This window comes from Flaviflexus ciconiae (assembly GCF_003971195.1).
In the GTDB taxonomy this organism is placed as follows: domain Bacteria; phylum Actinomycetota; class Actinomycetes; order Actinomycetales; family Actinomycetaceae; genus Flaviflexus; species Flaviflexus ciconiae.
Window position 1 is genome coordinate 865073 of sequence record NZ_CP034593.1, and the last position, 57671, is coordinate 922743.

Annotated in this window: 45 protein-coding genes, 1 tRNA gene, 3 rRNA genes and 5 pseudogenes (2 of these 54 running past the window's edge); 13 read left to right on the plus strand and 41 right to left on the minus strand. The window is 60.0% G+C overall.

What is annotated here, in order from left to right; translation table 11 throughout:
• Together uvrC and uvrA are read right to left on the minus strand one after the other, a co-directional pair.
• A protein-coding gene (gene uvrC, locus EJ997_RS03885; protein ID WP_126703422.1) for an excinuclease ABC subunit UvrC crosses the window boundary here: on the minus strand, positions 1-24 show its 5' end (the start). Its footprint begins 2082 nt before the window's first position; 24 of the gene's 2106 nt are visible here — the first part of the coding sequence; the start codon lies at positions 22-24; its stop codon lies beyond the left edge, outside the window.
• A gap of 4 nt (positions 25-28) precedes the next feature.
• On the minus strand, positions 29-2860 hold the full coding sequence (gene uvrA, locus EJ997_RS03890) for an excinuclease ABC subunit UvrA (RefSeq protein ID WP_126703423.1): 2832 nt from the start codon (positions 2858-2860) through the stop codon (positions 29-31).
• A 168-nt stretch (positions 2861-3028) separates the two neighbouring features.
• Here uvrA and EJ997_RS03895 point away from each other — a divergent pair, with 168 nt between their 5' ends.
• The 4 genes from EJ997_RS03895 to EJ997_RS03910 are packed head-to-tail and all read left to right on the plus strand — an operon-like array spanning position 3029 to position 5643.
• Positions 3029-3670 carry an MBL fold metallo-hydrolase gene (locus tag EJ997_RS03895; RefSeq protein WP_164719773.1) on the plus strand — a complete coding sequence of 214 codons (642 nt, stop codon included), beginning with the start codon at positions 3029-3031 and terminating at the stop codon, positions 3668-3670.
• Entirely contained in the window at positions 3667-3936 is a 270-nt protein-coding gene (locus EJ997_RS03900; protein WP_228201568.1) for a YciI family protein, read from the plus strand. The genes EJ997_RS03895 and EJ997_RS03900 overlap by 4 nt, the downstream gene beginning before the upstream one ends.
• Complete coding sequence (locus tag EJ997_RS03905; protein WP_228201569.1) at positions 3933-4889, plus strand: bile acid:sodium symporter family protein; 957 nt, start codon at positions 3933-3935, stop codon at positions 4887-4889. Before EJ997_RS03900 ends, EJ997_RS03905 begins: the two co-directional genes overlap by 4 nt.
• Before the next feature lie 19 nt (positions 4890-4908).
• Positions 4909-5643 (plus strand): glutamine amidotransferase, encoded by a 735-nt coding sequence (locus tag EJ997_RS03910; RefSeq protein WP_126703426.1) that lies wholly within the window; start codon positions 4909-4911, stop codon positions 5641-5643.
• 213 nt (positions 5644-5856) lie between these two features.
• Here the strand turns inward: EJ997_RS03910 and EJ997_RS03915 are convergent, their stop codons facing one another.
• From EJ997_RS03915 to rpsA, 6 genes and pseudogenes are all read right to left on the minus strand, one after another.
• The gene (locus EJ997_RS03915) at positions 5857-7038 is read right to left on the minus strand and encodes a TerC family protein (protein WP_323052629.1); all 1182 of its coding nucleotides are present in this window, start codon (positions 7036-7038) and stop codon (positions 5857-5859) included.
• Between the two features lie 398 nt (positions 7039-7436).
• Positions 7437-9501: pseudogene (uvrB, locus tag EJ997_RS03920) on the minus strand (excinuclease ABC subunit UvrB).
• 34 nt (positions 9502-9535) lie between these two features.
• Complete coding sequence (gene coaE / locus EJ997_RS03925; protein WP_126703427.1) at positions 9536-10372, minus strand: dephospho-CoA kinase; 837 nt, start codon at positions 10370-10372, stop codon at positions 9536-9538.
• Positions 10354-10890 (minus strand): pyroglutamyl-peptidase I family protein, encoded by a 537-nt coding sequence (locus EJ997_RS03930; RefSeq protein WP_126703428.1) that lies wholly within the window; start codon positions 10888-10890, stop codon positions 10354-10356. The genes coaE and EJ997_RS03930 overlap by 19 nt, the downstream gene beginning before the upstream one ends.
• Positions 10887-11630: a siderophore-interacting protein gene (locus tag EJ997_RS03935; protein ID WP_164719774.1), complete on the minus strand. Its 744-nt coding sequence runs from the start codon at positions 11628-11630 to the stop codon at positions 10887-10889. Before EJ997_RS03935 ends, EJ997_RS03930 begins: the two co-directional genes overlap by 4 nt.
• Before the next feature lie 271 nt (positions 11631-11901).
• Positions 11902-13374, minus strand: a complete 1473-nt coding sequence (gene rpsA, locus EJ997_RS03940) for a 30S ribosomal protein S1 (protein ID WP_126703430.1) — start codon at positions 13372-13374, stop codon at positions 11902-11904.
• A gap of 162 nt (positions 13375-13536) precedes the next feature.
• Here rpsA and EJ997_RS03945 point away from each other — a divergent pair, with 162 nt between their 5' ends.
• Positions 13537-14379: a class I SAM-dependent methyltransferase gene (locus EJ997_RS03945; protein ID WP_228201570.1), complete on the plus strand. Its 843-nt coding sequence runs from the start codon at positions 13537-13539 to the stop codon at positions 14377-14379.
• Here the strand turns inward: EJ997_RS03945 and EJ997_RS14180 are convergent.
• From EJ997_RS14180 to EJ997_RS14190, 3 genes and pseudogenes are all read right to left on the minus strand, one after another.
• On the minus strand, positions 14354-15574 hold the full coding sequence (locus EJ997_RS14180; protein ID WP_323052630.1) for a DNA polymerase: 1221 nt from the start codon (positions 15572-15574) through the stop codon (positions 14354-14356). The two genes, EJ997_RS03945 and EJ997_RS14180, sit on opposite strands and share 26 nt — an antisense overlap.
• Positions 15575-15817: 243 nt before the next feature.
• Positions 15818-15931: pseudogene (locus tag EJ997_RS14185) on the minus strand (hypothetical protein); the annotation flags it as partial.
• 383 nt (positions 15932-16314) lie between these two features.
• Positions 16315-17052, minus strand: a pseudogene (locus tag EJ997_RS14190) (5'-3' exonuclease); the annotation flags it as partial.
• A gap of 56 nt (positions 17053-17108) precedes the next feature.
• Between EJ997_RS14190 and EJ997_RS03955 the strand changes: the two are divergent.
• The gene (locus tag EJ997_RS03955) at positions 17109-17498 is read left to right on the plus strand and encodes a PaaI family thioesterase (RefSeq protein ID WP_126703431.1); all 390 of its coding nucleotides are present in this window, start codon (positions 17109-17111) and stop codon (positions 17496-17498) included.
• A gap of 257 nt (positions 17499-17755) precedes the next feature.
• Here EJ997_RS03955 and EJ997_RS03960 read toward each other — a convergent pair whose 3' ends face one another.
• The gene (locus tag EJ997_RS03960; RefSeq protein WP_228201611.1) at positions 17756-18370 is read right to left on the minus strand and encodes an ANTAR domain-containing response regulator; all 615 of its coding nucleotides are present in this window, start codon (positions 18368-18370) and stop codon (positions 17756-17758) included.
• A 651-nt stretch (positions 18371-19021) separates the two neighbouring features.
• Here EJ997_RS03960 and EJ997_RS12860 point away from each other — a divergent pair.
• Positions 19022-19573, plus strand: a complete 552-nt coding sequence (locus tag EJ997_RS12860) for a hypothetical protein (RefSeq protein ID WP_164719776.1) — start codon at positions 19022-19024, stop codon at positions 19571-19573.
• Positions 19574-19857: 284 nt separating this feature from the next.
• Here the strand turns inward: EJ997_RS12860 and EJ997_RS03965 are convergent.
• From EJ997_RS03965 to hisF, 10 genes and pseudogenes are all read right to left on the minus strand, one after another.
• A tRNA-Leu gene (locus tag EJ997_RS03965) sits at positions 19858-19942 on the minus strand.
• Between the two features lie 34 nt (positions 19943-19976).
• Positions 19977-21422 carry a pyruvate kinase gene (gene pyk, locus EJ997_RS03970; RefSeq protein WP_126703432.1) on the minus strand — a complete coding sequence of 482 codons (1446 nt, stop codon included), beginning with the start codon at positions 21420-21422 and terminating at the stop codon, positions 19977-19979.
• Positions 21423-21628: 206 nt separating this feature from the next.
• The gene (gene lgt / locus EJ997_RS03975; protein WP_126703433.1) at positions 21629-22705 is read right to left on the minus strand and encodes a prolipoprotein diacylglyceryl transferase; all 1077 of its coding nucleotides are present in this window, start codon (positions 22703-22705) and stop codon (positions 21629-21631) included.
• 2 nt (positions 22706-22707) lie between these two features.
• The gene (trpA, locus tag EJ997_RS03980; RefSeq protein ID WP_126703434.1) at positions 22708-23493 is read right to left on the minus strand and encodes a tryptophan synthase subunit alpha; all 786 of its coding nucleotides are present in this window, start codon (positions 23491-23493) and stop codon (positions 22708-22710) included.
• Between the two features lies 1 nt (position 23494).
• A complete protein-coding gene (trpB, locus tag EJ997_RS03985) occupies positions 23495-24706 on the minus strand; it encodes a tryptophan synthase subunit beta (protein WP_126703435.1) in 1212 nt (403 codons plus the stop codon).
• A gap of 19 nt (positions 24707-24725) precedes the next feature.
• Positions 24726-25346: an indole-3-glycerol phosphate synthase TrpC gene (gene trpC, locus EJ997_RS03990; RefSeq protein WP_228201612.1), complete on the minus strand. Its 621-nt coding sequence runs from the start codon at positions 25344-25346 to the stop codon at positions 24726-24728.
• Positions 25347-25544: 198 nt separating this feature from the next.
• Positions 25545-25754 (minus strand): annotated as a pseudogene (locus EJ997_RS03995) (hypothetical protein); the annotation flags it as partial.
• A 137-nt stretch (positions 25755-25891) separates the two neighbouring features.
• Entirely contained in the window at positions 25892-27418 is a 1527-nt protein-coding gene (locus tag EJ997_RS04000) for a chorismate-binding protein (RefSeq protein WP_228201571.1), read from the minus strand.
• Positions 27399-27737, minus strand: a complete 339-nt coding sequence (gene hisI / locus EJ997_RS04005) for a phosphoribosyl-AMP cyclohydrolase (RefSeq protein WP_126703437.1) — start codon at positions 27735-27737, stop codon at positions 27399-27401. Before hisI ends, EJ997_RS04000 begins: the two co-directional genes overlap by 20 nt.
• Positions 27734-28504: an imidazole glycerol phosphate synthase subunit HisF gene (gene hisF, locus EJ997_RS04010; protein ID WP_126703438.1), complete on the minus strand. Its 771-nt coding sequence runs from the start codon at positions 28502-28504 to the stop codon at positions 27734-27736. Before hisF ends, hisI begins: the two co-directional genes overlap by 4 nt.
• A gap of 44 nt (positions 28505-28548) precedes the next feature.
• Between hisF and EJ997_RS04015 the strand changes: the two genes are divergently transcribed.
• The 3 genes from EJ997_RS04015 to EJ997_RS04025 all read left to right on the plus strand — a co-directional run bounded on the left by EJ997_RS04015 (position 28549) and on the right by EJ997_RS04025 (position 30451).
• Positions 28549-29103 carry a uridine kinase family protein gene (locus EJ997_RS04015; protein ID WP_126703439.1) on the plus strand — a complete coding sequence of 185 codons (555 nt, stop codon included), beginning with the start codon at positions 28549-28551 and terminating at the stop codon, positions 29101-29103.
• Positions 29104-29335: 232 nt separating this feature from the next.
• Positions 29336-29914: a hypothetical protein gene (locus EJ997_RS04020; RefSeq protein WP_206501807.1), complete on the plus strand. Its 579-nt coding sequence runs from the start codon at positions 29336-29338 to the stop codon at positions 29912-29914.
• A gap of 165 nt (positions 29915-30079) precedes the next feature.
• On the plus strand, positions 30080-30451 hold the full coding sequence (locus tag EJ997_RS04025; protein ID WP_126703441.1) for a PH domain-containing protein: 372 nt from the start codon (positions 30080-30082) through the stop codon (positions 30449-30451).
• Between the two features lie 405 nt (positions 30452-30856).
• Here EJ997_RS04025 and EJ997_RS04030 read toward each other — a convergent pair whose 3' ends face one another.
• The 19 genes and pseudogenes from EJ997_RS04030 to argH form a co-directional block, all read right to left on the minus strand.
• Positions 30857-31468, minus strand: coding sequence for an NUDIX domain-containing protein (locus EJ997_RS04030; RefSeq protein WP_206501809.1), 612 nt, complete (start codon positions 31466-31468; stop codon positions 30857-30859).
• 269 nt (positions 31469-31737) lie between these two features.
• Positions 31738-34455: a lipid II flippase MurJ gene (locus EJ997_RS04035; protein ID WP_126703442.1), complete on the minus strand. Its 2718-nt coding sequence runs from the start codon at positions 34453-34455 to the stop codon at positions 31738-31740.
• A gap of 18 nt (positions 34456-34473) precedes the next feature.
• The gene (locus EJ997_RS04040) at positions 34474-35253 is read right to left on the minus strand and encodes a hypothetical protein (protein ID WP_126703443.1); all 780 of its coding nucleotides are present in this window, start codon (positions 35251-35253) and stop codon (positions 34474-34476) included.
• Positions 35253-36407 carry a copper transporter gene (locus tag EJ997_RS04045; RefSeq protein ID WP_126703444.1) on the minus strand — a complete coding sequence of 385 codons (1155 nt, stop codon included), beginning with the start codon at positions 36405-36407 and terminating at the stop codon, positions 35253-35255. The genes EJ997_RS04040 and EJ997_RS04045 overlap by 1 nt, the downstream gene beginning before the upstream one ends.
• A gap of 13 nt (positions 36408-36420) precedes the next feature.
• On the minus strand, positions 36421-37602 hold the full coding sequence (gene steA, locus EJ997_RS04050) for a putative cytokinetic ring protein SteA (RefSeq protein WP_228201572.1): 1182 nt from the start codon (positions 37600-37602) through the stop codon (positions 36421-36423).
• A gap of 4 nt (positions 37603-37606) precedes the next feature.
• Positions 37607-39289 carry a DNA repair protein RecN gene (recN, locus tag EJ997_RS04055; RefSeq protein ID WP_126703445.1) on the minus strand — a complete coding sequence of 561 codons (1683 nt, stop codon included), beginning with the start codon at positions 39287-39289 and terminating at the stop codon, positions 37607-37609.
• Positions 39286-40110: an NAD kinase gene (locus EJ997_RS04060; protein ID WP_126703446.1), complete on the minus strand. Its 825-nt coding sequence runs from the start codon at positions 40108-40110 to the stop codon at positions 39286-39288. Before EJ997_RS04060 ends, recN begins: the two co-directional genes overlap by 4 nt.
• A 14-nt stretch (positions 40111-40124) precedes the next feature.
• Positions 40125-40958 (minus strand): TlyA family RNA methyltransferase, encoded by an 834-nt coding sequence (locus EJ997_RS04065; protein WP_126703447.1) that lies wholly within the window; start codon positions 40956-40958, stop codon positions 40125-40127.
• Entirely contained in the window at positions 40958-41110 is a 153-nt protein-coding gene (locus EJ997_RS12865; protein WP_164719778.1) for a hypothetical protein, read from the minus strand. Before EJ997_RS12865 ends, EJ997_RS04065 begins: the two co-directional genes overlap by 1 nt.
• A 4-nt stretch (positions 41111-41114) precedes the next feature.
• Positions 41115-42131 carry an HAD-IIA family hydrolase gene (locus tag EJ997_RS04070; RefSeq protein WP_126703448.1) on the minus strand — a complete coding sequence of 339 codons (1017 nt, stop codon included), beginning with the start codon at positions 42129-42131 and terminating at the stop codon, positions 41115-41117.
• The gene (locus EJ997_RS04075) at positions 42128-43357 is read right to left on the minus strand and encodes a tetratricopeptide repeat protein (RefSeq protein WP_164719780.1); all 1230 of its coding nucleotides are present in this window, start codon (positions 43355-43357) and stop codon (positions 42128-42130) included. The genes EJ997_RS04070 and EJ997_RS04075 overlap by 4 nt, the downstream gene beginning before the upstream one ends.
• A gap of 165 nt (positions 43358-43522) precedes the next feature.
• Positions 43523-44617, minus strand: a pseudogene (locus tag EJ997_RS14195) (hypothetical protein); the annotation flags it as partial.
• Positions 44618-44907: 290 nt separating this feature from the next.
• Positions 44908-45024, minus strand: a 5S ribosomal RNA gene (gene rrf, locus EJ997_RS04085).
• Between the two features lie 145 nt (positions 45025-45169).
• Positions 45170-48260 (minus strand): 23S ribosomal RNA (locus EJ997_RS04090).
• Between the two features lie 344 nt (positions 48261-48604).
• Positions 48605-50136 (minus strand): 16S ribosomal RNA (locus EJ997_RS04095).
• The 16S, 23S and 5S rRNA genes sit together here, the layout of an rRNA operon.
• A gap of 391 nt (positions 50137-50527) precedes the next feature.
• On the minus strand, positions 50528-51787 hold the full coding sequence (gene tyrS, locus EJ997_RS04100; RefSeq protein ID WP_126703451.1) for a tyrosine--tRNA ligase: 1260 nt from the start codon (positions 51785-51787) through the stop codon (positions 50528-50530).
• Between the two features lie 63 nt (positions 51788-51850).
• Entirely contained in the window at positions 51851-52300 is a 450-nt protein-coding gene (locus tag EJ997_RS04105) for an EVE domain-containing protein (RefSeq protein ID WP_126703452.1), read from the minus strand.
• Positions 52300-52995 carry a DNA-3-methyladenine glycosylase gene (locus tag EJ997_RS04110; RefSeq protein ID WP_126703453.1) on the minus strand — a complete coding sequence of 232 codons (696 nt, stop codon included), beginning with the start codon at positions 52993-52995 and terminating at the stop codon, positions 52300-52302. The genes EJ997_RS04105 and EJ997_RS04110 overlap by 1 nt, the downstream gene beginning before the upstream one ends.
• Positions 52988-54403: an argininosuccinate lyase gene (argH, locus tag EJ997_RS04115; protein WP_126703454.1), complete on the minus strand. Its 1416-nt coding sequence runs from the start codon at positions 54401-54403 to the stop codon at positions 52988-52990. The genes EJ997_RS04110 and argH overlap by 8 nt, the downstream gene beginning before the upstream one ends.
• A gap of 126 nt (positions 54404-54529) precedes the next feature.
• Here argH and argF point away from each other — a divergent pair, with 126 nt between their 5' ends.
• From argF to ilvD, 3 genes are all read left to right on the plus strand, one after another.
• A complete protein-coding gene (gene argF, locus EJ997_RS04120; RefSeq protein ID WP_126703455.1) occupies positions 54530-55519 on the plus strand; it encodes an ornithine carbamoyltransferase in 990 nt (329 codons plus the stop codon).
• A complete protein-coding gene (locus EJ997_RS04125) occupies positions 55516-56895 on the plus strand; it encodes an MFS transporter (RefSeq protein ID WP_126703456.1) in 1380 nt (459 codons plus the stop codon). Before argF ends, EJ997_RS04125 begins: the two co-directional genes overlap by 4 nt.
• Before the next feature lie 316 nt (positions 56896-57211).
• Positions 57212-57671, plus strand: the 5' end (the start) of a protein-coding gene (ilvD, locus tag EJ997_RS04130; RefSeq protein WP_126703457.1) for a dihydroxy-acid dehydratase. The gene runs 1253 nt beyond the window's last position; only the first 460 of its 1713 coding nucleotides appear in the window; its start codon is at positions 57212-57214; the stop codon falls past the right edge of the window.

A 57671-nucleotide genomic window follows, 5' to 3' on the forward strand; every position in this document is an offset into this window, starting at 1 on the left:
ACGGTAAACGGACGGGTCAGCCATATACCTACCCTAGGAGCGGGGCAAGGAATTGTCCGGTGTAAGAATTCTTCACCTTCGCAATGTCCTCGGGGGTACCCTGGGCGATAACCTGTCCGCCGCCGGCACCACCCTCGGGTCCCATGTCGATCACCCAGTCCGCGGATTTAATAACGTCCAGGTTGTGTTCGATCACGATCACGGTGTTGCCCTTGTCGGTAAGGCCCTGGAGGACCTTGAGGAGCTTCGACACATCTTCGAAGTGCAGGCCGGTTGTCGGCTCGTCAAGCACGTAGACGGAACGGCCGTTGCTCCGACGTTGCAGCTCGGAGGCGAGCTTCACGCGCTGGGCCTCGCCACCGGACAGGGTGGTGGCCGACTGACCAAGTCGAACATAGCCAAGACCAACGGAGTCGAGGGTGGAAAGGTGCCGGGTGATTCCGGAGACGGGTCCGAAGAACTCGAGGGCCTCCGAGATCGTCATCTCAAGTACATCGGCAACGGACTTGCCCTTGTACTTCACCTCGAGGGTGTCGCGGTTGTAGCGCTTACCGTCGCACACTTCGCAGGGCACGTACACGTCGGGAAGGAAGCTCATTTCGATCTTGATCGTGCCGTCACCCTTGCACGATTCACAGCGACCGCCCTTGACGTTGAAGGAGAACCTGCCGGGGCCGTAGCCGCGGACCTTGGATTCGGGAACCTCAGCGAAAAGCTTGCGCACCCGGTCCCACACACCTGTGTAGGTGGCTGGGTTTGAGCGCGGGGTACGACCAATCGGAGACTGATCGACGTGGATGACCTTGTCAAGACCGTCGAGGCCCGTCACGGACGTGTGACGACCGGGAACAATTCGTGCGCGGTTCAGCTGGTTGGCAAGGGAGTTGTAGAGAATCGAGTTCACGAGCGTGGACTTGCCGGAACCGGAAACACCGGTGACGGCCACGAAGCAGGAGCGTGGGAAAGAAACCGTGACGTTCTTCAGGTTGTTTTCCTTGCCGCCCTTCACCGTGATCTGGTTCTTCTTGTCGACTTTGCGGCGTCCCGTTGGAAGCGGGATAGACCTGCGTCCAGCAAGATAGGCACCGGTGATCGAGGAGTCTTCCACCAGAAGTCCGTTGTAGTCGCCTGCGTAGACGATTTCTCCCCCGCGCTCGCCCGCGCCAGGGCCGATGTCAACGATATAATCGGCGGACTTAATCGTGTCTTCGTCGTGTTCGACAACGATCAGGGTGTTTCCGAGATCGCGGAGCTTCTCAAGGGTCTGAATGAGGCGCGCGTTGTCGCGCTGGTGCAGACCAATCGACGGTTCATCCAAAACGTACAGAACGCCAACCAGGGCAGAACCGATCTGGGTGGCGAGTCGAATGCGCTGAGCTTCACCGCCGGACAGCCCGGCGGCCCCGCGGGACAGCGTGAGATAGGTGAGGCCAACGTCGACGAGGAAGCCGAGCCGGAACTGGGTTTCCTTGAGAACAGCATCGGCCACGGCCCGCTGCTTGGGCGTGAGTTCCAGCTTATTGAGGAACTGGGACGCTTCGGCGACCGACAGATCGCAGAGCTCTGCGATGGAGAGGCCGCCGATGGTGACGGCGAGAACCTCGGGCTTGAGGCGGGCGCCGTGACACTCCTGGCAGGGGATCTCCCTCATGAAGGATTCGTAACGTTCCTTCGACCATTCGGACTCGGTCTCTTCCCGCTTCCTTTTGACGAAGTCGAGAACACCTTCGAAACCGGTTGCGTACGTGCGTTCACGGCCCCAGCGGTTCTTGTACTTGACCTTGATCTTGTAGTCCTTGCCGTACACGATCGTGTCGCGGACTTCCTTGGAAAGTTCACCCCACGGGGTGTCGACGGAGAAACCAATCTCCTTGCCGAGTGCGGTCAGTTGCCTCGTGAAGTAGGTCTTGTTGCCAGCCCAGGGCAGGACAGCACCATCGCGTAGTGAGATCGACTCGTCGGGAACAACGAGCGCGGGATCCACCTCTAGCTTGGTGCCGATACCCGAACACTCGGGGCAGGCGCCGTAGGGTGCGTTGAACGAGAACGTGCGGGGCTCAATTTCGTCGAGGGTCAGCACGTGGTCGTTCGGGCAGGCGCGCTTCTCCGAGTACTTTCGGAACCGCTGCGGATCCTCTTCATCGACGTCCACACGTTCGATGACAACCAGACCATCAGTCAGGCGCAGCGCGGTCTCGATCGAGTCGGTGAGCCGGCGGGTCGAGTCCTTCCGGACGAGGCGGTCAACGACGACGTCAATGTCGTGACGGAGCTTCTTGTCGAGCGTCGGTGGGTTGTCGAGCCGAACCATTTCGGAGTCGACCTTGGCGCGGGAGAAACCCTGCTGCTGAAGATCGGAGAACAGTTCGCCGTATTCGCCCTTGCGTCCGCGGATCACGGGAGCAAGAACCTGGAATCGTGTTCCCTCGGGAAGCTCCATGACGTGGTTGACGATCTGCTCCGCAGACTGCGAGCTGATCTCTTCACCGCACTCCGGGCAGTGCTGGATACCGGCACGGGCGTACAGCAACCTCAGGTAGTCGTATACCTCGGTAATTGTTCCAACGGTTGAACGCGGGTTGCGGCTTGTCGACTTCTGGTCGATCGCGACCGCGGGCGACAGTCCCCCAATGTAGTCGACGGAGGGCTTATCCATCCGTCCCAGGAACTGCCTCGCGTACGAAGACAGGGACTCGACGTAGCGTCGCTGACCCTCGGCGAAGATCGTGTCAAAAGCTAGGGATGACTTCCCGGAACCGGATAGGCCGGTGAAGACCACAAGCTGATCACGTGGGATCTCGAGGTCGACGTTCTGAAGGTTATGCTCACGGGCACCGCTGACAACGATATGTTCAGTCACTCGGACATTGTAACTGTTCCACGAGACTTTCGAACAAATGTACCCCTCAACACACTGCGTGTCTCGGCACATGGGACCCCCCTATACCGCCGTAGCCGGAATGCTTACGTTCGTAGCAATCCGTTGCTCGGTAGCCGTAAACCCGGCGGGGTCGGTAGTGTAGAGGGCATGAGTATGACCTATCACACCGGTGCCGGCCTCCCTCCCGTAACAATTGACCTCGACGACACAAGGATCGTGAAGATGTCGGTGGGGAGCATGGACAACAACGTCTACCTCATCGAGAACAACCTTGGCGATGCGGTGATTGTCGATGCTGCCGCCGAGCCGGAGCGGGTGGCTGAGCTTGCCGCTGGCAAGACCGTTCACGCCATTATCACGACCCACGAGCATCACGACCACATTGGCGCTCTCGAAACGGTTCACCACGTGTTCCCGGAAGCCGAGATTCTCGCGACCAAGGAAACGGGCGCAGCCCTACCGGTTGAGGCAACGGATTCCCTCAAGCACGGCGAGGTTAGGTCCTTCGGTGATCTTGAGCTCGAGTTCATTGTTCTGCGCGGCCACACTCCCGCCGGCCTTGCGATTGTCGTTGAGGGGTCTCACATCCTGACCGGCGACTCCCTGTTCCCAGGCGGGGTTGGTAAAACTCCGTCAGAGCAGGCTTTCTTCCTGCTCTTCAACGATGTTCGCGATCGCCTGTTCGAACGCTTCGACAACGATACGATCATCCACCCCGGCCACGGGAACTCCACGACTTTGGGCGATGAACGCCCGAAGCTGACCGAATGGGAAGGACGGCGCTGGTGATTTTCGCAGCGACATACACATACGACCCCGAGCGCGATGACATCCACGATGTTCGCCCCCTGCACCGCGAGTACCTCAAGACTCTGTTCGATGATGGAAAGCTACTTGCCAGCGGTCCGCGCGGCGACGGTGCCCTTCTCATCCTTTCAGCTGACTCCGAGCAGCAGGCGATCGATCTTCTTGGCGGCGATCCGTTCATGAAGTCCGGAATCGTCCTCGAACTCGACATCAAGGAGTGGACCGTCGTTTACGGTCCGTGGGCGTGAAACGCATTGATCCCTTCATTGTTGGGATCCTTCTTGCATTCGCGCTAGGTCTTCTCTGGCCCGCCTCCGACGGTGTTCGCACCGGGATCTCGTGGGCCGGAGATGTCCTTGTCGCTATCCTGTTCTTCCTCTACGGCTTGCGCCTGCGAACCTCCGAGGTGCTGGCCGGGCTGACGAACGTCAAGGTCCAGGGGCTCATTTTTGCCTCCACCTACATCGTTTTCCCCCTTATTGGTCTCGCCATCCATCCGTTGCTGGCCCCGGTCCTTGGTGAAGGCTTCGCGAACGGTTTCCTCTATCTGGCCTTCCTGCCCTCCACCATCCAGTCGTCGGTGACCTTCACGTCGATCGCCAAAGGTGACACGGCGGCCGCGGTATGCGCGGCAACGTTCTCGAACGTCATTGGCATGTTTCTCACTCCCCTCTACGTTCTGATCTTCATGAACATTGAGGGTGCCTCGGCCGGATCGATTTCGAGCGTCCTCACCCAACTGCTACTGCCGTTTATTGTCGGCCAGATTCTCCAGATCAAGCTGGGCGACCGCATTCGCAAATACCCGAAGCAACTGAAGGTCTACGACCAGGGCACGGTGGTTGTCATTGTTCTCGGAGCCGTTCTCGACTCGACCGCTGCCAACACGTGGGATGGTGTCACGCCCCTACAGATCGTTGTTCTGATCGCCGTTTCCTGTGTGCTTCTCGCCATTATTCTGGCGCTCACCTGGTATGCATCGGCTTGGCTCAAGGTGGGCAGGCCCGGCCAAATTGCCGTCCTCATGTGCGGTTCCAAGAAGTCCCTCGCCACGGGATTGCCCATGGCGCAGGCGATCTTCCCGGCCGCTTTGATCGGGCCGATTGCCGTGCCGGTCATTATCTTCCACCAGATCCAGCTACTCGTCTGTGCGGTTATTGCGTCAAGGCTCGGGCGTGAAGAGTCGGACGTAGCCCGGTAGGGGCGCTATCGTTTCCACTATGAAGCCCTTCCTACTCATTGCGACCCGTCCCGAGGATGAGACCGCCGACGCCGAATACGAGCAGCTCCTGCGGTTCGGTCAGCTCGAAGAGCACGAGCTCCACCGGATCCGTCTCGAGTCCGCTCCCCTGCCCAGTCTCGACCTCGATGACTATTCGGGCGTTATCGTCGGCGGCAGCCCTTTCACCGGCTCCATCCCAACCGAACACAAGTCCGATACGCAGCGCCGAGTGGAGAAGGAAATCTCCGACTTGCTCGACATCATTGTCGAGCGCGACTTTCCGTTCCTCGGAGCCTGCTACGGAGTTGGCACCCTCCTCTCCCACCAGGGAGCAGTCATCGACTCCACGTATTCGGAAGCGGTCGGTGCCGTCACCATCAATCTGACAACGGCAGGTCGCAATGATCCCCTTCTCCACGGCCTGCCCGACTCCTTCCCTGCCTTCGTGGGACATAAGGAAGCGTGCCGGGTACTCCCCGACCACGCCATTCTTCTCGCCAGCTCCGATACGTGCCCCGTCCAAATGTTCCGCATCAAGGAGAATCTCTACGGCACCCAGTTCCACCCGGAACTCGACGCCCCGGGTATCGCCCAGCGGATCAGGATTTACAAGAATGCCGGGTACTTCAAACCGGAAGAGGCTGACTCTCTGATCGCCGAGACCTCCAAGGCACCTGTCGGCGACGTCCACCGCGTCGTCTCAAACTTCACCCGCAACTACGCCGTCTCATAGGCACTGGCCAACTTCCGTTAGCCGTAGTGTGCCCGAAGGCCCGGACCCGTTTGGTTGCCGTTGCTTAGTCCAGCCGACGTGGCACGACCCTCACTAGCAAGTCCCCATAAACAGTTGAGCCTCGAGGATGTCCCTCGAGGCTCAACTGTATTTGGATCTTTGAACGTCACCGCGTGGAGTGCATTTTTGTCAGTCCACTCCAGGAGTTAGTTCCTAAACTTCGTGCGGTCCGCGCCCGTTGTCGGTCTCGGTGTTAAGCGAGTTTGGCTTACCGGCGGGCGATGCTTGGTCTGAATTCTGTGCGTTCGGAGCCTGGCTGTCGGTTGCCGCAACGGGGTTCGTCTTCGCCTCGTCAGCCTTCTGAGCTTCCCGCTTCTTATTGCCCCAGATTGAGGCGATAACGGTAATGAAGATGACGCCGATGATGACACCGAGGGAAACGCCGATGCCGGGCTCAGGAATACCGAGGAGCATGTCGTAGCCGTGGAAGGCGTGGATGATGAGCTTGACGGCAATGAAGCCGAGGATAACGGCGAGGCCGTAGTGGAGGTAGATGAGCTTCTCGAGAAGACCATCAACGAGGAAGAAGAGCTGGCGAAGTCCAAGCAGTGCGAAGACGTTTGCCGCGAATACAATGTAGGGCTCGTCCGTCAGGCCGTAGATGGCCGGGATGGAGTCGAGTGCGAAGACGAGGTCAATGGTGCCGATAGCAACGATGCACAGGAACAGCGGGGTGATCCACGACTTGCCTTCGCGGCGCACGACGAGGCGCTGGCCCACGAAGCCTTCGGTGACGCGGAAGGTCTTCTCAGCAAAGCGGACGATGCCGTTGGGCTTGTAGTTCTCGATCTCATCCTGTTTGTCATCGGGATCGTCGACACCCTGACGGACCTGGCCGATCGCGGTGTAGAGAAGGAATGCACCGAAGATGAAGAACATCCACACGAACTGGTCGATGAGGGCCTTACCGAGAAGGATGAAGACGAGGCGCATGAGGAGCGCCATAACAATGCCGTAGAGAAGGACCTTCTGCTGGTAGAGCCTGGGTACCTTGAACGAGGCAATGACGATGATAAAGACAAATATGTTGTCGACCGACAGGGCCTTTTCAACGGCGTAACCGCCGTAGTATTCACCTGCGAGAGTGCCGCCGTGCTGCCAGAGGATAACGAGTCCGAACAGGAGGGCAATAGCAACGTAGAAGGCGGACCAGGTGGCCGCTTCCTTGATTGTGGGTTCGTGGGCCTTGCGGACGTGTCCGAACAGGTCAACGAGGATCAGGACGAGGGCGATACCGCCGAGTGCGAACCATTCCCACAAATCGACGTGCATCTGTTCCGGGGTGGACGCTGCCTGCGTCAGAATGACATGGGTGGGTAGCTGGGATGCCAGCAAAACATACCTCCGGGTTGTTGAACCGAAGGTCTCTTCCCACCGGATGTCCGGTCGTGAACCGAGTGCCTTGGGCACCGTGATGGCGGCTCACTGTTGTGCGGGAATACTCCCCTTCGCTAGCTTCACAGGCAACAATACGCGAATCGAATCAATCTGGACACCCAAGACCCCGGCACGTCACTATGAGGTTCGCGACGTCCCCAACTGGGGACGCACCGCTACCGTCGCACAGCAGAAACGGACATCGCAGTAGAAAAACGTGCAACGGACGCGGCTAGCGAGAGAATTCGACTTCAGCCAGCCACAGTCGGTGGAGACCAGCCGAAGGAGGCCGAACTGTTCCTGTAGAACCGCGTCGTGCCCTGCGCGATGAAAGACTCTCCTGCGTTAAGAGGTGTCTAGGACGTTGCCGACTCCATCTGCCGCAGTTCCTTCTTGAGGTCCTGGATCTCGTCGCGCAGGCGGGCCGCGAGCTCGAAGCGGAGATCCTCGGCCGCCTGCTTCATCTGCTCGTCGAGTTCCGCGATCAGGCCGCGCAGGTCGCCCGTAGCTTTACCTGCCATTTCCTCACGGGTCTGGGGAACCGGTGTCGCCTTGCGATAGCCACCTTCAAGGAGCTCCGCGGTGTCGATTTCCTCGCGGGCCAACATGTCAGTGACGTCGGCAATCTTCTTGCGGAGCGGCTGCGGGTCGATCCCGCGTTCCTTGTTGTAGGCGATCTGCTTTTCGCGGCGCCTGTTCGTTTCGTCAATTGCTTCACGCATGTTGGGCGTGATCGTGTCCGCATACATGTGGACCTGGCCGGAGACGTTACGGGCGGCACGGCCAATGGTCTGAATGAGAGAGGTCGTGGAACGGAGGAATCCCTGCTTGTCAGCGTCGAGAATTGCCACGAGGGAGACTTCTGGCAGGTCGAGTCCCTCCCGGAGCAGGTTAATGCCGACGAGCACGTCAAACAGGCCGAGCCGGAGTTCGCGGAGCAGCTCAACGCGCCGGAGCGTGTCGACGTCGGAGTGGAGGTATTCCACCTTGACTCCTCTCTCGGCAAGGTAGTCGGTGAGGTCCTCCGCCATCTTCTTCGTGAGCGTCGTGACAAGAACACGTTCGTCTCGAGCCACCCGGGCCTTCACCTCGCCAAGAAGATCATCGATCTGGCCCTCGACGGGCTTGACAACAATCTCGGGGTCAACCAGACCGGTGGGGCGAATGATCTGTTCGACAACGCCATCGGACTGCCCCATCTCGTACTTGCCGGGGGTTGCCGACAGGTAGACGGTCTGGCCAATGCGTTCGAGGAACTCGGCCCACTTGAGCGGCCGGTTGTCCATGGCCGAGGGCAGCCGGAAGCCATGCTCGACGAGGGTTCTCTTACGGGACATGTCGCCCTCGTACATGGCGCCGATCTGGGGAACGGTCACGTGGGACTCGTCAATGACGAGAACGAAATCCGATGGGAAGTAGTCGAGAAGCGTGTGGGGGCCGTGCCCGGTCCGCGGCCGTCAATGTGGCGGGAGTAGTTCTCAATGCCGGAGCAGGATCCGACGTTCCGCATCATCTCGAGGTCGTAGGTGGTTCTCATGGAGAGCCGTTGTGCCTCGAGGAGCTTGTTCTGGGACTCGAGCTCCTCAACGCGAGCATCGAGCTCCTCCTCGATGGATTGGATCGCCTTCTGCATGCGTTCGGGCCCCGCCACGTAGTGGGAGGCCGGGAACAGGTGCGCGTGATCGGTTTGTTTCAGCACGCTCCCGGTGAGCGGGTGCAGGTAGGAGAGTTCGTCGATTTCGTCGCCGAACATCTCGATCCGGATCGCGAGTTCCTCGTACACGGGAATGATCTCGATCGTGTCGCCCCGGACGCGGAACGTGCCGCGAGTGAAGGCAATATCGTTACGCACGTACTGCATCTGCACAAACTGGCGCAGTAGCTCGTCCCGGTCGATCTCTTGGCCCACCTCGAGGCGCACCATCCGGTCCACATATTCCTGGGGGTACCGAGGCCGTAGATGCAGGAAACGGAAGCGACGACTACCGTGTCCCGGCGGGTCAGCAGGGAGTTCGTTGCCGAGTGGCGGAGCCGCTCGACCTCGTCGTTGATCGACGAGTCTTTCTCGATGAAGGTGTCTGTCTGCGGAACGTAGGCTTCCGGCTGGTAGTAGTCGTAGTACGAGACGAAGTACTCGACCGCGTTGTTCGGGAGGAGCTCCCGGAACTCCGACGCCATCTGAGCCGCCAACGTCTTATTGGGCTCAAGGATGAGCGTGGGTCGCTGAATCTGTTCGATAAGCCAGGCGGTCGTAGCCGACTTACCGGTACCGGTGGCACCGAGAAGGACGATGTCCTTCTCGCCCGCGTTGATACGCTCCGTCAGGTCGGCGATCGCGGTTGGCTGATCGCCTGACGGGGTGAACTCGGAAACTACATCGAAGGGTGCTTCGGCACGAACGAGATCGGAGACGGGACGCATGAGTCCTAGGCTAGTACCCTGCGCGGGCAGTGTCCTAGCGTGTTTCCTCCAGGCGGACCTGCACGAGCGCTTCGGCGTCGGGTCGCACCCAGCCGTCGCCGTCGGGAACGCAGCATACGTGGCGAAGAATCATCTCCTCGGTATCTGCCGGAACAACGACATCCATGCCGTCCACGCGGGCTTCCGTGCCAGTGTGTGCCAACTTGCCCAGAAGCCTCTCCCCGTTCATGACGTGGCGACCCTTCGCCTCGGGAACAGCCTCGGTGACGACGTTCTCTTCAAACTCGCGGAGGCGAGCAATGATCTTGTCGACCTGCGCTTCAAGTTCTTCGACCGTTCCCGTGTTCTCGATGACCGCGTCGGCGAACGGCAGGCGCTCTTCATCCTCCAGCTGCGTGTTGATCCGCGCCTGAGCATGCTGCTCCGTCATGCCCCGATCGCGCACGAGACGCTCAATACGAAGATTATCGGGAGAGGTGATGACGATGAGGAACTGCGGAACGTAGGCCCTGCCGGTCTCAATGAGAAGGGGCGAGTCCTCAACCACGATGGCACGAGGGTCCGCCGACACGTACTCGCGGAACATTTCCGCCATGCGGTCCCGCACCATCGGGTGAATGATGGCGTTGAGCTCGCCGAGCCGCTCCGGATCGCTAAAAACCATGTTGGCGAGCTTCTGCCGATCGAGAATTCCGTTCTGTACCATGCCCTGGAACGTGTTCCCGATCGCCGGTACTGCAGCGCCGCCTTCCGAGGTCAGATCCCGGGAGATCTCATCCGCATCCATCACCTTCATGCCCGCCTCCGCCATCCGGGCTGAGACAAGAGACTTACCGGATGCGATACCGCCAGTTAGGCCGACATACAGCATTCCACGATCCTTTCGACAAGCTCCACGCCCTCCTCGAGCGCGAGATGCTCAGCGGGTGGGATGTGGAGAAAACACGAGTTCCCGTGATGACGATACAGGGAATACGAGAGCGTATTGCACACGTAGGTCCCAGCACTGAGGGAAATTTCTATGCCGCACTCCGAAGCAATCCTATCGAGGTCCCATCCGGAGGCTAAAAAGTCGGGACCATCATCGAAGATTTTCTGACCGCTCGGCGTCAACCCGGTGACGTCTGCGGTCCGTGCCTCTTGCCAGTTCACTCCAAGCTTCTCAAGGCGCGGAACGGTGCGACCGCCGGCAACCCCGATGGAAAGAACCAGGTCAGCACCGGAAACAAGCTCTGGTACTTTCTCACCAATATCGAAGCGGACGGGCAGGATCTCCGTGCGGGCACCGAGCTTCTCCCCGGCTGCGTTCGCTAACGCCTCGCTGGGGTTCTCTCGGTGTGCGACCGATCCTTTCTCACCGAAGGGCCCAAAGCCCGTGATGAGGATCATTCTGCATCGTTCGGATCGATGGGAGCGTGGTGATCGCGGTCCGCCAGTCCCTGCTTCCAGTACCCGTCGACCTTCACCGCTTCCCGTGCCACGGGCGATTCGTTGCGGAGCCACCTGCGGGCAGCGATAAGCGTGCCGGCCTCGCCCGCGGCCCACACGTAGGTGCCGCCGTCGAGCTCGAGCTCGCTGAGCGCCTTGACGATCCCGTCGCCGGAGGGATCGAATGGAGTCCGAACAACATCCACCCCGTCCAGATCCTCGAAGTATTCGATGCCTTCACCGTGCAGGATAAGAGTCGTGGGAAGCGTCTGAGGCCGTGCCGCCAGCCAGCGCCTGATCGGCGGGAATGCCGATGCATCGCCAATAAGAACAAGCTGGGATGCTCCTACCGGGAACTCAAGGCTGGAACGCGGGCCACCCACGCGGACGGGTGATCCAACCGGCAAGGAATCAGCCCACGCGCTCACGGGGCCGTCGCCGTGCACCACGATGTCGAAGGCAATCTCGCCTCCGCCGACGTGCAGGGGCGTGTAGTGCCGCCCTGTCATCTCGCCATCCGCCGCGGGAACGAACAGCTTGCAGTGATCGCTCGGTCCGGTCGACTCGAAGCCCTCGAGCTCATCGCCGCCCAGCGTTACGCGGACGAAACCACCCGGGAGCCTCTTGGCATCCCTCACGCTCAGATCGCGTGCGCGCAGCTCGCGCGGGACTTTCACTCTGGTAGGTATCTCGAAACTCATTACGCTCATTGTCGGTAATTAGGTAAGCCTAAGCAAGCCTCATTCGGGTGCGTGAGACAAAGGCCCCTGTGCAGGCTTTACACTCAGCTCATCAGAGCGGTTCTCGTCGTGCTTAACGCCCTCGATTGCTGGGCCCCCTGCACTCCCCTCGGCACCTACTTGCCGCTGTGTCGCGGTTAAGAGAAACGGTCGTGAACAGGGTCTGATCACCCCTCAAACATGCGGAAGGGGACCGCCGTAGCGGTCCCCTTCGCGGTTAGATCAGGTGCGATCAGTGGCCGGTGAGCTTCTCACGCAGAGCTGCGAGAGCCTCATCCGATGCCAGGGTGCCGGTCGACTCGGTACCCGAGGAGTAGCTGGCCGGAGCCTGCTCGCGTGCCGGTGCCGGAGCGGCCTCTGCAGCCTGCTCCTCGACCTCGGCCTGGTGAGCAACCTGCTCCTTGTGGGCGAGCCACAGTGCGTAAGCCGCGTTGTACTCGGCCTCCCACTGCTCGCGCTCGGCCTCGAAGCCCTCGAGCCATTCGCCCGACTCCGAGTCGTAACCCTCGGGGTACTTGTAGTTGCCGTTCTCGTCGTACTCGGAAGCCATGCCGTAGAGCGATGCATCGAAGTCCTCGGACTCCGGGTCGACGCCCTCATTGGCCTGCTTGAGCGACAGGGAAATGCGGCGGCGCTCAAGGTCGATGTCAATGACCTTGACGAACAGCTCGTCGCCAACCTTGGCGATCTGCTCGGGCTGCTCGATGTGGCGCTGTGCGAGCTCGGAGATGTGGACGAGGCCCTCGATGCCGTCCTCGACGCGGACGAACGCACCGAAGGGAACGAGCTTGGTGACCTTGCCGGGCACGACCTGGCCGATGGCATGGGTACGTGCGAAGACCTGCCACGGGTCCTCCTGCGTCGCCTTGAGCGACAGGGAGACACGCTCGCGGTCCATGTCGACCTCGAGAACCTCGACGGTGACAGGGGTGCCAACCTCGACGACCTCGTTCGGGTGGTCGATGTGCTTCCAGGAGAGCTCGGAAACGTGGACGAGACCGTCAACGCCACCGAGGTCCACGAAGGCACCGAAGTTCACGATGGAGGAGACTACGCCCTCGCGAATCTGCCCCTTCTGGAGGGTGTTGAGGAAGTGGCTGCGGGTCTCGGACTGGTTCTGTTCGAGGAACGCGCGGCGGGAAAGAACGACGTTGTTACGGTTCTTGTCGAGCTCGATGATCTTCGCATCGATGTCGCGGCCGATGTAGGGCTGCAGGTCGCGAACGCGACGCATCTCGACGAGCGATGCGGGAAGGAATCCGCGCAGGCCGATATCGACGATGAGGCCACCCTTGACGACCTCGATGACGTTGCCGGAGACGACACCGTCGGTGTTCTTGATCTCCTCGATCTTGGCCCAGGCACGTTCCTGCTGTGCGCGGCGCTTCGAGAGGAGAAGGCGGCCTTCCTTGTCTTCCTTCTGGAGGACGTAGGCCTCGACGCGATCTCCTACGGCGACGACCTCATCGGGGTCGATGTCGTGCTTGATCGACAGTTCCTTCGAGGGAATAACACCCTCGGTCTTGTAGCCAATGTCGAGAAGGACCTCGTCGTGGTCCACCTTGACAATGGTGCCCTCGACGATGTCCCCGTCGTTGAAGTACTTGATGGTCTCGTCAACAGCTGCGAGGAGTTCTTCCTTCGAGCCAATATCGTTGACGGCGACCTGCGGGGTGGTCGGCTGCTCGGGCGTGGTAGTTGTCATTGAGTTGTAGTCTCCGATGGGACAGTAGAAATAGATTGGACAGTTATTGCGGATATCCCGAAAGACATCCAAGAAACAACAATAACGCGATGTTGGCCCATTTGCCAGAGAAAACAGCCAGTTTTCCCCGGACCTGTGACGAGAACTACCCATGGGGGATCAATGGCTACGACCCGTTCACCTGCTCGTTACCCGGGCGCGTGGGAAACTATCACCATGGAACCCGCCTTCAGACCGTCCGCTGACGTACCCGATCCGCAATCGGTTGCGGAAAAATGGTGGTCCGCAAACGCCGAACAATATCTCGCCGAACATCCGTCGCTCGGTGACGTTCGATTTCAGTGGGGGCCGGAAGGCTGGACGGAAGAGGATCTGCAAATTCTCCCAGCAGTGCCGGGACGTATTCTCGAGGTCGGTGCTGGCGCCGCTCAGTGCTCCCGCTGGCTTGCCTCGAAGGGGCACAACGTCACCGCTTCAGACATCTCGAAGGGCATGCTGTCGGCCGCGGAGCTACTCAACGAGAAGACCGGGATCGCGTTCCCGCTCATCCACTCCAGCATTGACGCTATGCCTTTCGGCGATTCGTCCTTCGACACGGTGTTCACGTCGTTTGGGGCCCTCAGCTTTATCCCTGACCTCGGCCCTGCCTTCGCGGAAGTTTTTCGTGTCCTCTCCCCCGGCGGCCTGTGGGCCTACTCCGTCACCCACCCGTTCTCGTGGGTGTTCCCCGATTCGCCCTATGCGGATGACCTCAAGGTGATCCGCCCCTACGGGAAGAGGGAGGCCTACGTCGAATCAGATCGTGCAGGCACGTCCTACGCAGAGTTCCCGCACACGCTTTCCGATCACATCAACGGCCTCGTCCGAGCAGGCTTCGCAATCGACGACATCCTCGAGCCTGCGTGGCCGGTGGCCAATGCCGAGACGTGGGGCGGGTGGGGTCCCGACCGGGGAGCGATGCTCCCCAGCACCCTTATTGTCAGTGCGCGGCGGCCCGCCAGTTAGGCCCAACACCGACGCCGACGGAAAGCGGGACCGACAGGTCAACGGCCGCCCCCATCTTCTCCTCAACGAGTGCACGGACGTCCGCTTCCTCGCCGGGAGCAATCTCCAGGACAAGTTCGTCGTGGACCTGGAGGAGAACGCGCGAGGTGTGCTTCGCGGTCGTCAGGGCCTCGTCGACGCCGAGCATGGCGATCTTGATGATGTCGGCAGCCGATCCCTGGATTGGTGCGTTGAGCGCCATCCGCTCCGCAGCATCCCGGCGCTGACGATTGTCGGATGTCAGGTCGGGCAGGTAGCGCCTGCGTCCCAGGATTGTTGACGTGTAACCGTCCTTCCGTGCCTGGGCGACAACGGACTCGAGGTAGTTGCGTACCGCTCCGAACCGTTCGAAGTAGTCGTCCATGAGTTGCTGGGCCTCGCTACGTTCGATGCGGAGCTGTCGGGACAGCCCGAATGCGGACAGGCCGTAGGCTAGCCCGTAGCTCATGGCCTTGATCTTGTTTCGCTGGGTCGGGCTGACTTCCTCGGGCGCAATACCGTAGACGTGCCCGGCCACGTACGAGTGGAGGTCTTCCCCGTCAATGAAGGCCTGGATGAGAGCGGCGTCGCCCGACTGGTGGGCCATGAGCCTCATCTCGATCTGCGAGTAGTCCACGGTCATGATCGACTCGTAGCCAGGACCGGGGATAAAGGCCTCGCGGATCCGCTGGCCCTCCTCTGTGCGGGCGTGGATGTTTTGCAGGTTCGGTTCGGTCGACGACAGGCGGCCGGTGGCTGCCACGGTCTGCTGGAAGGAGGTGTGAATCCGCCCATCGTCCAGGACGGACTTGGCGAGTCCTTCAACGGACTGCTTCAGCTTGATTGCATCGCGATGCTCGAGGAGCTGGCCCAGAAACTCACGCCCGGCAACAGCCTGGTCGTCCTCGCGGAACGCGAGCTGGGTGTAGAGATCCGTGAGGGCCTCCGCGTTCGTCGTGTATCCCGATTTGGTCTTACGCGTCGGGGGTAGGCCGAGCTCCTCAAAGAGAACGCCCTGGAGCTGCTTGGGGCTCGACAGATTCACCTCGTGGCCAATTGCGGCATAGGCCGAGTCAGCGGCGCGGTTCACCCGGCCGTCAAACTCCTTGAAGAGATCGTCGAAGACGGCCTTGTCGGAAGCAATTCCAATGTCCTCCATACGCGCCAGGATGGTCATGAGGGGCGTTTCAATGCCCTGCAGGAGGTCCGTGGAACCCCGCTTCTCGACCTCGTCCAGCAGGACGGACGAAAGCGGAAGCAGCGACCATGCTCTGCTTGCCGGGCCTTCCATGCCAGCTCCGCCAAGCCCAAGCCCCAGGTCGAGCTCAGCGGCCTCGATCTCGGGCAGAGTAACACCAATGTGGCGGACCACGAGGTCGGGAAGATCGTAGCTGCGCTGGTCCGGGTGGAGGATGTAGGCGGCCAGCTCCGTGTCCACCTCAACACCGGCAAGCTCTGCACCGAACGACCCCTTGATCGCATGCCACGTCCACTTCGCGCCGTGAATGATCTTCTTAGCCTCGGGGTTCTCAATCCAGGCAACAAAAGCTTTCTCGTCTTCGGGCTAAGGTCCGTGCGGTCCGCAACAAGAGCCTGCCCGGAGTCGAGCGCGAGCGAGATCCGGGTGATGTCACCGCGGTGCGGGCTGCCGGCGCCTTCAATGAACAGTCCGATGGTCTCTGAACCAAACTCATTGAGCCAGTCATCAATGTCGCCGGCGCTTGCCGCCGCGGCCTCGAGCGCCTCCATGGCGTCCCCGGCCTGCTCGGTGTCACCATCGGCGAGCGGTAGCTCTGCCAGGACTCGCGGGCGGAGCGAGGTAAAATCGAGAAGGTCGAAGAGCTGGTGGACCGCTTCGCGGTTCACGCCCCTGGGCACCAAGTCCTCGAAGCCCACCTCGAGCGGCATATCCCTCAGCAGGTGGTTGAGCTTCCGGTTGAGCTTTACCTGGTCAAGGTTATCGCGCAGGCTCTGACCGACCTTGCCGCCGATCTCGTCCGCATGCTCGATGATTCCGTCGAGATCCCCGTATTGGTTGATCCACTTCTGTGCCGTCTTCGGCCCCACGCCGGGAACTCCGGGCAGGTTGTCGGCTTGCTCGCCCACCAGGGCTGCAAGGTCCGGGTACTGCTCGGGGGTGACACCTGCGCGTTCCTTGACGACATCCGGTGTCATCTCCAACATCTGCGATCTCGGCATCGGGTACAGCAGGGTCACGTTGTCGTTGACGAGCTGGTAGGTGTCCTTGTCCCCCGACGAGATCACCACATCCATCCCTTCATCAACACCCCGCGCCGAAAGCGTAGCCACAATGTCGTCGGCCTCGTACTGGTCTTTCGTAATCCAGGCGATCCCGAGCGTGTCGAGAACTTCCTGAATCAGCGGGATCTGGCCCTTGAACTCTTCGGGGGTTTCGGCTCGCCCGCCCTTGTAGGGCGCGTACTCCTTTGTGCGGAACGTCCCTCCCGACAGATCGAAAGCAACCGCAACATGCGTGGGCTGAACATCGGCGTACAGCTTTAGCAGGGTGTTGAGGAATCCGTGGATTCCGTTCGTGTACTGTCCCTGGTCGGTCCGGAAGGCATCTTTCGGAAGTGCGAAGAAGCTGCGGAACGCGAGGGAGTGGCCGTCGAGAAGAAGGAGTCGTTGATTCACAAGACTAGAGTACGTGGCGGTCCAGATAAATTCAGTAACCGGTTATCCTGGTGCGCATGGATCATCTCAAGCGGGGACACGGGCCCCTTGCCGATAAGCTCGGCGTCGTCTTTCATTCCATGACCGATACTTCAGCCGAAGCAACGATGCCGGTCGAAGGGAACACGCAGCCATATGGCCTGCTGCACGGCGGAATGAATGGTTTCCTCGTTGAACACCTCGCCTCCGGACTCGCCATGAGGCACTGCCCGCCCGACCTTGTTCCCGTGGGAACCGACCTACACGTCTCGCATGTCTCCCCCGCAACCGCCGACTCGGTCCGAGCGGTCGCCACCCTCCAGTCGAAATCCAAGGGCTCAATTTGGGTCCGCGTGAAAATCTTCTCAGGTGAGCGCCTCACCGCCTTTGGCTCGCTCACCCTCCGGTTCGTCACGCCCCGGATCTAAAGGCAGGGCACCATCGCTCGCTCGACCCATCACTGCTCGGGGCTGAACCCCGTCGTCAGCGGTTGAGCCAAGCCAGGAGGAGATAAGCCAACCGCGGGCAGGTCGGCAACAGACACGTCAAGCAGACAAGCCAACCACGGGCAAGCCAACACGATAACGGATTCAAAGGGCCGGGCCTAGCATCAAGCTGGGCCCGGTCCTTCTCTGTCCATGTCGCCGTGACGATACCGCAAGCGGCTCGCGGCACGAGGATTGTTTTAGTCTGCGCGTCCGACCTGGTCGATGACTGCGTCGGCTACTTCCTTCATGGTGAGCCTGCGGTCCATGGACGTCTTCTGGATCCAGCGGAACGCCTCGGGTTCCGTCAGTCCCATCTTCGACATGAGGAGGCCCTTCGCACGGTCCACCTGCTTGCGGGTCTCGAACTGCTCGGTGAGGTTAGCGACCTCGCTCTCGAGCGAGACGATCTCCTGGAAGCGGGATACTGCGATCTCGACTGCCGGGATCAGGTCGGCCGGCGTGAACGGCTTGACCACGTATGCCATGGCGCCAGCATCGCGTGCTCGCTCCACAAGCTCGGACTGCGAGAATGCGGTCAGCATGACGACCGCACAGGTGCGGTTGGCGAGAATCTGCTCGGCGGCGGTGATCCCGTCCATGCCCGGCATCTTCACGTCCATGACAACAACATCCGGTTCGAATTCCTTGGCCTTTTCAATGGCCTCTTCACCATTGCTTGCTTCACCAACGACATCGATTCCAGCATCGGTCAGGGTTTCAACAATATCGAGGCGAATGAGAGCCTCGTCTTCAACGACGAGCGCACGATAGTGGCGCTCCTCGTTCTCGCCGACAACGTCGTCAGCATTGATCTCGAGGTCATCGAGGGAGCTGTCTTCTTTCTTTACCACCGCGGACTCCTTTGGCACGATACGGCGTTTGGGCCATCCATTGCCCATGGACATTATCGCCCCAAGATTATCGGTCCCGCTGAGGTTTCGTCATATCTAATCGCACGCTTGCACGGTCTTGCAGATATTTCGACAGGAAATTGCCTAAGAAACCCGCGTCGTTTCAATATTTCTGCAACGAAACTACCACTTTGTGAATCCTCTTACTGTGTCTCACAAGCTCGTGGTCCAGCGGCCCCACAGGGCCCACTCGAGTGCACATGGAACGGACACATACGTCGGGCGCCGACATGGGAAAAGCCCTATTCAGCAAGGTTCTACGCGAGTAACGTCTATCGACAATGAAGTTTGTCGCAGCTCTCCATAGGTACGCCCCATCAGTAGACAGAGCAGGCATGCCTTCCATTTGCCATTCATCCTCGATACTCTTCTATTACCGATTCTTTGCAGACTTGCCGCAAATTGATGCAAAGTGCGACAACCCGACTCTTTTAGTTCTTCGATTAGAGAACTCCCATAACTCTCTCCTCTTCATGTCATAACCGGCACTTTTACTGATAGTTAAGTAACTCAACCGGCTACTTCATAGCCGGAAATAGGTAAGGATTAGATATGTCGCGCAAACTCTGGGTAGCGACCGGAACTCTTGGCGTTCTTGGGATTGCCGCGGGGACGGGTTTTGCCGTCGCGGGAAGCGATGACACCCCAAATCCGTCCGGCATCGTAAAGTTTGCCTCCGCAACCACGACCGCCTCGCCAAGCCAGACCAACTCAACAACCGCGACGTCTACGGTATCGGCTCGTTCGACGGTGACCACGCAGTCAACGCAGACGGCTGTCAGTACGTCATCTCCGACCGGCGCTGCGAGCGTCCCCTCCCCGGTATCCGCTCAGACACCGGCTCCTGCAGTGACGCGCACGCCGGTTCGGACCCAGGCACCAGCTCCTGCGCGTACCCAGGCTCCTGCGCCCGCACGGACCCAGGCACCGGCTCCCGCTCCTAAGCCGGCCCCTGCACCCGCACCCATTCAGGTATCGGCACCGAGCCCAGTTTCCGCTCAGAGTCCCGTCTCGGCACCGACCCCGGCCCCAACGGCTTCACCCGTCTCGGCAGAGTCTCCGGATTCACCTGACTCCCCCGAGTCCGCGGACGCGGCTGACTAGACCCGTCTCGGCGTCGTGCAGCCTGTCAATCCTTGAGTGCGGAGCCGCGGCGGTATGGTGTCCCGGCAGATGATCATCCTGCCGGGGCACCATGCTGTCGTTTCGCGTTCCAGCGCAAAGCCCGACCGCCCAGTCCCCTCGGATCATGCGCGAACTGGTGGATCAATCGTGAGGCCCTACCCGGGCATGGTCATGCGCGGATCTAGCGCATGGGTATCGAACCGCGTGTGGGCATGAAAATGCCCCGATCCACAGGGCCTGGGGCTCACTGACGGATCAGGGCGTGGTACTCCGGGCGGGACTTGAACCCGCATGCCTTTCGGCGCCGCATTTTGAGTGCGGTGTGTCTGCCAATTCCACCACCGGAGCTGAGGGCTCAGCGAACCGAGCCCAGGAAGATACTCTAGTTGAAATCTCCCACAATGTTCCTACTCGGCATGGTCTCACCAATCTTGTGGACCCTGATTGAGTTCGTGGAACCAACGGTACCCGGGGGCATACCCGAGACAATAACAACGCGCTCGTCGTCCTCTACGAGACCCTTCTGGCGCAGGATGTTATCGACCTGGTTCACCATGTCGTCAGTGTGTGCGACCTCGGGAACGATGACGGCCTCAACACCCCACGAGAGCGCGAGAGTGTTCCTCGTCGACTCGAACGGGGTGAAGACGAGGTGCGGGATCGGGGACCGCAGGCGCGACATGCGGCGGGCGGTGAGGCCCGACGTGGTGAACGTGACGGCGTAGCGGCAGTCGAGAGCCTCGGCAATGTCGAGGGCCGCGCGGGTGATGATGCCGTTGCGGGTCTGGCGCAGGCCGGTCAGCTGAGCAATGTTCTCCATGCCGTGCTGCTCGGTGTACGAGATGATGTCGCTCATGACGTTGACGCATTCGATCGGGTACTGACCGACCGAGGTCTCACCGGACAGCATGACAGCGTCAGCACCGTCGAGGATCGCGTTGGCGCAGTCGGATGCCTCTGCACGCGTCGGGCGCGGGCTGGTGATCATCGACTCGAGAACCTGGGTGGCGACGATCACGGGCTTCGACTTGCGGCGCGCTAGATCGATGCAACGCTTCTGGACGGTGGGGACCTGCTCGAGCGGAAGCTCAACGCCGAGGTCGCCACGAGCAACCATGAGGCCGTCAAACACGTTGACGATCTCTTCGAGGTTCTCTACAGCCTGGGGCTTTTCGATCTTTGCGACGACGGGAACCTTGCGGCCGACCCTGTCCATGACCTCGTAGACATCGCCGATGTCCTTGGCGGAGCGGACGAACGACAGGGCGATCAGGTCGGCTCCGAGGTTCAGTGCCCACTCGAGGTCGATCTTGTCCTTCTCGGACAGTGCCGGCACGGAGACGGCAACGCCGGGCAGGTTAACGCCCTTATGGTTGGAGACCGGGCCACCGACCAGAACCTCGGTGATAACGCGTGGGCCAACAACTTCCTTCACCTTGATGAGGATGTTGCCGTCGTCGATCAGGATCTCGTCGCCGGGCTTGCAGTCGGCGGGCAGTCCCTTAAACGTTGTGGAGACCATGTCCTTGTCGCCAAGGATGTCTTCGGTCGTGATGGTGAACTCATCGCCCTTGCGGAGGATGACGGAGCCGTCGGCGAAATTACCCAGACGGATCTTGGGGCCCTGAAGGTCAACGAGGATGGCAACGGCCTTCCCTGTCTCCTCGGCCGCGGCACGGACGTTCCGGTAGGTCTCCTCATGGTCCGCGTGCGTTCCATGAGAGGCGTTGATGCGCGCAACATTCATACCGGCTTCAACCAGTTCGCGCGTCTTCTCCTTACTGGACGTGGCAGGACCAATGGTGCAGACAATTTTCGCTCTTCGCATGACACCAACATTACCCAACTAAAGTCCTAGATTTGCAGTCACACACGATAATTCCTGCCACATTCACCCGGCATTATCCCGATTTGGCAAATTTCCTGGCAGGCGATGACTCGAGTGCACCTATGTGCGCACCGGATTAGAAGTGCCCGGATGACGATTGCTCGCCTTCCGGGCACCCAAACCAGAGTTCATCTCAGGTCGCGTTGCTACTTCTCAGTCTCCGTATTTTCATCCTTCGCCTCCGCGCGTGTCGCGGAGGACGCCCGGTGTTTGGCGGCGTTCTTGGCTGACCTATCGCTTTCGCCAAACGCTTCAGCTTCCGAGTTATCGGAATCCGAAGATTCGGTAGGACTGTCCGCTGAGGTGGCCGTGGCACCTTCAGCAGACGACGCACTTTCTGCCGAGGCCGCGCTGTCTGCGGAGTCCGCGTCCGGATCGGTCTGCGGGCCGTGCCCGGGCAGGTAGATGTCGTCGGCGTCGTCGCGTTCGCGCACGACCTTGGTGCGCCAGGCGAACATGACGGCTGCGAGAGCGAAGATGATGATCGAGGTCCAGACGTTGAGTCTGAGCCCGAGAACCATTTCTGCTTCGTCGATGCGGAGGTTTTCAATCCATACGCGGCCCAGCGTGTAGATCATGATGTAGGCCCAGAAGGTTTGGCCTCCGCGGAGGTTGAACTTGCGTTCCAGGGCCACGAGGGCAACGGCGCCAATGAGGCACCAGATCAGTTCGTACAGGAACGTCGGATGGAAGAGAGTCCCGTCCGGGTATCCCCCAACGATGTTCTCCGGGTCGATCTCCAGCCCCCAGGGCAGGTCTGTCGGCTTACCGTAGAGCTCCTGGTTGAAGTAGTTTCCGAGTCGGCCGATCGCCTGAGCGAGAAGCATACCGGGGGCAAGAGCATCCGCAAAGGGAGCTATTCGCAGACCGCGTCGCTTCAGCCCAATCCAGGCTCCCACGGCACCGAGTGCGACGGCTCCCCAGATACCGAGCCCGCCTTCCCAGACTCGAAAGATCTTTGTCAGGTCGCCGTTCTCACCAAAGTACGGGTCGGGCGTTGTGAAGATGTGGTAGAGCCGGGCCCCCACAATTCCGAATACCACCATCCACACAGCCACATCGAGGCTGACTTCGGCCGGGCCGCCCTTGCGGCGGTAGCGCTTTTCCAGCACCCACCAGGCGACAACGATGCCAATGAGAATGGCGATGGCGTAGGCCCGCAAAGGTAGCGGACCGATCATCCACACCCCTTCGGACGGGGACGGGATTGATAGTGAAAGCATGCTCACCCTTCGCGGTGGGATCCGGCAGCGAGTTCCGTTGCCAGATCGCGGAGCTTCCGAAGGCTCGGGTCCTCCGAAAGCGCATGGATTAGTGCGGAGCCCACAATAACACCATCCGCGTATTCGGCGATCTCGGCCGCCTGCTCTCGCGTCGATACACCAAGGCCCACGCAGACGCGTTCCCCGCCTGCGTAGCGAGTATCGGCGACCAGCTTGCGTGCCCGATCATCGACCTGCGCGCGGGCGCCCGTCACACCCATCGTTGACGCGGCGTAGACGAAGCCGGTCGAGGCATCGGCCGTGAGCTTGAGGCGCTCAGGACGCGATGATGGTGCGACCAGGAAGATTCGGTCGAGGCCGTATTCGTCCGAGGCTGCGATCCACTCCCCCGCCTCCTCGGGAATGAGGTCGGGCGTGATGAGGCCGGCTCCGCCGGCGTTCTTGAAGTCGCGCGCGAACCTATCGACGCCGTAGCGGTGGACGAGGTTGAAGTACGTCATGACCTCAACGGCTGCGCCCGTGGCGGCAACCTGCTCGACCACTCCGAACAGGTCCTTGACCTTGAAGCCGTTTGCGAGGGCTTCCTGGGTGGTCTTCTGAATGATCGGGCCATCCATGCTCGGATCCGAGTACGGCAGTCCAAGCTCAATGATGTCGGCACCGGATTCGACAACGGCTATGGCCGCGTCGGCACTTCCCTGAACTGACGGATATCCGGTCGGAAGATAGGCGACGAATGCTGCCCCGCCCTTTGCCTTGGCGGCATCGATTTTCTCTGCTGCCCTCATATCAGTGCACCTCTCGCGTCGCGGAACCGTCCAGCCCAAACCAGTCAGCGGCCGTAGCTACATCCTTGTCTCCCCTGCCCGAGAGGCAGACGAGAATCGTGGAATCCGGGTTTTCCTTACCGAAGCGAATGGCTCCGGCCAAGGCGTGTGCGGATTCGATGGCGGGAATGATTCCCTCGGTTCGAGACAGCAGGGCAAAGGCTTCCATCGCCTCAGCATCCGTCACCGGCTCGTATTCGGCGCGCTTGATGGATGCCAGGTAGGAGTGTTCGGGGCCGACCCCCGGGTAGTCGAGACCCGCGGAAATCGAATGGGACGCGAGCGTTTGACCGTCTTCGTCCTGAAGCAGGTAGGTCTTCGCGCCGTGCAGAACGCCCACGTCACCGACGGTGATCGGCGCCGCGTGCCTGCCGCTCTCCATGCCTTCACCGGCGGCCTCGAGACCGATGAGGCGAACATCCTCATTCTCCAAGAATGCCGTGAAGGTGCCGATGGCGTTAGAGCCGCCACCGACGCACGCCAGAACGGCATCCGGCAGGGATCCGGTCAGGTCGAGAACCTGCTGGCGTGCCTCTTCACCAATGATCTTCTGCAGATCGCGGACGAGGGCCGGGAACGGGTGCGGGCCTGCGGCCGTACCGAAGATGTAGTTGGTCGTATCGACGCTAGCCACCCATTCGCGGAACGCTTCGTTGATCGCGTCCTTCAGCGTGGAGGAACCCTGGTGGACAGAAACGACCTCGGCGCCGAGCAGTCGCATGCGGGCGACGTTGAGGGCCTGGCGGCGAATGTCCTCGGCACCCATGTAGATCGTGCACTCAAGCCCGAGAAGGGCGGCGGCAGTTGCCGTGGCAACTCCGTGCTGTCCGGCCCCGGTCTCCGCAATGACACGGGTCTTGCCGAGGCTGCGGGTCAGAAGGGCCTGGCCAAGAACGTTGTTGATCTTGTGCGAACCCGTATGGTTGAGATCCTCGCGCTTGAGGATGACGCGGGCACCGCCGCAGTGCTCGGCAAAGCGCGGCACCTCGGTGATGATCGAGGGGCGTCCCGTGTACGTTTTCTGGAGCTCGGCGAGCTCCTCGAGGAAGGCGGGGTCAGCCTTGAGCTTCTCCCACCCGTCGGTCAGATCGTCCAGCGCCGCCATGAGCGCCTCGGGAATGTACCTGCCGCCGAATTCACCAAAGTAGGGGCCAGTCAGTTCGCTTGCCTTCATGCTTCCTCCACGATCCGAATCATCTCGGAAACCGCTGCGCGGGGTTACCGGATTTCACGAGTGCCTCGCCGGTCAGAACAGCATCGGCACCGGCCTTCGCGTAAGCGAGAACGTCCTCCGGCCCGGAAACACCGGACTCGGCAACCTTGATAATCGTGTCCGGAACGAGCGACACAAGCTTCTCAAATACGGACATGTCAACATCGAGGGTCTTGAGGTTGCGGGCGTTGATGCCAATAACCTTGGCGTTCGTCTTGAGTGCGCGCTCAACCTCTTCCTCATCGTGCACCTCAACCAGCGCCGTCATGCCCAGCTCCTGGGTGAGTGCCAGGAAGGAGGTGAGCTCTTCGTCGGTCAGCGACGCAACGATGAGAAGCACAATGTCGGCCCCGTGGGCCCGGGCCTCGTAGATCTGGTATTCGGTGACAACGAAGTCCTTGCGCAGAACCGGTACGGAGACCTTCTGGCGTACGCGGTCAAGATCGCCAAGCGATCCGCCGAAGCGGCGCTTCTCGGTCAGGACGGAGATTGCCGCTGCGCCGCCCGACTGGTATTCCACTGCCAGGTCCCCCGGCTCGGGGATATTGGCAAGAGCGCCCTTTGAGGGGCTGGAGCGCTTAACCTCGGAAATGATGGAGATACCGGGGCAAGAAGGGCCGCCCTCGCATCGAGTGCCGGCGGAGCGGCCAGTGCGGCTTCCTTCACCCGCTCCAAGGGCATCTCGGCCTCTCGTACGGCGAGATCTTCACGCACGCCAACAATGATCTCGTCAAGAACAGTCATGACAACCTTTCAGTAAAAAATGAGGGGCGCCGAGGCGCCCCTGCAGTGCCTCGGTTCAGTCTTCGTACCAGGCGCCGCCCTTGGCGGTGTCTGTGAGCGAACGGGGCTGGCCCTTGCCCGTCTTCAGGAGAACGTAGGAAAGGGCGAGAGAAAGAACGAGGACGCCAACGCCTGCCCAGGCGAGCGGCTCGGAGAAAATGACGCCAAGTCCAATAACAAGCGCCGCGATACAGCAGCCCAACGCCATCGTCCATCCGGCCTTCGTGCGGCCGTGGTTCTCGTAGGGAACGGCAGGGGCAGGGTGTAGGTCTCGTTCTCGCTCATGGTCGACATCATGCTCCTTTGTCGGTGTCTGAACTTAGCTTAGCGGGGATTTATTCGGCTGTCGCCACTGCGCCACGCCTATGAGACAAGCGTGTTAGCGATCTGGATGGCACGCACGGCGGCGGCCGCCTTGTTCCTCGTCTCGATGTCTTCCGTCTTCGGTACGGAGTCGGCAACGATTCCCGCACCGGACTGGACCGAGGCGCGACCGTTTTCGATGATCGCAGTACGGATTGCGATCGCCAGATCTGCGTTACCCGCGAAGTCGAAGTAGCCTGCCACTCCCCCGTAGATCCCGCGCCGTGCCGGCTCGAGCGTGTCAATGATTTCAATAGCACGGGTCTTCGGAGCACCGGACAGGGTTCCCGCCGGGAACGTTGCGGCCAGTGCCTCAACGGCGCTCACGCCGTCCCTCAGCTCTCCTGTGACCGTGGAGGTAATGTGCATAATGTGGGAGAAGCGGGCGATATCCATGAGCTCGGTGACTTCAACCGTGCCTGGCTTCGAAACCTTCGCCAGGTCGTTGCGGGACAGGTCAACGAGCATGACGTGCTCGGAAATCTCCTTGGGATCCTTCAACAGTTCCTCGGACATTTCCCGGTCTTCTGCCGGCGTGGCTCCGCGGGGGCGCGATCCGGCGATCGGGAAGGTACGCACAACGCCTTCCCGCACCGCCATCAGCGTCTCCGGACTCGAACCGACGACGGAGAATCCCCCGCGATCGTCTTCGAGGTTGAAGTAGTACATGTACGGCGACGGGTTGATGGAACGCAGGACGAGATAAACGTCGAGCGGATCCGCTGTGCAGTCAATATCCGCGCGCTGCGATAGGACCACCTGGAAGACATCACCGTCGGTAATGTGCTGCTGGCCCTGGCGGACGGCGTTCTGGAACTCCTCGGAGCTCACTCGCATGACGGGTTCTGATGGCGCGGTGGATCCCCGTCCGTACGCCCTCGCCGGCACGGGAGCCTGTAACGCTGCCTTCATGTCCTCGATTTTTACGAGAGCCCGGTCGTAGGCCGCCTCGGCACCTTCGGGACGTCCGTTGCGGTTAACCGCATTGGCGATCAGCCAGACGACGCCCCTGCGGTGGTCGATTGCGACGAGCTCTTCGGTCAGGCACATGGCAACGTCGGGTGTGCCGTGCTCGGACGGAGCGTTTTTCTTCAGGGTCGGCTCCCAGTCGTAGAGAACATCCCATCCGAGAACGCCGACCAGTCCGCCGGTCAGGGGCGGCATGCCATCCAGTGGTTCCGACTTGAGTTGCGCAAGAGCGCCTGACAGGAGCTCGATGGTCGAGCCTTCGGTCAGCAGGCCGTCGGGAACATCTCCGGACCAGGATGCCTGGCCGTCGCGTGCCGTCAGGGATGCCGAGGAGGACACTCCCACGAATGACCAGTTGGACCAGTAGTCCTGTTCTGCGGACTCGAGGATAAAGGAGCCCGGTCGGCCCATGGCCAGCTTTCGGTAGATGCTGGATGGGGATGTGTCGTCAACGAGTAGTCGCACAGCCACGGGCACAACGCGCCTTGTTGCTGCCAGCGTTACGAAGTCTTCCCTCCCCGGGAAGATCTCACCCCAGTCAGAGATTCGTGTCGTCACGGTCAGTCACCGCCTCAATGGTTCGATTGTCAAAGCAGGAGCGGGTTCCGGTGTGGCACGCTGCCCCCACCTGCTCCACCTGGATGAGCAAAGTATCGGAATCGCAGTCATGTTCGATACCGCGCACGTACTGCCTGTGGCCGGAGGTGTCGCCCTTGCGCCAGAATTCCTGGCGGGAACGGGACCAGAACCAGACCCTGCCGGTTTCCGTCGTTCGAGTGTATGCCTCTTCGTTCATCCACCCCATCATGAGCACCCGCCCCGATTCGTGGTCCTGGATGATGGCGGGCACCAGTCCCGCATCGTTGTAGACGATCATCGAACCTCGATCCCAGCGCTACGCAAGCCGTCCTTGACCTGGGCGATGGTGAGAGTACCGAAGTGGAACACGGAAGCCGCCAAAACCGCATCCACGCCGATTTTTGCGACGGCGACGAAGTCCTCGACGGTTCCGGCTCCGCCGGAAGCAATGAGGGGCACGGAGCAGATTTCGCGTACCGCGCGTGTCATCTCCAGATCGAACCCCTTGGTTGTGCCGTCGTGGTCCATCGAGTTGAGGAGGATTTCGCCAACCCCAAGATCCTGGGCCTGCTTCACCCATTCCAGAGCATCGAGGCCCGCGGAGCGGCGCCCTCCGTGGGTGGTCACCTCGTAGCCCGAAGGGGAAGAACCATCCTCCTGGACGCGGCGAGCATCCACCGACAGGACCAGCACCTGATTGCCGAACTCCGTCGATATTTCCCGGAGCAGCTCGGGGCGGTTGATTGCTGCGGTGTTGACGGAAATCTTGTCGGCACCGGCGCCGAGCAGGCGGGCAACATCCTCGACGCTGCGGACGCCCCCACCCACGGTGAGGGGGATGAAGACCTGTTCGGCCGTGCGGGTCACAACCTCCATGGTTGTCCCCCGGTCCTCAACCGACGCGGAGACGTCGAGGAACGTGAGTTCGTCCGCACCCTGCTCGCCATAGACCTTGGCTAGCTCGACCGGGTCCCCAGCATCCGCCAGGTTCTCGAAGTGGACTCCTTTGACCACTCGACCGGCAGATACATCGAGGCACGGGATAACCCGAAGCGCAACGCCCATTTCCAACTCCTTCGATTGACTGATCCAAGGCTAGGCTATCGCCTATGAAGATCGGGATCGTCGACCATATTGCGGAACTTACCACGCGTGAGGGTAACCGCCCCATTATTGTCACGGTCGACGGATTCTCCGGTTCCGGTAAAACCAGTCTCGCCGAAGGAATAGCGCGAGAACTCAACAGCCGCGGCCGCGGCTACGGCACCCTCCTCCTCGAGGTCGAGCTGTGGGCGCGTGGGTGGGGTGATCTCGCTGGCGGAGTCCGCCGCGTCAACGACGTTGTCGAAGGGCTTCAGAGCGGCCCAATCGAAACCCAAACCTGGAACTGGTGGACGGAAACGCTCGAGGACCCCATCGTTCTCAAGCCCAAGCCTGTCATTCTCGTGGTCGGCTCCGGCTCTGGCCAGATCCACTCCGATCTGGCCATTTGGCTCGATGCTCCACGGGATACTCGCCGCGAGCGCGTTGCTCGACGCGATCCGTACGACTGGTCGGATCACTGGGAGGAATGGGAAAGCCAGGAACTGGGTCTCCTGGAAGTTCATGATTCCCGGGCCCACGCTGATATACAGATCGGCACAACAAACAACGATCGTGGGTGACGTTGATATGGCGCAGGGTGACAACAAGGAAGCCGATAATTGGGTCGAAAGAACCGGGTGAGAAGTCCACGTGGCCGAGAGCAACATCGGAGGGACCGGGAGAGCGGTCAGCGTGCCAGAAAGACGGAGCACTCCCAGGACGATGACTGAGCCACTGGCGCCCAGTGGCGTGGCAGATCACAGCCCATCGACTAAACAAGCTCAACCGCATCAGGTCCGAGAGGACATTGTGTTGCGGGCCGACGACCCACGTCGCGCGAAGCTTGAGGTTGAGGGGTGGGTCATGGTTGCTCGCTCATGGGCTGCATCTCTCGATGCCGCGAGCGCTGACTTGGATGTCATGGATCGTGCGGTGGCGCGGAGCGCCGGGCACGGTCTCATCCGCGAGATTACTGATTTCGATGTTGCGGCTGTCCTTGAACTTGACGTGGCGACGCTTGGGGACTGCCCCGGGGGCATTGCAACATCGCATACTCCGCTCACCGAATCCACTGCTCAAGTCAGCTCAGTTAGACGGGCCTTTGGGATTTTCGATGACAAAGGGAGGGCTTTGGGTGTCACCTATGTTGATATCGACGGTAGTTCTGCCGATACAGACTTTACGGTAGTCCTGCCCCAGTTTCGGGGGCTTCGCCTGGGATCTGCTGTGAAGGCCGCTTCCGTTCTTGCACTTATGAAGGATGGGGTCAGGATATTTCGTACCGGAGGCGCCGAAGAAAATACGGCAATTCTCAAGGCAAATCGGAGCCTAGGCTATGTGGTAGACGAAGAGTGGGTAACACTCAGACTCACCGCTGAGGATCGCGACTGATCATGAAGAGCATTTCGCCTCCAGCAATCGTCACACTCTTGGCTCCATTAGCTGCGGATTTGCATGAGCCGTAGGCAGGTCAGGGATCGTGCGGTTAATTTTTGATCGCTTCCATCACTTATGATCGGTCTTGCTTACGTTCATTTTCGATATGAGGAGATTATTATGGATGCTGCTCTGGTTACTCAGTGGACTTTCTTCGAGGAGGTTCCGATCCCTTCGGACGTTGCGTCGTTGCTTGTGGAGGGGGAAGAGCCATATGCAGCTTTCAAGACTTTCCGTGATTCCGCGATTTTTACGTCTAAGCGGCTTATTGTCCGTGACTCTCAGGGCATGACGGGTAAGAAGGTTGAGATCTATTCCGTTCCCTATTCGTCGATCAATATGTGGTCGACCGAGAACGCCGGGCGACTAGACATGAATGCCGAGATTGAGTTGTGGACCCGGGCAGGACATATCAAGATCAGCGTTGGCAAGAAGATCGACGTTCGGCGCATTGACATGCTTATTGCCAACAGCGTTCTCTTGAACAGCTAGTACTCGTAACAGAGTCCTTCGTGCGGTCAACACCCGTGCGGTAAATCCCCGTGCGGATCACTGCGGTCGGTCGAGGATTCTTAAGGACGTTCTCGACCGACTTCTTTCGTTAGCGGCAACCGAATTCACCATGGATCTCGATCGTCCGCAGTGCGTTGGGAAGACGCAGCAATTGCGAAGTCAGAGGTAACGGCACCATGTCGTTAAGTTACGGAATCTCGTCCTCTACCCCGATGCCTCACTGTATGTTCCTGCCCGGGCTGAATGTCCCTGCCGGGCTGACGTTCCTACACCCCGGCCGATTCGCCTGCGTGTCAGCAATTCATCTCTTGTCAGCCCGTGCCTGGGACAACGGGTTGATCACGTGAAAGCTACTGCGCGAGGTGGTTTGCGTGGCGCGTTGGCCTAGCGTAGCCAGGACGCTGACGGGTCTCGAAGTTCCCCGTAGCCGGCGAGGGCTGATACGGCGGCGAGGACTCCGTTGATGGTGGTGGCATTGTGGATGTACCCGGCGTGGATTTCTGCGACTGCCTGCGTGAGCGGAATCCAGCGATACTGCATATCGGCTTCTTCTTCGGTTCGCTCGTACTCGAGTGATGACTCGGTGAGGTCGCGGGCGAGGTAGATCCGGAGGGATTCGGAGAGGCAACCGGGTGAGGAGAACTGGTCGATGAGGACATGCCAGGTTTTGGCTTCGAGCCCTGCTTCTTCTGCGAGTTCGCGCTGCGCCGCAAGGAGGGGGTCTTCACCTTCTTTGTCGAGAAGACCGGCGGGGACTTCCCAGAGGATCGCCCCCACGGGGTGGCGGTATTGGGAGAGCATGAGCACCTCCGGTCCGTTCTCGGTCTCCCGGAGGGGAACGATGGCAACCGCACCGGGGTGTGCAATGTATTCGCGACGGAGAACCTTGTCCTGTCCGGAGAGCCGGATTTCGTCTGAAACGAATGAGAAGACGTTGCCTTCATAGATGGTCTCGGAATTTATGAGGGTGTGTCCGTCATACTTGCGGTCTGTCACGTCGTCTCCTGCCGTGTGGCTGTTATATCCGACTCCAGCTTAACGCCCCGACCATTTGCCCGGCGCACCACCGTCTCGCAAGCACGTGGCATCAAGCTTGGTATACCGTTCCTGCCGGTACCCGCCGATCACCCGTCAGAACCGTGCCGGTCCCCGGGCCTATGCCATTCCTCGGGTTCATATCATCGACAGGCTCATGCCGATCCTCGGGCACGTCCCGCTGGCCCAAGTCATCAAAGCAGCACCTGCCTTACGGAGTTCGTCTTGTTCTACGACTGGATCGATGTGGATCCGGTGTTCTCCCGTGCGCTGGTCACCATCTGGTATCTGCTGATCCAGATCTCGGCGATGTCTGGGGACTGGGGTTGGGTACTGATTCTTTCCCGTGCGACGCGCGTGAGCCTCTTGGCCAGGGCCTCGTCGGAGAGGATCGTGCGTACGTTCGAGACCATGGCCGCAACATCATCGACGTCGAAGAGTAGGCCCGCCCCTTCCAGGAGGTCGGGTATGCCTCCGGTGCGGGTAGCGATGACCGGCACCTGAGCCGCCATCGCTTCCTGGGCCGCGAGCGGACGCGATTCCCACACAGATGGCAGAACAAACACGTCGGAGGCAGCCAGCCACCTGTCCACATCGGAGCGTTCCCCGGCAAGCACCAGGGGCGCCCGAGACGAGATAGCACCGAGTCTCAGCTGATCATCGATAGACATGTCTCCACGGCCCACAAGCACCCAGGTCACTTCTTCCCGCAGTGCGGTGGCGGCCTCCAGCGTCGTCATGACGTTCTTCCGCGGGATCAGGGACGAGACGGTGAGGACCATGGGCCGTTTCGGATCAATATCCGTGCCTGGGCTTGCCGCGTCGGGAAGGGATGAGAGCAACTCGGTACGAAGATTATGCCTATCGGTTGCGCTAAGCCGCCCGGTTTCAAGAAGGGCCGGAATGCCGGGGCTGGGCACGTAGGACAGCCACGTCTGCTTAGCCCCCACCTGCCTCGCCAGAGCAACAAGGTCAGGCGAGGTTCCCGATACTCCATCGGCAATTCGAACCCCGAAAGAATCGGCGGAGCGCGCAGTCAACCACGACCGTTCGCTCGGCCGAGCATGCCAGGAAATAATAAAACCTGGACGGTGACGTTCCGTCAGCAGCGTGGCTGCGAGCAGGCCGCCGTTGTTTCCGTGGGCGTGGACAATATCGCAGTTGCGGACAACGCGTTTTATGAGGCGCACCTGGGTACCCGACAATCGGGCAGGGATCTCGATCGAATCCCCCATGTCATAGCTTTCAAGAACGCCAGCATCCGCGGCAACGACAACGTCATGTCCAGCGAGCCTCAGCTGGTAGGAAAGTCGAGATACGTGCGCTGCCATAGCCCCGTCACCCGACAGGACGACCTGGACAATATGCATGGCACCCCCTTTAGTCCTCCGCGACCCAGGCCCCACCTTCCACGCGGACCGGTCCGCTCGGAACGTGATGAGCACGGGGACCGCCACTGCCACAAGGGCGCCGACAATAGCGCCGCCGAGGGCAGATGCGACCCCTTCACCCAATTCTAGAATGAAACCGCAGGCCAAGCGGCCAACAATCGCCGAACACAGCGAAACTGAGACAGCAATAGTGACCGTCTTCAGCAAACCGGCGGTGACACCCTCTCCGATTGACTTCCGGCATTCCACCACCCCTGCAATCCCCGCCGCTGTCATACCAACCGCGGTTGCGAGGCTCAGGATGTCGAGAGTCTCCATCCGGCTATCGGCAAGCGGGATAGCAAAGAGAATACCAAGACAGACCAGCATCCAGCCCCACACCGTAATCCTGAGGACCCTGCCCGGCTCACCCACCGCATAAAGGACGCGGGACGTGTGGTAGAGAAGCGAGTAGCCGATCACGCCGATAGCAAGGACGCTGACAACCCGGTCCAGCTCCGGCATGTCATACACGACCGTGAAGATCTCCTCGGCCGCGGGTGCAACTGCCGCAAGGGCGGCACCACCGATCGCCGACACAATCACAATCAGACGGATTGAACCCGACGCAATCTCGGCAAGACCCGGCCTACCCGGCAGGGCCGCCTTCTCGGAGACCCGCGGGAACAAAGCCGTAGCGATCGGCACCGCAAGGATCGCGTACGGCAGGAAGTAGAGAGCCTGCGCATACTTGTAGATCGGGTACGCACCCGTACCGCCCACATTATTCGCAACGATCATGATGAGGACGATCGCGGCCTGCTGGGCAAGCAACCCACCAAAGCCCGCGGACGCCATGCGGAGCGCCTGGCGTCCCATCCCGTCCGGGAACCGGAACGTGGACCGCAGCTTCACGACCTTCAGGACGGGAAGCAGCTGCGGCAAAGTGAAGGCAATAACCCCGCCCGTCGTTCCCCATCCGAGCCACATGAGAGCCGCCACCGGGACTTCAGCCGGGTCACCGCTGTCACTGCCACCCGTCTGCCAAAACATGAGGAACGCGCCGATGACCACGATCGACGACAGCATCGGCGCCAACGCCGGCATGACGAACTTGTGGTGGGCCTGCAAGATCCCGCTCAGCACGACAGACATGCCGTACAGCGGCACCTGGACCGCAAAAATCCTCAGCAGCAACGCCGCCGTATCGATAACAACCTGATCCCGCGCACCCAGGAGCCCGTGAGCAAGCGGGTCGGCCAGCACCACGACGAGGAGCGCGATCGGCACCCCCACCGCCATCACCCACGTGAGAAGCGCCGACGCCACCCGATTCGTTGATTCCGCGTCCTTACGAGCAATGCACCGCGACAGGAGCGGCACGACAACACCCGCGAGAGCACCGCCCGCCGCGACTTCGAAGAGCACATTTGGAACGTTGTTGGCGGTCGAATATGCATCGGCCATCGGTGTTGCGCCAAGGACCCAGGATTCGCCAACGGTCCGACCAAAACCAACAACTCTGGAAAGCAAAGTGAGGATAGCAATAACGCCGGCCGCTCCTGCAGCCGACGCCATCAGCGACCTCGCCTTCACCTACCGCCCCCAGCGATCAATTGCCGACAGCACGGAATTATTGTCAATCACCCTGCTGAACGACACTTTCTCCGAAGCCAGAATCAGGCCAACGGTGGCGCCAGCAACAACGGTCCGTACCGCACGGTTCGGGTGACCCGCCATCGCAACACCAAGCCCGGCACCGAGGGCGTTCGCACCCAGGTCTCCCAGCATGGTCCGACCTGCCAGGTCCTCCCCAGCATTTCCCGCAACCGTGGTTGCAAGGCCGGCGAGCAACGGCGCAGTTGGTCCAGACCTCGGCATCGCCAGCAAAGCGCCGGCGCCCGCCACTTTGAGCGCACGTCCGGGACGCAGGTCAAGAAGATTAATGAGGTTTGCGGTTCCCGCAATCGCAACGGAGCGAACCACCCAGTCGGTTACCGACCTTCGGTCACAAAGAAGAAGGGCGGCCACTCCGGCACCGGCGCCAATCAGACCGATCTTGAGGACACCGGTCGTGACATTGCCCTGCGAAAGCTGTTTGAGATGACCGGTGAGCCCCTTGCCGCTTTCGAACTCTTCTTCCCGGTGATCATCGACGTAACCGGCAACCGCGCCCGCCGTTACCGCGGCGACACCAGCCGCGCCAACGCGGCCCCCGGTCACCAGAGCTGCAACGCCCGCACCGATCGCGGCACGAACGCCACCCGCAAGTGACACCGGATCACCGGCAAAGTTCGTTCGCTGCCACTCGGTTCCAGACGGTCCGGGGATACGCGAGGTCAGGAACCCTGCGACCCCGGCAGCCAGCCTCTTCATTATTCGCCGTCCGCCGGCTGATCCTCGCCGGCCGAATCGCCATCGGTCTGCTGATCTTCGGAGCCAAGAACACCCGCGAGGGTGCCCTCGCCCTCGGTTCCGGCTTCGCCGCCGTCAACGGCCTCACCCTCGACAGTTTCACCATCGACTGGAGCATCGCCGTCAACCGAGTCACCCTCGGTAGCCTCACCTTCGGTGACACCTTCCTCCGACTCGGAGGGATCGGCTGCTGCAAAGTTCTCGAGTTCTGCACGTTCACCGAGCACGAGCTCGGCGCTGTCGGTAATACCCCAGGCAATAGTTGCCCCGGACAGCTCCTGGGTCAATGCAAAGGGAACGTTGATAAACGACGTTGAGTCTTCCGGGGAATCCACCGTCGACACGCCATTGTCGTCGGCCCGCACCGCATCGAGAAGCGTTCCACTATCGCCCGTCGACACGAGAACAGCGGGGGTTTCGATGGCGGTCATGAACTCGACCTTGTTCGCAAGAATCGTCTCTGCATCCGGGTCCTCTTCGCCCTCAACCGGGACCTCCACCTCTGTGGGGCCCACAACGAGGATCGCGTCGGAAGGGCTGACAAGAGATTCACGGACCTCGATCAGCGGATTGTCGGAGGACTGGTAAAGCTCGAGAAGGGTCGCAGCCCCCGCGCTCTCATCGTCCGCCATGAGAATCAGTTCCAAGCCGGCCACGAGGGTCTCCATCGGATTGTCCGACGTCTCAACGTAGGAGCCGAGCTGACCGGAAAGGGCGTTCCGGTAGGAAGCGGTGGCCGGGGAGAAGAAATTATCGGTGATCTCGACAACGCCCTGGATTTCGGCACCGGAGAGCATCAGGTTCTCGGAATGTGCGGCAATTGCGTCATCGCTCGCGCCCGGAAGGGCAACAATGACGATGGCCTGGCCGTCCAGGCTCCCCGTGATCATGTCGGTGGTGAGCGATTCCAGGCCTTCGCGGTACGCCTGGGATTCGCGTTCCGCTTCTTCCGCTTGCGCCCACGCTTCATTTCGGGATTCCCGTAGCGAATCGACCTGGTTCGTCAGGACCGAGCCGATCGAGTTTTGCAGGGGGCCCGCACCGAGGATGATACCCACGCCGAGGGCCATGAAGACCGCGATCAGCGAGACAAGATGGTAACGAAAATCAACCATGACACTTCCTCACTCAACCGAACAGGCTGAACACATTGTTCCAAGCATCGGAGAACCATGCCTGGAAAAGACCCCAAATGGTCTGCCCCACGTCCGTCGTGGTGATTGCCGCGACGAACGCGAACACGCCGGCCACAAAGAGGGCAATGAGCTGCCAGTTGGAAATCCTGGACTGATAAAGCTGTGACGCGCCCTTCGCGTCGATGAGGCGGCCGCCAACCTTGAGCCGCGTCAGGAAGGTCGATGCCATTCCTTCCCTGCCCTTGTCAAGAAACTCGATGAGCGAGGAGTGGGTACCAACAGCGACAAGAAGCTTCGCGCCCTTCGAATCCGCGAGGATCATGGCGGCGTCCTCGCTCGTTCCCGTCATAGGGAACACAATGTAGGGAACACCCAGGTCTTCCACGCGTTTCACGCCCGGAGCCCGCCCATCGCGGTAAGCATGAACGATGATCTCCGCGCCGCTCGTCAGCGCCGCGTCCGATACCGAGTCCATGTCGCCAACAATGACGTCTGGGGAAAGCCCAAGCTCAAGCATCGCATCCGCGCCACCGTCCACGCCAACAAGAACGGGCCGGTAGTCACGAATGTAGGACTTCAGCGACTGGAGGTCGTCCTTGTAGTGGTAGCCGCGCACCACAATCAGGACCTGTTTACCGTCAAAGTCGGTACGGACGTCGGGGATACCGACGGAATTCAGAATAAGGTCGTGTTCGCGCTCGAGGTACGACATGGTGTTATGAGCGAAAGCGGACAGCTGGGTGGAGATACCCTCCGACGCCTCCGCCATAGCCGCCTCGTTCAGTTCGGTGGTCTGCCATACACCGTCGGCAAGAAGCACGTCGCCCGTGTAGACGGTCCCCTCGTCCTCGATGCGGAGCTGCTGTCCTTCCCGTACGTCCATGATCTGCGAACCGAGATCGTCGATAAGGGGAATGCCGGCGGCCAGAAGAATTCCCGGGCCGAGGTTCGGGTAGCGACCGGACGTGGACTTTGCAGCATTGAGAACCGCAGCGGGTTTGCAGGCAACGAGGGCTTCTGCGGAGACCCGGTCGAGGTCCTCGTGATCGATCACGGCGATCTCGCCCTCGTCGAGCCGCTTCGTCAGATTCTTCGTCCGTGAATCAACCTTCGCAAAACCCCCGAGCCCTTCCAGCTCGGTTGTCTCAGGTCGTCGACGATATTTCCACTTCACTCGACTATCGTCCCACGGTCGACTCGGAAAGTAGGTCAGCGGCGTGCCTACGCGCGGAGTCCAAGTCCGCTGATCCGGACAGCATTCGTGCGAGTTCAAGCACCCGTTCATCATCAGAAACGGCGCGAACTTCCGTCGATGTTGCGCCCCTGGCAACGACCACCTGTCGGTCTGCCCACGAGGCAACCTGGGCAAGGTGGGTGACGACTATCACCTGGGCATGTTCCGCTAATCCGGCCAACCGAGCACCAATGGCCTTCGCCGATTCACCGCCCACGCCAGCATCGATCTCGTCGAACACGAAGGTTGGCGGCACCTCTGGTGCCAGCTTCGCCAAGACAAGCTCAATGGCGAGCATGATGCGGGACAGCTCGCCGCCCGAAGCCGAGCTGGCCAGCGGCACCTGCGGGGCGTGGGAATCCGGACGGAACATGAATGTCACCTTGTCGATCCCGTCAGCCCGTGGCTCGTTTGGTTCCACCGCTACCGAAATCTCGGCTCTGCCCAGGGCTAGCTGAGCAAGTTCCTCATTGACTCGCTTCGCAAAAACCCCGGCCGTTTCCTGGCGGATCTTCCGCAAAGCAGAGCCCGTCGTCATGACATTCTTTTTCGCGGCAGCGAGCTCTTCTTCTAGCTGTGCCTCCCGTGCCTCGGGGTCCTCGAGATCGGCAAGAGTTTCCCGGGCGTGCTCGGCTTCGACGATCGCTTCGTCGACCGACATGCCGAGCTTCCGGGACAGGGAACGGAGCTTAGCCTTACGAGCATGCAGATCGTTGAGAGACTCCCCCGTCTCAAGCCCGGAGAGCATCCCGCCCACCACCTGGACCAGATCCTTCAGTTCCACCTCGGCGGTCTCTGCTCGCTTGCGAACATCGTCCGCACCGGGCTCCTTTAGCCCAGACATCGCTGAAGCTACCCGCCCCACGAGGTCCGCGGCCCCGGGCATCATTTCACCGTCGCCCGATAGTGCACCGAGGGCCTCGGCCAGGCCGCTCCGTGTTTCCTCAATCGAGTCAAGCCGTTCAATGCGTTCGCGCAGCGAATCTTCTTCACCGGTTTCCGGCTCCACCTCATCAACGGCTTCCACGAGCGCCGTCAGTGCGAGCCGCTTCGACGCCATGTCACGTGCGGATTGTCGGAAGGCTTCAAGCGTGGCCGTGGCCTCGCGATACTCATTCCATGCATCCCCGTAGGTGGCGAGAGCAGATGCGGCCTTCGTCCCGCCTGCGCTATCGAGCGCGCGCAGCTGAGCTGCCGCAGAGCGTAGCCTCATCTGCTCGGATTGCCCGTGGATCGTGACGAGGGATTCGCCCAGCGATTCCAGGGTGCTGCGGGGAACACTCCGCCCTCCCAGGAAGCATCGGGACCTTCCTTCGGCGGGTATTTGGCGGGAAATTGTTATCCCTGCCGATTCACCTTCGGTGTCAACGTCTCCCCCGCTGTCGCGAACGATGTCGACGACATTGGCGGATTCGGATACTTCGAAGATTCCTTCGACGACCGTGCGTTCGGCACCGATTCGGACCTTCGACACGTCCGACTGTTTACCAAGCAGGAGCCCCAGGGAGTTGAGGAGCATTGTTTTACCGGCACCGGTTTCACCGGTGATTGCCGTGAGTCCCGGAGCGAATTCGATCGTTGCATCCTCGATGACACCGAGGTTCTCGATCCGAACCTCATCGATCACGGACGGCCCCGATCCCGAAAACCTCTCACCGGCAAATCGAACTTCTTGACGAGGCGGCCGGAGAACGGTGTGTCGTTGAGCCTAGCCAGGTACACGGGATAATCCGACTTGCGTGCGGAAATAATGCTGCCCGCGGCCACCGGAAGCTCCCGCCTACCGTCGCAGACGAGCTTCGCACCATCGGAGTCGAGGACGACCTGGAGTTCAGAGTTTGGCCCCACGACCAGGGGGCGAGTAAAGAGAGCGTGTGCCGCAACGGGAACGAGAAGCATGGCCTCGACGTCGGGCCACACGACCGGTCCGCCGGCAGAGAACGTGTATGCGGTTGACCCCGTTGGCGTTGCCATCAGAACCGAGTCGCAGGCAAAGGACGAGACTCCTCGACCATCGACGCCGAGGCTCACTTCGATCATTGGCTGACCGTGCTTATCGAGGGCAGCCTCGTTGAGAGTCCAGGACGTGGCCCGCGAACCATCGGGAAGCATGACCTCAATATCGATCGTCATTCTCCGATCGAGAGTCCACTGGCGCTCGGTGATCTGTTCGACAACGCGAGGCAGCCCCTCGGGTTCCACTTCGGCCAGGAATCCGACGTGCCCGTAATTGATACCAACGATGGGGATTTCCGTGCCCCGGGTGAGTTCAGCGGCGGACAGGATCGTTCCGTCCCCGCCCAGGACAACAACCATCTCGGCGTCGCCAACGGGTCCGCTCTTGCGGACCGTGAATCCGTGGCTTTCCAACTGGTCGGCCATCATCGCAGCCGACTGCTGGGCATCGGGCCGAAATTTGTGGGCAACGACGTAGATCTCGCGTGTCATCCTGCCTCCTTCGCTCAGACTCTACCGAAAAGGCCGGGCGCTGGCCCATTCATCACGGCGCTGTGGATCGCCTCGGTCATATCCGAAACGGGGTCCGGATGGTCGCGTCGCATCGACAGGAAGTATTCAACATTCCCGGCGGGTCCGGGAAGCGGCGAAGCCGCAACATCGGCAATGGAAAGCCCCAACTCCAGTGCGCACCTGGCAACGGTTCCCACAGTCTCTTCGTGGTGGTCAAGGTTTCGGACAACCCCACCGTGACCGAGTCGTTCCTTGCCGATCTCGAACTGGGGCTTCACCATGAGCAGGAAATCTGCATCCTCGCGAACGGCGCCCACGAGGGCCGGGAGAACCAGCGTGAGGGAGATAAACGACAGGTCCCCCACCACCATGTCCGGCGCCGGGGCAACGTCCTCGGGAGTGAGGGCGCGCACATTCATGCGTTCCATGATGGTCACCCGCGGATCTTCCCGCAATCGCCACGCGAGAAGTCCGTAACCAACGTCGATCGCGAGAACTTCTTTCGCACCGCGGCGCAGCAGAACGTCCGTGAAGCCGCCGGTGGAGGCTCCAGCATCGATGATTCGTCGATCCTGGATGACGGGCGCCCGATCGCCAAGCACGTCGAGAACACCGGCAAGCTTGTAGGCACCACGGGATGCATAGTGGTCCAGGTCGGAATCGTCGACAACGATAGCCTGGGCCGGGTCCATCTGACGTGCGGGTTTTGTTACCTCGGCGCCGTCGAGACGGACCCTGCCCGATTCGATCAGTTGCTTCGCCTCTTCGCGTGAACTCGCCAGTTTTCTACGAACAAGTTCCGCGTCGATCCGCCGCAGGCGACCCATCAGCCCTGAGCCTTGCTCAGAGCATCGGATAGCACACGCGCGATCTCGTCGAAGCGTTGGGCGCTGGCCTCGAGGCTCTCAGAATCGACCGGCTCTTCAGGAGTCAGTTCGTTTACAATCGCCTCGAGGTCGCGTCCAGGAGTCGTTTCCATGCGTCTATTCGACCACGAGTTCTGTCAGCTGATCGAAGAGATCCTCTCGGCGGGTCCCGTCGTCCACCGCCGCCCAACAAGCGGCAACGACACAGCGGTAGAGATCCATCGACGCCCCAGGAAGCGAACCGGAGGTCGTCAGCTTGCCGTCAACAACCTCTGCCCACTCCGAGCCAAGCTCTGCCCGGCCATCCTGGGTCACCGGTGCCTCGTGCGCCTCGTTGAGACCCCGCAGATCCTTCGCGAGGAACGTGGGACGCTCTTCGGGAACGGCAAGGGCAACGTCCCGAGCATCGCTCACGCCCGTGAGAACATGCAACGAGTCAACGCCTGCCGCAACGGAACCACGGATGTCGGTGTTGAGACGGTCGCCGACAGCGATCGGATTCTTCGCGTCGACAGCATTTGCTGCCTGCTCGAAAACCTTCGGTAGCGGCTTGCCGGTGGCGAGCGGAACCACGCCCGTGGCGTGCTCAACTGCCTTGACGAGTGCACCGTTGCCCAGCATGAAGCCACGTTCCTGGGGAAGTGTCGCGTCCAGGTTGGTTGCAATAAAGACCGCGCCCTTCCGGATCGCTAGCGCACCCTCGGACATGACCTGCCAACCAACCGTCGCGTGAAAGCCCTGGACAACGGCGGCCGGATCATCGTCCGCGGAGTCAACGACGGTGAAGCCCTTCTGGGTCAGCGCCCACACGAGTCCTTCTCCACCGATAACGAAGACCTTCGAGCCAGCCGGGATCTCCCCCGCGGCAAGCTCAGCCCCTGCCATGGCAGCCGTGTATACCTCGGAGTCATTCGCAGGAATGTTGAGGCTACGCAGGTGCTCACCAATCGACGCGGGCGTACGTGCCGCATTATTCGTCAGGTAGACCGCCTTTTGACCTTCGGACACGGCAGCGGTGATTGACTCACCGGCGTACTCGATCGGTTCCTGACCGCGATAGCACACGCCATCAAGGTCGTAGATCGCAGCATCGTAGGCCTGCGACAGCGGGGCGGTCGATGACTTCAGAGTCATTTAGTTTCACCTTCGTCGAACTCGGAGAACAGGTCGTCCTGCTCAGGGGCATCCCCGGTCAGGTTTTCCAGACCGGGCAGTACCAGGTTATCGTCATCCTCACCCTCGCGAGCGTCCGACTCATCGGTGTCTTCGAGAACGTCCCGAGCATCATCCAGGACCTCGTCCGGACCCACGTTCGCCTCATCCTGCTCAAACTCGTCGACAGTCTCGGCTTCCTCGGCTACCTCAGCGACAGCAACCTCGTCCTCCACAACATCCTCAGCAGCATCCGCTTCAGCCTCCGCGAACAGCTCGGGCTCAAGACCATTGAGTGGATTCTCGGATTCCGTAGCTTCACCCGCTTCATCTTCATTCGCGTCGCCACCCTCTGTGGAGACCGGATCAACCGACTCGTCGAGATCGGATGTGTCCTCCGAATCGTCGGCAACATCGGCATCGTCCAGGACCTCGTCAGATTCGACGTTCTCTTCGTCAAACTCGACATCCTTCGGATCATCCATTGATTCCTGGTCCTCGGAAGCCGCATCGTCAGCGAAACGATCGCTGGAGTCGGCCCGTTCATCATCCCAGGCATCATCGGCGGACTGTGCGGACTCAACCGACCGTGCCGAATCACTCGAGTCTGCCGAGTCGTCCCAGTCGCCAGCGCCGTACGAGTCCTCGTCGGAATCCTCAGCGTAAGCCTCTGATTCAATCACTTCGGTGAGCACCTCGATGGTTTCCTGATCCCACAGCGCAGACCATCGTGCCTCTACTGCGACGGCTTCCTCCTCGCGGCCAAGCTCACGCAAACGCTCTGCACGCACCAGCTCAACCGGGGCCCTCATCTCTTCACTAAAAGTATCGACCTTCAGTGTCTCGATGAGCTTGAGGCCCTTCTCGGACTCCTCAAGGTCCGCGTAGGCACCCGAGACGACAAGTGCGAGCTCGATCTGTGCGGCCGGCTCAAGCTCCTGGAGATTGATGTCTTCCAGGTATTTAACGGCACGGTCGGGCTTACCCATGCCACGCTCGCAGTCTGCCTCAAGGTAGGCATGGGAGATGTCGCCGGACATGCGGCGGTAGGTGCGCAGCTCACGGAGAGCCTCACCGTACTTCTCATTTGCGTATGCCGTGAGACCAAGGGCCTCGCGGACAATATCGATACGGGAAGCACGACGGTAAGCTGCCTTCGCGTGCTCGTAAGCAAGCTCGGGGTTGTCATCCATGAGCGAGCCAGCCATGACAAGGAAACGCGCGACACGGTCGGCATTATCCTTGTTGAGAGACAGAAGGTGACGACGTGCTTCCTTGCTGAGGTTCTCTGCAGTGATCTCCTCAGGGATAAACGGCTCCGGCTCACGATCCTGACGACCGGCACCTGCACGAGGTGCATGCTGCCTACTGTCACCACCATCCCGCTCATCGAAGCGCCGACCACCGCGATCATCGCGATCATTGAAGCGCCCACCGCCACGACGATCATCAAACTTACGCCCACCACGATCATCCCGATCATTGAAGCGCCCACCGCCACGACGATCATCAAACTTACGCCCACCACGATCATCCCGATCATTGAAGCGCCCACCGCCACGACGATCATCAAACTTACGCCCACCACGATCATCCCGATCATTGAAGCGCCCTCCGCCACGACGATCATCAAACTTACGCCCACCACGATCATCGCGATCACTAAACCGACGGTCACCACCACGGTTATCGCGATCATCAAAACGACGAGGCCCACGATCATCGTGCTCATTAAACCTGCGATCGCCACCCCTGTTGTCGCGGTCGTTGAAGCGCCCACCGCCACGACGATCATCAAACTTACGCCCACCACGATCATCGCGATCACTAAACCGACGGTCACCACCACGGTTATCGCGATCATCAAAACGACGAGGCCCACGATTGTCACGGTCATTAAACCGACGATCACCACCACGGTTATCGCGATCATCAAAACGACGAGGCCCACGATCGTCACGGTCATTAAACCGACGCTCGCCGCCTCGGTTATCCCGATCGTTGAAGCGCCCGCCACCACGACGATCATCACGGTCGCTAAACCGACGCTCGTTGCCACCACGATTGTCGCGGTCGTCAAAACGACGAGGTCCACGATCATCGCGATCGTTGAAGCGACCCCCGCCACGACGATCATCAAACTTACGCCCACCACGATCATCCCGATCATTGAAGCGCCCGCCACCACGACGATCATCACGGTCATTAAACCGGCGCTCGTTGCCACGGTTATCTCGATCGTTAAAACGGCGGTCGCCACCGCGATTGTCTCGGTCTTCAAAACGACGTGGCCCGCGATCATCGCGATCATTGAAGCGCCGGTCGCCACCGCGGTCCTGGTATTTGCGGCCTCCACGATCGTCCTTGAACCGATCGGAGCCGCCAGAGCGGGATCCCTTGCGGCGATCAGACGCCGACTGCCAGGAGCTACGACGGTCTTCAGAGCCGTCTTCAAAATTGTTGGACATTAGAGATCTCCACTCATTCAATTCTCAAAAAGCGGCCCATACGGCACGCAACGTATACAAGATTAGTTCATGATGGCCGTCCATGAAATCATATGCGGCTGTTGACTCGAACACCGCAAGCTCCCGTCCAGGAAGCCGCGAGACGAGGAGCATCCTCCACCGGCAGGCCGGCCGCTGAAAATGGACAGGGAAAGGACCATCATGGTGGCAGTCAGGTACTGCAACCGAAAAGCTTGCAGCTGATATGACTAAGGCCCCCACCGAAGTGGGGGCCTTAGATCCAATAATAATGGCGGCGGTGTCCTACTCTCCCACACCCTCCCGAGTGCAGTACCATCGGCGCTGGTGGGCTTAGCTTCCGGGTTCGGAATGAGACCGGGCGTTTCCCCACCGCTATAGCCACCGCCAAAAACACGGAGTAACAACAGCTTTAAACCATATTTGATTATAGGTTACGTCACCCACGTGTGTGGGTTGGATGGTAACCGTACAGTAGACGCGAACACAGCAGTAGTGTTTACTCGTTAAATCTTTTCACCAAGTGTTTTTGGTGTTGTGTAATCTTTTGGCCAATTAGTACCAGTCAGCTCCACACCTTACAGTGCTTCCACATCTGGCCTATCAACCCCATAGTCTTTAGGGGGCCTACACCAACCCGAAGGTTGGATGGAAACCTCATCTTGAAGCAGGCTTCCCGCTTAGATGCTTTCAGCGGTTATCCCTTCCGAACGTAGCCAACCAGCCATGCACCTGGCGGTACAACTGGCACACCAGAGGTTCGTCCGTCCCGGTCCTCTCGTACTAAGGACAGCCCTTCTCAAGTTTCCAACGCGCGCAGCGGATAGGGACCGAACTGTCTCACGACGTTCTGAACCCAGCTCGCGTACCGCTTTAATGGGCGAACAGCCCAACCCTTGGGACCTACTCCAGCCCCAGGATGCGACGAGCCGACATCGAGGTGCCAAACCATGCCGTCGATATGAACTCTTGGGCAGGATCAGCCTGTTATCCCCGGGGTACCTTTTATCCGTTGAGCGACGGCGCTTCCACAAGCCACCGCCGGATCACTAGTTCCTGCTTTCGCACCTGCTCGACCTGTCAGTCTCACAGTCAAGCTCCCTTGTACACTTGCACTCGCCACCTGATTACCAACCAGGCTGAGGGAACCTTTGAGCGCCTCCGTTACCATTTAGGAGGCAACCGCCCCAGTTAAACTACCCACCAGGCACTGTCCCTGAACCAGATCATGGTCCAAAGTTAGATGTGCAATACGACCAGAGTGGTATTTCAACAACGACTCCACACCCACTAGCGTGAATGCTTCACAGTCTCCCACCTATCCTACACAAGCCGCACCGAACACCAATACCAAGCTATAGTAAAGGTCCCGGGGTCTTTCCGTCCTGCTGCGCGTAACGAGCATCTTTACTCGTCGTGCAATTTCGCCGAGTTCGTGGTCGAGACAGCGGAGAAGTCGTTACGCCATTCGTGCAGGTCGGAACTTACCCGACAAGGAATTTCGCTACCTTAGGATGGTTATAGTTACCACCGCCGTTTACTGGGGCTTAAATTCCCAGCTTCACCCACCACAAAAGTGAGTTAACCAGTCCTCTTAACCTTCCAGCACCGGGCAGGCGTCAGTCCGTATACATCGTCTTACGACTTCGCACGGACCTGTGTTTTTGATAAACAGTCGCTTCTCCCTGGTCTCTGCGACCCTCACCCCTAGCCAGAAAATGGCTTCAAGGTTCAGGTCCCCCTTCTCCCAAAGTTACGGGGGCATTTTGCCGAGTTCCTTAACCACGATTCTCTCGAACGCCTTAGTATTCTCTACCTGACTACCTGTGTCGGTTTCGGGTACGGGCGGCTCAAACCTCACGTCGAGGCTTTTCTCGGCAGTACAGGATCACCCTACTTCCCCCAATAAAGGGGTCATCATCAGACCTCACCCTCCATGTTCCCCGGATTTACCTAGGAAACGGGCTGCGTCCTTAAACGTGCCAAGCCATAAGACACGCGGTGGCTACCTCTCTGCGTCACCCCTGTTAATACGCTTGCCTACCGTAAGATCAGGTCCCACGCGCACCACCACCACACCCCGAAGGGCCTGATAGTGGTTTGGATGGTTAGTATCCCTCACCTCAGCATTGGACGGTTTTTCGCCGGTCACCAGAATATCAACTGGTTGTCCATCGACTACGCCTGTCGGCCTCGCCTTAGGTCCCGACTAACCCAGGGCGGATTAACCTGGCCCTGGAACCCTTAGTCATTCGGCGGACGGGTTTCTCACCCGCCTTTCGCTACTCATGCCTGCATTCTCACTCGTCACCATTCCACCAACGCTCACGCCCTGGCTTCACCACAATGACGACGCTCCCCTACCCAACACTCAACAAAGTGTTGCCATGGTTTCGGCGGTGTACTTTAGCCCCGCTACATTGTCGGCGCACAATCACTTGACCAGTGAGCTATTACGCACTCTTTCAAGGGTGGCTGCTTCTAAGCCAACCTCCTGGTTGTCACTGCAACTGCACATCCTTTCCCACTTAGCACACGCTTAGGGGCCTTAACCGATGGTCTGGGCTGTTTCCCTCTCGACTACGAAGCTTATCCCCCGCAGTCTCACTGCCACGCAAACGTAACCGGCATTCGGAGTTTGGCTGACGTCAGTAACCCGGTGGGGCCCATCAGCCATCCAGTAGCTCTACCTCCAGCACGCTACACGCAACGCTGCACCTAAATGCATTTCGGGGAGAACCAGCTATCACGGAGTTTGATTGGCCTTTCACCCCTACCCACAGGTCATCCCCTCCTTTTTCAACAGAAGTGGGTTCGGGCCTCCACACGCTCTTACACGTGCTTCACCCTGCCCATGGGTAGATCACCCCGCTTCGGGTCTAGAGCATGCGACTCAAACGCCCTATTCAGACTCGCTTTCGCTACGGCTACCCCACACGGGTTAACCTCGCCACATGCCACTAACTCGCAGGCTCATTCTTCAAAAGGCACGCCATCACCCCAACAAAGGAGGCTCTGACGGATTGTAGGCGCCCGGTTTCAGGTACTATTTCACTCCCCTCCCGGGGTACTTTTCACCATTCCCTCACGGTACTATCCACTATCGGTCACTAGGGAGTATTCAGGCTTACAAAGTGGTCTTTGCAGATTCACACGAGATTCCACGAGCCCCGTGCTACTTGGGAGACGCATAAGAACACATGCTGCAGTTTCATCTACCGGGCTCTCACCGTCTACGGCCCTGTTTCCCACCAGGTTCAACTACCACAACACACGACTCTCGACCCCTTTACGGAGGGCCATAACACGATCCCACAACACCGCATGCGCAACGCCCGTAAGCTCTCACACACACACGGTTTAGCCATCATCCGCTTTCGCTCACCACTACTCACGGAATATCTCTTCCTACGGGTACTAAGATGTTTCACTTCCCCGCGTTCCCCCACACACCCTATACATTCAGGTGCGGGTAACCCACCATAACGTGGGCCAGGTTTCCCCATTCGGACACCCTCGGATCACAGCTCGTTTGCCAACTCCCCGAGGCTTATCGCAGGCTACAACGTCCTTCTTCGGCTCCCAGTGCCAAGGCATCCACCGAACGCCCCTACAAAATTACACAACAAAACACATCATTAAAAAACTCTTCGATTCACACAAACCAAAGATGCTCGCGTCCACTATACAGTTACCAAACAACCCACCCACACCACACAAACAACCAAAAAAATTGTTTCCATGACAGAGCAACCAGGGCTGCTAACCCCAAACCCCAACAGCATGCCGTTCAATGAAAAACTTTCCCATACCAAATCTTTGCAGAAAATCTTTGCCTCGTAGCCTGCACTCCAGCAGCAGACCAATCGCTATCCCATCGGCAGGAACATCGCCACCACCCCACACCCACACACCAACAAACAGTGCATGTTACAAGCATCAAGTGGATTTCGGGAAAAAACTCCCTAGAAAGGAGGTGATCCAGCCGCACCTTCCGGTACGGCTACCTTGTTACGACTTCGTCCCAATCGCCAGCCCCACCTTCGACCGCTCCCCCCAAAAAGGTTAGGCCACGGGCTTCGGGTGTTGCCAACTTTCGTGACGTGACGGGCGGTGTGTACAAGGCCCGGGAACGTATTCACCGCAGCGTTGCTGATCTGCGATTACTAGCGACTCCGACTTCATGGGGTCGAGTTGCAGACCCCAATCCGAACTGAGACCGGCTTTAAGGGATTCGCTCCGCCTTACGACATCGCAACCCTCTGTACCGGCCATTGTAGCATGCGTGAAGCCCAAGACATAAGGGGCATGATGATTTGACGTCGTCCCCACCTTCCTCCGAGTTAACCCCGGCAGTCTCTCGTGAGTCCCCACCACAACATGCTGGCAACACGAGACAAGGGTTGCGCTCGTTGCGGGACTTAACCCAACATCTCACGACACGAGCTGACGACAACCATGCACCACCTGTACACCACCCCGAAGGCTGCCCCATCTCTGGAACATCGCAGTGTATGTCAAGCCTTGGTAAGGTTCTTCGCGTTGCATCGAATTAATCCGCATGCTCCGCCGCTTGTGCGGGCCCCCGTCAATTCCTTTGAGTTTTAGCCTTGCGGCCGTACTCCCCAGGCGGGGCACTTAATGCGTTAGCTACGGCGCAGAACCAAAGGCCCCACACCTAGTGCCCAACGTTTACGGCATGGACTACCAGGGTATCTAATCCTGTTCGCTCCCCATGCTTTCGCTCCTCAGCGTCAGTAATAGCCCAGAGACCTGCCTTCGCCATCGGTGTTCCTCCTGATATCTGCGCATTCCACCGCTACACCAGGAATTCCAGTCTCCCCTACTACACTCAAGCCTGCCCGTACCCACTGCAAGCGCGGAGTTAAGCCCCGCGTTTTCACAGCAGACGCGACAAGCCGCCTACGAGCTCTTTACGCCCAATAATTCCGGACAACGCTCGCGCCCTACGTATTACCGCGGCTGCTGGCACGTAGTTAGCCGGCGCTTCTTATACAGGTACCCTCAACCACACAAAAATATGGCCTTGTTCCCCATCGAAAGAGGTTTACAACCCGAAAGCCGTCATCCCTCACGCGGCGTCGCTGCATCAAGCTTGCGCCCATTGTGCAATATTCCCCACTGCTGCCTCCCGTAGGAGTCTGGGCCGTATCTCAGTCCCAGTGTGGCCGGTCACCCTCTCAGGCCGGCTACCCGTCGACGCCTTGGTAGGCCACTACCCCACCAACAAGCTGATAGGCCGCGAGCCCATCCCCCACCAAAAAAATCTTTCCCACAACCACCATGCGGCGGAAGCAGAATATCCGGTATTAGACCCAGTTTCCCAAGCTTATCCCGAAGAAGGGGGCAGGTTACTCACGTGTTACTCACCCGTTCGCCACTAATCCACCAACAGCAAGCTGCCAGCTTCATCGTTCGACTTGCATGTGTTAAGCACGCCGCCAGCGTTCGTCCTGAGCCAGGATCAAACTCTCCGCAAAAAACATTGCATCAAGCCAGAAACGACTCTCAAAAAACAAAACAAAAAATCAACAAAAAAATACAAAAAACAATCAAAAAACGACACACTATTGAGATTCAAAACAAGCAACCCACACCCGGACAAACACTTGGTATCTGGCCGAAAGGGGCGTTTCACAAGCTTACTCTCAGCGGATTTCTCCGTCAAGATCTGTGTTGGAGATAACTCCGGCACTTCGCTTGGCTTTGGGGCGTGTTCCACCCAGGAAGTTTTTCCTGATTGGTTTTCCGCATCCCCGCGGCGAGATATAACTTTACGGATCCGACACCGATAGGTCAATTCCGTTGACGGTGAGGCGCGCCACCTTGTCACTTTTCGTTGAGATGGCGCGCTTTCACCAATTCTCTTGGCTAGGAAAGCCTGCCTACCGCCAAATTCTTCTTGCCCTTGCGGACGAGAATGATTCCTCCCGGGAGAACCTGATCATCGGTGATGGTGGCCTCCGGATCTTCCACCTTGACGGAGTTGATGGAGAGGCCGCCGGCTGTAATGGTGCGGCGGGCCGCGCCCTTCCCCTTTTCAAGACCGAGTGCTTCCACAAGATCCACCACCGACATGCCAACTTCAGCCGGAGCGGAGACGAGTTCGGCGACAGCATCCTGCAGGGTGTCACCGTCGAGGCCCGAGGGATCAACCTTGCCGAAGAGCGCAGCCGAAGCTTCCTTTACACGGTCCGTTGCTTCCGCGCCGTGAACGAAGGTTGTGACCTCGTCAGCGAGGCGGCGCTGGCCGAGGCGGAGGTACGGCTTCTCGAGGGACTCGGCAACGATCTGGTCGATCTCTTCGAGTGGGATGAAGGTGAAGACCTTGAGGAGGCGCTCAATATCGGCATCGGCCTGGTTGAGCCAGAACTGGTAGAAGGCGTACGGGCTCATCATGGTCGGGTCGAGCCAGATGGCTCCGCCCTCTGTCTTGCCAAACTTCGTGCCGTCGGACTTGGTGATGATCGGGGTGGTCATGACGTGCACGGATGCTCCCTCAGCCTTGTGGATAAGGTCCATGCCGCCGACGAGGTTGCCCCACTGGTCGTTGCCACCGGTTTGGAGGATGCAGCCGTACCTGCGGTATAGCTCGAGAAAGTCGTTTGCCTGCAGGATCTGGTAGGAGAACTCCGTGTACGAGATTCCTTCGTCGGATGCCAGGCGACGAGCAACGGTGTCCTTGGCGATCATCGTGCCGAGACGGAAGTACCTGCCAATGTTGCGGAGCAGGTCGATGGCCGTGATTTCGGACGTCCAGTCGTAGTTGTTGACGATCCGCGCAGCGTTTTCACCTTCAAAGCTGAGGAATCCGGACAGCTGGTTGGCCAGCTTCTGGGTCCACTCCGCTACCTGTTCTTCAGGGTTGAGGGTGCGTTCCCCTGAATCGCGGGGGTCACCGATCATGCCGGTGGCGCCTCCCACGAGAACGAGGGGGTTGTGGCCGGCGTACTGCAGGTGCCTCATGAGGATGGCCTGGACGAGGTGGCCGTGGTGCAGTGACGCTGCCGTCGGATCGAATCCGCAGTAATAGGTAATCGGTCCCTCGTCCAGCGTCGCACGCAATGCTTCGATGTCCGTGTGCTGAGCAATCAGGCCGCGGGCCTGGAGCTCGTCGAGAATGTGGGACACGTTAGTTACCTTTCCTGTCGAACTATGGTCAGTCACAGTATGCCACGGCACGCCGCCGCCACTTCACTCGCTATCGCCGGTCTCATCGAACAGAATCGACCACACTGTCTCTGCTTCTATGTCGGGAACCCGAGTGCCGGATTGTCTGGGTGTCCAGAGAACATGTGGCGCTACGGTGCGCAGTTCGTCCAGGGTCACCGGATCTTCAAGGTCGATGACCTCTCTCATCTCGATATCCACATAGCCGGTTTCAACGGACCGTGCTTCCGGGTTCCAGTGCGGACCTAAGTAAATCTCTGACGTAATAATGCAGGCACCGACGAGTCCGCGCGGTTCCCGCCCCACTTTGACGATCAGACCCCGGTCCCCCGGCACAATCCCCTGTCTTCTCATGCCCGTGTTCCACGTTGACGACGGAAACTTCCCTTCCGCGATGAGCGGCTCCCAGCGTTCCCAGTCCGGGTAGGGATCGTAGGCAAGCTCGGGATTAACAAGAAAGAGAAAAGTAGCCATCAGCGTGCCGGTTTCCCGGGACGGTAGGGGCTGACATGCCGGTCGCCTGGGATCCAGAACCGCCACGAGTATTCCTCGCTCCCACCTTCTCCGGAGACCCCGACCCGAGGGCCCTGAGTCCACGGTGCGCGAACGGACGGCACTTCCAGCTCGACACGGACGGGGTCCCCAGTCGGCGTTACCAGCGCGGTGTCTGCACCAAGAACGCCGGTCGCGCTTTCATCCACGTGGTTTTCACCCAATCCACTGCTCTGACCGTACCGGTCTACTGAACTGCGCTGCTGATGAACCGCAGTGCCATCGAAAGAGCCATCGATACCGAGAGCCTGGGCAAGCCGGGCTGGGCCGCGAGCAAGATCCCGGTCGGATTTAGCGGCGGGCCTGCGCTTTCGAGCTGCCTCGTGGTTTTCGACGACCTCACCGGCCCTTAGCAAGAGTCCGCCCGCTCGGCCTTCGGGCCAGCACACGAGGTTGGCAGACCAGTGCATGCCGTAAATGAAGTAGACATACAGGTGTCCGGGAGGACCGAACATGGAAGCATTCCGTCTCGTTTTCCCGCGGTAAGCATGGGAGCCGGGATCCTGCTCTCCCCTGTATGCCTCGACTTCTACGATCCGGATAGCAACATCGGTCCGAATAACTGTACCGAGCAGCTTCGGACCGAGGTCGCAGGGGTCACCGGAAAGATCAAGCACGCGGGGTGGTGAACTTCCTCAGACGAGCAAGCTCCGCACGAGCGTTCTCGCGCTGCTCGGCAACACGCTCGGGAGCGGTTCCGCCGATTCCGTTACGGGATGCAACCGAGCCTTCGACTGTCAGCACGGAACGAACCTCGGGCGTGAGCCGCTCATCGATCGAAGCGAAGTCCTCATCGGTCATGTCGGCAAGCTCGATGCCGCGCTCTTCGCAGAGCCTGACGCAGGAGCCCGAGATGTCGTGCGCGTCGCGGAAGGCGACGCCCTGCTTGACAAGCCACTCCGCAATGTCGGTGGCAAGGGAGAAGCCCTGGGGTGCCAGCTCGGCCATGCGGTCGTAGTGCAGTGCCATGGTGGCGATCATGCCGGTCATGGCCGGCAAAAGAGCATCGAGGGTATCGACCTGGTCGAAGATCGGTTCCTTGTCTTCCTGCAGGTCGCGGTCGTACGCGAGCGGAAGCGCCTTCAGGGTCGCAAGCAGGCCCGTGAGGTCACCGATCATGCGGCCCGACTTGCCGCGAGCAAGTTCGGCGACGTCCGGATTCTTCTTTTGCGGCATGATTGACGATCCGGTCGAGAAAGCATCATCGAGGGTCACGAAGGAGAATTCCTTCGTGTTCCAGATGATGATCTCTTCGGAGATCCTTGACAGGTTGATTCCAATAAGGGCAAAGACAAAGGCATACTCGGCCGCAATGTCGCGGGAAGCCGTGCCGTCGATCGAGTTCTCGGTCACGCCATCGAAGCCGAGTTCTTCCGCAATCGCCTTCGAGTTCATCGAGAGCGTGTTACCGGCAAGGGCGCCGGAACCGTACGGAGAAACCGCGGCCCTGCGGTCAGCATCCTCCAAACGTGCCACGTCCCGTAGAAGCGGCCATGCGTGCGCCAGGAGATGGTGTGCGACGAGGACGGGCTGAGCGTGCTGCAGGTGGGTGCGTCCCGGCATGATCGCATCGCCGGACTTCTCAGCGAGGTCAATGAGTGCCTCGGCAAGGTCAAGAACCCTTCCGCCAATGCGGCGGGACTCGTCGCGCAGGTACATCCGGATAAAAGTGGCGATCTGGTCGTTACGGGAGCGACCCGCACGGAGCTTTCCACCGAGGTCGCCAGCGCGCTCAAGAAGGCCGCGCTCCAGTGCCGTGTGAACGTCTTCGTCACCGGGTGCTGCGACAAAGGCACCGGACAACACATCGGTCTCGAGCTGCTCGAGTGCCTTGATCATGTCGACCAGCTCGGTCTTCGTCAGCAGGCCGGCGCGGTTCAGCTCTCGGGCGTGAGCCTTCGATCCTGCGACGTCGTACAGCGCGAGGCGCCAGTCGAAGTGCGTGGACTTGGAGAGATGTGCGAGTGCGTCGGCTGGGCCGCCTTCGAAGCGGCCTCCCCACAGGGCGAGCTGGTTATCGGTCATGGGACCATCTTGCCCCACATCGTTATCCCCGGCGCAAATTAAACCACCGTCGACCTTTTCTCTCTCCGTGGCACCAGCCTCTGTCCTGTGGCCGTTGCTTGGCATGATCAGGTCTAGAATTGGCGCATGACTGAGCATATGACTGGACGTCACTTCCTGAAGGAAGCCGATTTCACTCCGGCCGAGTGGGTCTCGTTTGTTAATCTTGCGGGTGAACTCAAGGCTGAACGCGCCGCCGGCCGGGAGCAACAGCGTCTTGCCGGTAAGGCCATTGCTCTCATTTTTGAGAAGACCTCCACAAGAACTCGTGCAGCCTTTGAGGTCGCTGCAGTTCATCAGGGCGCGGCCACGACGTACCTGGATACGTCCGCTTCCCAGATTGGTCACAAGGAGTCAATCGAGGACACCGCTCGGGTGCTTGGCCGCATGTACGACGCAATCGAATTCCGCGGGGATCGGCAGGCCGATGTGGAGCTGCTAGCCGAGTCCGCCGGTGTGCCCGTCTACAACGGGCTGACCGATGACTGGCATCCAACGCAGATGCTGGCAGATGCTCTGACGATCCGCGAGCACGTGAAGAAGCCTTTTTCAGATGTCATCTCCGCATACGTTGGCGACGCTCGGTTCAATACGGGACGGTCTTTCCTGATCTCCGCAGCAATGCTGGGCCAGGACGTGAGGATCATCGCGCCGTCGGGCTATGAACCGCCTGCGGATGTGGTGGAGCTGGCCGAAAGTTTTGCAAAGGACACGGGCGCCCGGATCACGATCACCGATTCCCTCAACGCCGTCGAAGGAGCCGATGCCATCTCCACCGACGTGTGGGTGTCGATGGGAGAGGCCAAAGAGGTGTGGTCGGAAAGAATTGGCGCGCTTCTTCCCTACCAGGTGAACGCCGAGCTCATGAAGAAGGCACCGGACGCGGTCTTCATGCATTGCCTGCCCGCCTTCCACGATCAGGAAACGGCCGTTGGCCGCGAGGTCTACGAGGCATTCAATGTGACCGAGCTCGAGGTAACGGACGAGGTGTTCCGGTCCCCCGCTTCTGTCGTTTTTGATCAGGCCGAGAACCGGCTCCACACCATCAAGGCCGTCATGGTGTCGACTCTGTCGTGAGCAGTCCCCTGCGGGCGCTGGCCGCGCCAATCTACATTCCGTCGCTGATCTATTCGATCGGAAACGGGGCCCTTCAACCTGTCATTGTCCTTGCGGCGCTCGACATCGGGTTCGGGGAGGCCGGATCGTCAGCTGTTCTTGGCGTGGCCGGCGTCATCGGGGTGTTCACCGCTCCGCTGCTTGGCAAGTTCATCACCCGCGTTAGCGACAGGCGTTCACTCATCATCGCGAGCCTTCTGGCCCTCGCAGCACTAGCAGTATCGACCACGGCACTGTTCTTTCCGGGCACATTCTTCGCAAAGGCCGCTTTCCTTCTCGGCATCGCCATTATCGCCATCTCACTCAACGTGTGGACACTGGCACGCCAGGCCTATATTGCCGACGCCTTGCCGGGGATATGGCGGGGGCGCGGGCTCTCGACCCTGGGCGGAATGCTCAGGCTCGGCGTACTTGTCGGCCCGCTGATCTCGACTGCTCTTATCGCACTGTGGGGCCTGGAATCCGTGTTCGTCATGAATGCCGTCACGGTCGCAATCTCCCTCGCGCTCATCGTTCGCTACCTCGTTCCCCTGCCCAAACCCGCAGAAGCATCTCAAGGTAAAGATGGCTCGGCTCCCGCCGCCGACGCAGATCAGGGTGAGCCCAGTTCAGCTCAATCCGGGACAGTTGAGATTGCTCGGACCGAGGCCAAGGACTCGGCAGGCGCTGGTGGAACAAGCCACAAACGGTATCTGCCCACAGATGCACATCCCGGCGGTGTTCCCCGACCTGAGCTGAAAGCCACGGTCATTGCGGGCATCGGCATCACCTCGCTGACGATTTTGCGAGCCAACAAGAACGTCATCATTCCCCTCTGGGGAACTGCCCTGGGGCTCGATAATGAGCTCATCACTCTGGCTTTCGCGGCCTCCGCCCTGATCGACACTGTCCTCTTCTATCCGGCAGGAAAACTTGCTGACAGGAAGGGCAGGCTCTGGGCTCTCATGCCGTCACTGACCATCATGTCTGCCGCCATCATTCTCATGGTGTCGTGGGGAACCGTTCCCGGATTCTTTATTGGGGCGGCTCTCCTCGGATTTGGTAACGGCTTCGGCTCCGGAATCCTCATGACCCTCGGTGCCGACCTTTCGCCGTCGACCAACAGGGCAACGTTCCTCGGGTACTGGCAGGCAATAGCTAACTCGGGAAGCGCGGCCGGACCCTTCGTCGTTTCGGGGCTCACCGCCGCCCTTGGAATCTCAGCGGGACTCTGGGCAACGGCGGGCCTCGGCCTGTTCGGTGCCGTCTGGTTCCGTCTCCTCCTACCCAAGACCTATGCCCGGCTCGGGTTGAATCTGCGTGGCATGCCCATACAGTCGCGGGACTTCAACCGTTAGCCACTTCTGTTCGACGGTTAGCCCATTCAGATCGACGGATAGCCGATTCTGGCAGAGCCCGGATAACGGCAGCCGGTTTCAGAACGGGCAGATGCATAGAACTCGCGCTCTACACGTAGTTGCTTGTGAGTCGCAAAACGATACATCCGAGGAAGTGTCTCAGCTACCGACGCGGATACTCATCGAGCGCGCAATGAACACGTTGGCGATTCTGTACTAACGCAACGGATACCTGTTCCAATGTTGCCTCTCCGCCGACTCGTCCACGAGGTAGAAATCTGGACATTGCGACTGTGGCGGGGCCTACACTTGCCTCATGAGTAATGAGGATTTCCCTGACGGTATTGATATCAAGCCCCGCTCCCGGGACGTAACCGATGGGCTGGAGAAAACCGCAGCCCGCGGCATGCTCCGAGCTGTTGGCATGGGTGATGACGACTGGGTGAAACCTCAGATCGGCATTGCCTCCTCCTGGAACGAGATCACGCCGTGCAACATGACGCTGTCGAAGCTGGCGGGCTTCGCAAAGGAAGGCGTGCACCAGGGTGGCGGCTTTCCCCTCGAGTTCGGAACGATCTCCGTTTCCGACGGCATCTCCATGGGTCACGAGGGCATGCACTACTCCCTCGTTTCCCGCGAAGTCATTACCGACTCCGTTGAGACCGTCATGTCGGCCGAGCGCCTTGATGGATCTGTTCTCCTAGCCGGTTGTGACAAGTCAATCCCCGGCATGCTCATGGCAGCAGCCCGCCTCGATCTTTCTTCGGTATTCCTGT

What these genes read in the sequence shown, in the direction of transcription:
- EJ997_RS03895 (WP_164719773.1), top strand. Translation starts at nt 3,029, where the DNA reads ATGAGTATGACCTATCACACCGGTGCCGGCCTCCCTCCCGTAACAATT.
- EJ997_RS04045 (WP_126703444.1), bottom strand. Translation starts at nt 36,407, where the DNA reads ATGGTTGATTTTCGTTACCATCTTGTCTCGCTGATCGCGGTCTTCATG.
- pyk (WP_126703432.1), bottom strand. Translation starts at nt 21,422, where the DNA reads ATGCGAAGAGCGAAAATTGTCTGCACCATTGGTCCTGCCACGTCCAGT.
- lgt (WP_126703433.1), bottom strand. Translation starts at nt 22,705, where the DNA reads ATGCTTTCACTATCAATCCCGTCCCCGTCCGAAGGGGTGTGGATGATC.
- EJ997_RS04075 (WP_164719780.1), bottom strand. Translation starts at nt 43,357, where the DNA reads ATGGCTGGCTCGCTCATGGATGACAACCCCGAGCTTGCTTACGAGCAC.
- EJ997_RS03930 (WP_126703428.1), bottom strand. Translation starts at nt 10,890, where the DNA reads ATGATCCTCATCACGGGCTTTGGGCCCTTCGGTGAGAAAGGATCGGTC.
- trpB (WP_126703435.1), bottom strand. Translation starts at nt 24,706, where the DNA reads ATGAAGGCAAGCGAACTGACTGGCCCCTACTTTGGTGAATTCGGCGGC.
- hisF (WP_126703438.1), bottom strand. Translation starts at nt 28,504, where the DNA reads ATGGGCGTTGCGCTTCGGGTTATCCCGTGCCTCGATGTATCTGCCGGT.
- EJ997_RS03945 (WP_228201570.1), top strand. Translation starts at nt 13,537, where the DNA reads ATGGCTACGACCCGTTCACCTGCTCGTTACCCGGGCGCGTGGGAAACT.
- trpA (WP_126703434.1), bottom strand. Translation starts at nt 23,493, where the DNA reads ATGAGGGCAGCAGAGAAAATCGATGCCGCCAAGGCAAAGGGCGGGGCA.
- argH (WP_126703454.1), bottom strand. Translation starts at nt 54,403, where the DNA reads ATGACCGATAACCAGCTCGCCCTGTGGGGAGGCCGCTTCGAAGGCGGC.
- argF (WP_126703455.1), top strand. Translation starts at nt 54,530, where the DNA reads ATGACTGAGCATATGACTGGACGTCACTTCCTGAAGGAAGCCGATTTC.
- EJ997_RS04040 (WP_126703443.1), bottom strand. Translation starts at nt 35,253, where the DNA reads ATGAAGAGGCTGGCTGCCGGGGTCGCAGGGTTCCTGACCTCGCGTATC.
- EJ997_RS04105 (WP_126703452.1), bottom strand. Translation starts at nt 52,300, where the DNA reads ATGGCTACTTTTCTCTTTCTTGTTAATCCCGAGCTTGCCTACGATCCC.
- rpsA (WP_126703430.1), bottom strand. Translation starts at nt 13,374, where the DNA reads ATGACAACTACCACGCCCGAGCAGCCGACCACCCCGCAGGTCGCCGTC.
- EJ997_RS04035 (WP_126703442.1), bottom strand. Translation starts at nt 34,455, where the DNA reads ATGGCGTCGGCTGCAGGAGCGGCCGGCGTTATTGCTATCCTCACTTTG.
- EJ997_RS14180 (WP_323052630.1), bottom strand. Translation starts at nt 15,574, where the DNA reads ATGACCATCCTGGCGCGTATGGAGGACATTGGAATTGCTTCCGACAAG.
- coaE (WP_126703427.1), bottom strand. Translation starts at nt 10,372, where the DNA reads ATGCTGTATGTCGGCCTAACTGGCGGTATCGCATCCGGTAAGTCTCTT.
- EJ997_RS03935 (WP_164719774.1), bottom strand. Translation starts at nt 11,630, where the DNA reads ATGAGTTTCGAGATACCTACCAGAGTGAAAGTCCCGCGCGAGCTGCGC.
- EJ997_RS04025 (WP_126703441.1), top strand. Translation starts at nt 30,080, where the DNA reads ATGGATGCTGCTCTGGTTACTCAGTGGACTTTCTTCGAGGAGGTTCCG.
- EJ997_RS12860 (WP_164719776.1), top strand. Translation starts at nt 19,022, where the DNA reads ATGTCGCGCAAACTCTGGGTAGCGACCGGAACTCTTGGCGTTCTTGGG.
- EJ997_RS04015 (WP_126703439.1), top strand. Translation starts at nt 28,549, where the DNA reads ATGAAGATCGGGATCGTCGACCATATTGCGGAACTTACCACGCGTGAG.
- EJ997_RS04060 (WP_126703446.1), bottom strand. Translation starts at nt 40,110, where the DNA reads ATGACACGCGAGATCTACGTCGTTGCCCACAAATTTCGGCCCGATGCC.
- EJ997_RS03910 (WP_126703426.1), top strand. Translation starts at nt 4,909, where the DNA reads ATGAAGCCCTTCCTACTCATTGCGACCCGTCCCGAGGATGAGACCGCC.
- EJ997_RS04065 (WP_126703447.1), bottom strand. Translation starts at nt 40,958, where the DNA reads ATGGGTCGCCTGCGGCGGATCGACGCGGAACTTGTTCGTAGAAAACTG.
- EJ997_RS12865 (WP_164719778.1), bottom strand. Translation starts at nt 41,110, where the DNA reads ATGGAAACGACTCCTGGACGCGACCTCGAGGCGATTGTAAACGAACTG.
- hisI (WP_126703437.1), bottom strand. Translation starts at nt 27,737, where the DNA reads ATGATCGTCTACAACGATGCGGGACTGGTGCCCGCCATCATCCAGGAC.
- EJ997_RS04070 (WP_126703448.1), bottom strand. Translation starts at nt 42,131, where the DNA reads ATGACTCTGAAGTCATCGACCGCCCCGCTGTCGCAGGCCTACGATGCT.
- EJ997_RS03955 (WP_126703431.1), top strand. Translation starts at nt 17,109, where the DNA reads ATGGATCATCTCAAGCGGGGACACGGGCCCCTTGCCGATAAGCTCGGC.